Source organism: Rothia sp. 27098_8_161 (genome assembly GCF_041432905.1).
In the GTDB taxonomy this organism is placed as follows: domain Bacteria; phylum Actinomycetota; class Actinomycetes; order Actinomycetales; family Micrococcaceae; genus Rothia.
On record NZ_JAPWAL010000002.1, the window covers coordinates 1 to 57671 of the forward strand.

Genomic DNA, 57671 nt, shown 5'->3' on the forward strand with positions numbered 1-57671 from the left:
CTCCCAGAAGTCTTCGCCCCGCGCTTTAACGGCATACGCCCCACACCAAGGTTGCCGGACCAATGATGCGGGGCGTATACAGTTCGCGAGAAAGTGCGAGCACTTGTGCTGAGTAAGAGTAAAAGAAGAGTGAAAACAGGATACCCGGTGGTAACTGAAGCTGAGCAATAAGCCGAGTGAGTTGGTGAATGAAAGAACCCAGGTGGGGCAGAGCGCCCCATTATTCGAGAGAGATGTTGAGCGAAAGCCTGAAATGCAAATCCAGAGGAATGGTGCCCTACCCCATGAGGAGGTGAGGTAAGGCGCCAATCCAAAGGATGCTGTTGCCTTACTTGCCGAACTTCTCGGTCAGCTTGGAGACGTTGTCGGTCACGACCTCTTCAACCTTGGCAATCTGCTCGTCGGTGACGACCTCCTTGCCAGCCGTGTCGTTGATAACTTCCTTAGCCTTGTCGAGACCCTGCTCAACGGTGCCCTTGATGTCGAAGCCCACGGGGGCCTCCTTTCTGCGCTTTCGCGCTCTAAAGCCTCACTTGTGGTGAGGGGTGATTCGCCGTGCTGGCGAAATCGGAGTGTAATGCTTTGGTAGACGAAACCTGCAAACTGGGTTTATGCCTGACGGTAGAACCCAAGTGCAAATACTATCCATGTGCCGGATTATACGCATTGAAACTTTACAGCTCACGGATTGTGTCCGTCGATAGATAAGTCTACATACCCGCGAGGGAAAGAAAAACCACCCTCAGAAAACGTAACACCACTTTTGATCAATGACCAAAAAAATTATAGCTTATCAGCGCGTTATTACGGGGGATAAACGGAGGAAATTTGCAGAGATTCGCAGGAAACTTCCAGCTATGAATCTCGTTCAAACCCCGAAAAAATGCCTCTATGACACCCCGCCGATTTATGACAGACCTCAGCACCCAACCTTACAACACCGGAATATCTGTAGGATCAGCGCCCGCAGCCCAATCATGAGACGCCGCAAAACCAGCAACCATCGGCAAAAAACGAGGCGCTGCATAACCCCGCACCGCATATGCAGTAGCTACCGCATCCGCGGTGACCTCCAGCTGAGAGGTCGGAATCAGCGCCATCACCGCGCCACCAAAACCGCCACCCACAATACGGGCACCCAGCGCGCCCTGATCCAGACACACCTGCACCGCAACATCAATCTCAGGGCGAGAAACACGCAACTCATCACGCATCGACACAAAGGACTCCATAAAAATACGGCCCGCCTCCTCAAACGCCGCGTAACCCAACTCATCAGTATGCTGCAACAGATAGCTCGCACGACCCACCAGAGTCATATCGTGGAATGCATGACGTACCCAACCACGCGGGAACGAACACGGACGACCCGCGTCCTCGAGAGCATCCAGGGCACGATTCACCGAAGAATCCACCAAATCAGCACGCCACGCCTTCGCCACACGCGCATCCATACCCCCGCAGGACAAATCCTGTGGCAAAGCATCACGCAAAAAACGCAGACCCAAAGCGTCAGCGCACGCCTCAGACGCCGCACGACGAGCCGCAAAACCGCCATCCGTCAGCTCATGTGGAGTGTTCGTATCAATCACCAAAAAACTCAGACCATGCTGGGCAATATCCACCGCAACCGGCTCAATCGAAAAATCACGGAAATCAACCACCAGAGCCTGCTCCGGATGCGAACGCAACGATGCCGTCTGATCCAGGCCACCCGTATGCGCGCCAGCTACCTTATTCTCAGCCGTAATGCACACCTGGGCCAGACGCGCACGCAATGCATCACTATCAGCCGGGGTAGCATCCGCCTCAGGGCAATCCTTACGCACCAGACACGAGAGTTCCAACAACGCCAACGCAGTAGAACACTCCAAAGCCGCTGACGACGACAAACCGCCACCCACCGGAACACGAGAATTAATCAGTAGGTCAGCACCAAACTCATCGGGCAGCATAATATCCCTGCCGCCCTCCTGATTCATCGCCCACGCAACACCCGCCACATAGGTGAACCAGCCCTTCAAATGACCCGGCTGAATATCGCGAATCACAACCGTGCGCTCATCGCCGGGCATCTGTAAAGAAGCCGCACGCAACACGCCATCACGACGCAACGCACCCGCCACATAGGTGCGGTACGGCAGTGGCATCGGCAGGCACGAACCACCCAAAAAATCAATGTACTCGCCCAAAAGATTCAGACGCCCAGGCGCAGACCACACACCATCCGGCTCATAACCATACGCAGTAATAAACTCCTCACGTACACGCGCAATCTCCGCACTATGGTCCGGAAGAGCCGCCCACTGGGCGGTAGCGGTCATCGACATGGAACACCTCTAATCAAGCCCCAACAGGGCACCAAGACATAAACGACACCCCGCCCATACCCGATACACTCCGGATATAAGCACCTGTCACATCTAGACTAAAACAGAAAACCAGCGAACATCGACTCAGCCACCAAACCGCACCGGTATCAGAGTGTGGCAGGGCACTCAAAGCCAACGCATGCAAAAGCCCCGCACCCCACAAGGGGGCACGGGGCACCATACATAACTAATAAACCAAAAGAAGGGTCAAGCGATTACGCATCCTGCGTATAGGGCTCCTGCACCACCATTATCGTGTCAATGGCAGATAGCAGATCCTGACGGTAACGGTTAAACGCATTCTCAATCAGAGGAACATCGCCACTCGCCACAGCCTCCTGAGGCGAAATCAGCGGCAGAGTCTGATACTCCTCCACCAGGCTCAACGCAATATGAGTCAGCAAACGAGCACGACGCAGCGCCTCCGCATGACCCAAACCAAGCGCCTGGAACTCATGAGCCATCGCCACCACCGGCTTCAACTCACGCGGGTGCAGAGTCAAACTCAAGCGCACCACCTCAGGGCATTCACGAATCGGGTAGAGCAGGGAGAACAGCGTATCGCCGCGGCGAATCATTGAAGCACGAATAGCCTCCGGATTCGCTTCAGCCTCCTCAGACATCGACTTCGGGGCACGAGCCAGAATATAATCCGCCAACAGAATCAGAAGCTGCTGCTTATTCTTCACGTGGTAGTACAGAGCGCCGGGAGCCACGTGAAGCTCCTGAGCGAGTCGGCGCATGGAAAGGTCCGCCAAACCGTAGGTCGCCAAGACCTCGTAGGCGGTATCTAGAATCTTTTCACGGGAAAGTACCACTCTTTCATTTTAGGGTGTTCAAATCTGTAACGTGAGCAAGATGCACCCCACCGCAAACAAAAATCGCGCAAATACACGGCATAACCTCAAAAATGAATGTCGATTCTCACCCACCCGGAGCGAACGTTTCGCGTTTCAAGGGTAGTTTTGCACCAGAGCGCACCCCAAGAAGCAGAGAAAAACAGCCACTCCCACGCTCTTGGCATAAAAACACGTCTTAAACCGCCCAAAACCGCCAAGACAGGCAAACCTCGCGGGCGCACAGGGCAAAAGGGGGTGTTTAATATTCGGTATGAGCAACGCATTTTCTGAACTAATCGAGCGCGCCACCGCAGGCGAAGGCCTCAACCGCGAAGAAATCCACACCCTCCTCGTGGACGGTGAAGGCCAGGACTTCGCTCTCATCGAGGCAGCCTCCGTAGTGCGCCGCAACGAATTCCGCAACATGATTGCGATCCACACTAAAGATGAAGCGCTCGCCGATGCGCTGGGTACCCGCTCCATCGCCGTGGAATCCTACGAAGTTCTGGATATCTCCCGCGACATCGACTCCGAAGAACTCGCGGCAGCCATCGAACGTATTGCAGAATCCTCCGCAATCGGCGTGACCGTACTGCTGCCCGAAAATGCAGTGCCCATGATGCTCATGCGCGTACTGTCCATCCTGCGCCTAGCAGCACCCGCCAAGGTCATTCACCTGCCCGAAGGCTACGAACAGTCCCTGCGCTCGCTGACCTCCCTCGCAATGCACGTGGTCAGCGCTATCACCATTACCGATGACATCGAGCAGTGGCCCATGGTCAACGAGGTGCTCAAGGCACTACGCCACGGCGGCATCGTCATTTCCGGCACCGGTGGACGCGACGCCCTTGCAGGTTACCTGCGTTACCTCTCCGACCTCGGCGTGGACCTCATGGGTCACCGCGACGCACGCGGCTCCGCCTGCGGCTCGGTTGACGGTGGCGGCTGCGGTTGCGGTTCGGGTGGCTGCGGTAGCCACGATGAGCCGGCACCTTCCACCGGTGGTTGCGGCTGTGGCTCGGGTGGCTGCGGTTCCTCCGCTGAAGCTCCAGCTGAGCCTCACGGCCACTCCCATGGCGGCTGCTGTGGCGGCCACGACGAGCCCAAGGAAGAAAAGGGTGGCTGCTGCGGTAGCCACGACGAGCCCGAGCCGGTTGTGGAGGAAGCTCCCGTTGGTGGTTGTGGCTGTGGTGCTGGCGGTTGCGGCTCCAAGTAGCCCGCTAAAGGTAACTACCCTAATCGATATATTCTAAATATGGAATTTTCCCCTGAATAACCTGCCGAAAAGCAAGGATATTCAGGGGAAAACTCTATATTCCACACAAGACATTAGGCTTAGAGGTAAACAACACCACAATAAACGCTACAAAACCCCATATCCCAAAAGCGGTATGCACCGCTCCGGTAGAGTAGAAAGACGTAGCCGACTAATCCTAGCCGCGCGAAAGGAACAATACCGGACTAATGCTTTACCTCTCCGTTATCGTCATCATCCTCATTGCGACCGTGTTCATGGTCAGCGTCGGTGATCGACTCAACCTCCCCTGGCCGGTCATGATGACCCTGCTCGGTGCCGCCGCGCTCTTCATCCCCAACCGACCGGACCTTACTGTCGACAGTGACATCATCCTGCCAATCTTCCTTCCGCCACTGCTGTGGGCCATTGGCGTTAAATTCTCCTGGGGCACCCTGCGTCGCCGCTGGAAATCCGTACTGCTCTACTCGGTACTGCTCACCACCGTCTCCGCCCTGGCAATTGCCGGCGCCACCATGTGGTGGGTCCCCGGCATGACCACCGCCGTCGCCCTTGCTGTGGGCGCAGCCGTTTCCCCACCCGACCCCGTCGCCGTGGAGGCAGTGGCTGAGCCCGTAGGTATTCCCCGCCGCCTCATCGGCACTCTGCAGACCGAAGGTAGCTTCAACGACGCTATCGCAATCGTTCTTTTCCACGCCGCAATCCACTCCATGACCAGCGGCCACCACATTGACCCGCTCTCCGTTGCCAAAGACTTTGTGCTTGGCTCAATCCTGGCGGTCATTATTGGTTACATCTTCGGTTGGCTCGGCGGCTACGTTCGCCAGCGTGCCCACGACGTGGTCACCAGCAACGCCGTGACCCTCGTGATTCCCTTCGGTGCCTACCTCGCTGCTGAAAGTGTGCACGCCTCCGGCGTTATTGCCGTGGTTATCGGCGCTATCCAGTTCACCAGCACCAAGTACATGGCGGCACTTGAAGCGGAAGAACGCCTCTCCTCCACTTCCTTCTGGCAGATTATTGAGCTGCTCATGACCGGTGTCGCCTTCGGTCTCATTGGCCTGCAGGAAAGCAACATTATCGCCACCGCCGACCCCTCCCGCATCACTGGCCTCCTCGCTGACGGTGCCCTGGTCGCCCTGGTCGCCATCCTGGTACGCCTCATTTGGTTTACCATTGTCTGGCTGGCAGGACGCAAGAGCCCCATCCACGAGGGCGCCCCCGAAAGTTTCGCCGAAGTTATCGTCATGACCTGGTCCGGCATGCGAGGCCTCGTGACCCTGATTCTTGCTCTGTCCATCCCCGTGGTCAACGGCACTGAACAGGTCCGCCAGGATGCTATCGTCATGATGCTCTCCGTACTCTTCTTCACCCTTGTGCTGCCCGGCCTGACTCTGCCCATGCTCGTGAAGGTCCTTGGCGTGCGGGCTAACCATGAAGAAGAAACTGCAGTACCCGAACTACTCAAGATTGCGCAGGACGCCGCCCTTGAAGCACTGCAGGCAGAGGCGAAGGCAAGCACCGACCCTGAGACCTACGCTCGCGTGATGGAAATGTGCTCCGCCATTACCCGCCGCGATGAAATCAGTGAAGCACTGCCCGAAGAATATAAGCAGCACATGGAGAAGATCAAGGGCAAGAGAAATGACTTCGTGCGCCTGCGTGACGCCGCCCTCGTCGCCGCGCAGAACGAGGTCATTGCGGCGCAGGACCGCTACGACTCCCACGACGTGACCCGCGTGGTGCGTAAACTGGACATCCTGGCGCAGGCTGAAAGCATCCGCTCCTCCGGCGTGTTCATTCTGCCCGCTATGACCGCCGGCGCGGTCGCTATGGAACGCTACAACCTCTGGAAGAAGTACCAGGGCACCTTGAGTACCCGCGCAATCCCCGTGGTGGAGAACGCGCCCGCCTCGCCCCTGGTCACAAGCGAGGTAACCCCCAAGTCCTAGCGGGAACCCTCACCGCGTACCCGAACGCCACGTTTCTGCCCCTGCCTACCGCCCGCAAGTTAGACTGTCCTTCCTCTTTAGCTCACAGGCGATAGACGGGGGTAGAGGCAGATTAAGCCTCAACTATCACCTAAAATGAGACAGGAAACGTAGTGAACGTACGTTAGCTCTCTCAAACTCACGAATACATTGAAAGTAGATATGGACTTCAAGACTCTCTCGCCTGCGTACCTGACCTCCCTCGGCGTGATTTTTTGTGGCGCGCTCATGGTCGGATCCTCTATTCCCTGGCTTCTTTGGTTCGGCTGGATCCTTCTCATCCTTGCATTGGGTCTGAACGTTCTTGCTTTTCTGCTGTCCGTGGGTAAGGCGAAGGGTAACCCGACTCCCGCACTGGTTACCAACCTGGACGGTTTCGAGTCCTCCGTGGAGAACCGCATCCGCGGGCGCGCTGAGCACCGCCGCGAAGAACGAGAAGCAGCTGAGCACGAAGCTGCTGAGCAGTCAGTGGAAGCAACCGCAGAGGCTGATCAGGAAGTGGCTCCAACTGAAGCTGCTGAGGCTGTTGAGGCAACCGAGCACGCTGAAACTGCAGAGGCTACCGAGGTTCGTGAGGAGGAGCCCACCGAGTCCCAGCCGATTGTTGAGCGTGCCTCCGGTCGCATGAGCGTTCTGCCCTCGCGCCACCGTTCGGGTCGCGCCCCTAAGCCTCGCTCCAACGCACGCTAGGTAGGTCGGTAGTGAATACGAAGTTTTTGCTCTCCCCGGCGTATCTCGCCTCTATCGCCCTGATGCTTTCCGGAGCGGTACTTTCCGGTGGTCGGTTCATGCTGATCGGTTGGATTCTGTGCATTGTGGGTGTCTGCCTGAATGCCATGACCCTGGTGGTGCTGACGAACCGCGAGCAGCTGTACACCCTTGACGCGAAGGTAACCCGAGGCACCCGCCGCAGCTTTGATTACCGCCCCGCTGTGGTGCAACGAGTGGACGAGGCTCCGGCTGCTGGCGACGCCCCGGTCACTGAGGAAGCAGACGAAGAATCCGCGGAGTCTGTCGAGGAAGCCGCAGAAGAGCACGTTGAGGCACCCGAGCAGAAGACCAACTAGGGTGTATTCCCCTAAGACGTAAAGACCGTAACCGCCTCCCCGTATGGGGCAGTGGTTACGGTCTTTTGTATTGTGCCTCAACGTTCACCTCACTCGACGCTAGGCGAATACTTTTTGGAGGGGGGAGAGGCGAGTTAGCGCAGCGGGGTCTTTAGCGCTGAGTGCCCAGCTTCTGTGCCGCGAAATCAGCGTACTCCTGCACATGTGCACGAGCCTGCTTGGTCAGCGCCTTATTCTCATCTAGGATGCGCGCTGACTGCGCTGCCATCAGCTCCAGATATTGGCGGTCGCGGGTCTTTTTCCATGCGGTGCGTGCCGCCTCCAGCTCCGCAAAATCGTTGAGCACCTGACGCTGCATTGTGTACCGCACCCACATGAGCGCCAGAATCAGCACCAGCGGGATGAGGCACGCCCAGCTCTGCCACAGTCCGTACAGTGCCGCCGTAATAGCGCTCAAAATAATCAGCGCCGGGGAAATCGAGACGATGGGGGAGTTCGGGCGGCTCTTCTGGTTCTTCACGAGTGATTCACGCGCCATAGCGCGGAAGGTGTCAGAGAAGCTGGATGGGTCGTAAGACTGGGCAGAATCGACCTGCGGGCTCTTCTGAGACTGGCTCTTGGGATACTGATACTTGCCGGTCTGGTTCTTACGGGGCTGAGAAGCGGAAGGGCACATAGAAAACCTTACGGGGATACACGGGGAGTAATGGGAAAGTGGGTGTTTCACGTGAAACGGGGGGAGTAGGCGGCGAGTACATGCGAGAGAAGCGACAAGTACACGGAAGCGGCTGGCAGGCGTTCAGTACTTGCCGCGCCTGAACGCCACCTCGGGAGCTTCTACAGGGAAGTCTCAATAAACTCGTACGCCTTATCCACACAATCGGTGGTGACAGCTTTAACATCATCGGGGGAGTAACTGAACGACGCCGAACGGTCAGCGTAGCGGTGCATGTCGATATCGTTCCACGAATCACCAATCGTATGCACTTCATAGGAGCTACCCGGACGCTCAGTCTGTAGGTACTCCACCAGATGCTGCAGGCCGGTGCCCTTGGTGCAGGTGGGCGGCACAATATCCAGGAAATCCTGGTTCTTATGGCAGTCCACGGAATCACCAAAACGCTCCAGAATCCAGGTGTACGCTGCCTGGCGGACCTGCGCATCCGGAATCCATAGGGGCACACCCACGTACTCGTGGTTCTGCAGGTCATTAGCCGGTAGGGGAGTGAACTTCGGCAGAATATTCGTCGAGGACCCCACCCTATCGCAGAGGCTGTAATCGTTATCCAAGGTGGTGTCGCGAATAGTGCCACGCCGTCCACCGTGCTGAAATGCTCGTAGCACGCCTGCACAATACTTACCGGAAGAGGCTGATGGTAAATTACCCGGTACTGCCGGTCAGTAATCACCGCACCCGTGTACAGCACGTGGTAATCAAAGCGGATGGCGGTCGGGTTCAATGCCAGCTGAGCGGCAAAAATACTCTTACCCGTGCACGAGACCGCCAGGTTACCCTCCGCCTGCCAGCGGGCAATCGCCTGCTCATTGGCAGGGTCCACGGCACGGTTAAACAGGATCGTGCCGTCAAGATCGAAAGCCATCAACTTGGTCATCGAAACTCCTTCGCGGGAGGGCTGCGCCAATAGTTCGCATACACCGCCCCCAGCATAAACCTGCGCAAAAATAGGGATGCGGCCGGCACCTCTCAGTGTACCGACCGCATCCCCTCCATATGAGATATAGCCTGTGAACTTCACGCCTTCAATGAAGAGTGAATGGGCTCATTCCCGAATTCTTAGAGAGCCAGGAAGCCCAGGTAAGAACCGAAGATACCCACGGCAAACAGGGCGAAAATCAACCAAATAGCATTGACCTTCTTCTTCAGTAGCCACATGCACAGGAAGCACAGACCCAGCGATGCAAGGCCCGGCAGCAGATCGTTCAACACAGACTGAACGGTCACATCCACCATAGCGCCCGCCTGGTTCTTGTAGCTGGTCAGCGGCAACGGAATGTTCACACTTGTCCAGCGGTACACCAGCGCGCCCATCACGAACAGACCCATCACGGAAGCGCCCTGAGTGATCTTCTGCAGGGTATTACCGCCCGCCTCAGTCACAATCTGGGTACCCTTCTCATAACCGTACTTGAAGCCGTACCAGCGGGTTGCCCAGCGAATCGCGGTCAGACCAAAGAAGAACAGCAGCGGGCCCAGGATATTACCGGTCACCGCCAGGGAAGCACCCAGAGCAGCCAGCACAATACGTGCGGTACCCCAGTAAATCGGGTCACCGACACCAGCCAGCGGGCCCATCAGACCCACCTTCACGTTGGTGATAGCGGCTTCGTCAATGTCCTTACCGGCTGCCTTCTCACGTTCCATCGCAGCGGTCACACCCATAATCGAGGATGCAACCCACGGCTGGGTGTTGAAGAACTCCAGGTGGCGGGTCAGCGCCTCTGCCTGGTCTTCCTTCTTGGTGTAGAAGCGCTTAATCGCCGGAATCATGGAAACCGCGAAACCGATGGACTGCATACGCTCAAAGTTGAACGAACCAAGCAGGAAGGTGGAGCGGATGTAGGTTTCGACCTTATCGCGCTGTGTGAGCTCGGGAACTTCAACGAGCTCGACGTTCTTGTTCTCAGTCATGATGATGCTCCTTACTCGAGCTCGTTATCAAAGTCGTTTGCTGCGGCTGCCGGTGCTACGGCGGGTGCCTCACTCTTATGGAAGAGCGGGTTCAGCTGGGTGTACAGCAGACCCAGGCAAGCGCCCACAATACCGATAGCAACCAGGTTGAACTGTGCCTGACCGGACAGGGTTGCGATGAGGTCCTTTGCGCCCTCGGTGCCAGCAATTGAAATCGACTGGGTTGCCGGGATAGCGGCAGCAGCGATGAAACCAAGGAAGAAGAAGGGCATGAGAGCCTTCGAACGCATCATGTTGATAACCATTGCGAAACCGACCACGGTAATCATGCCACCGGCGATACGCAGACCGGTGGTCACCTCGGCAGGAATCATGCCCAGCAGGCGGGTCAGCTCATCGGAGCTAATCAGAGCCACAATAGCGGTCGGAATAGCAACACGCAGACCCTGCAGAGCCATACCGCTGATATGCATCAACTCAATACCGCGGAAGTTTGCCGTCTTCGCGAAATTATCAGCCTGATGCTGGAAGAACACCGTAATGGTACGAACGAAAATGGTCAGAACCTGACCTGCTGCAGCCAGCGGCACAGCAATAGCAATACCGGTGGTGATGTCCTGGTGACCCTGAATCACAACGACAGCGGAGATGGTGGATGCCAGAGCCGAGTCGGGAGCCATCGCCGCACCAACATTCATCCAGCCTAGGGCGATGAGCTCCAGTGCGCCACCGAGCATAATGCCGGTAGTCGGGTCCCCCAGTGCGAGGCCCATCAGGGTACAAGCGACCAGAGGGCGGTGGAACTGACGCTCGTCCACCACGGATGCGACGCCCGCAATGAACGCCACGAGAACAACGAGAATAAACGTCAGGGCGCTCATGCGTCCAGGCCTTTCTGCTTGAGGATCTTTTTCAAATCAACCGGGGAATGGTTGGGCAGCTGCTGCACCGTCAGCTTCACACCGCGCTTAATAAGTTCACGGTAAGCATCCAGATGCTCCTCGGAGGCGTACACCGCGTCCGAAAGCTGAACCATACCGGTCTTGAAGGTGACGCCACCAACGTTCACTTCGTTGATTTTGACACCTTCGTCGAGCAGTCGCACCACGTCAACGGGGGATTCCACGACGAACATGGTCTTCATGCCGGTGTACTTAGGGTTGTTGTACACGCGGCCCGCCTTAGCGATGTCCAGGACGTTGGTCTTCACGCTGGTCGGTGCGACCTGCAGCAGCAGGGACTTGCGCAGCTGATCGTGTGCCGCATTATCGGATGCCGCGATGAAGGTCTGCGGTGCGATATGGGGAACCCAGGTGCCTGCCACCTGACCGTGAATCAGGCGGGAGTCGATGCGGGTGAAGATAGCGTCCATGGTGCCGCCGGGAACCTGTTGAGCAGCCGGAACCTCGACCGCCTTGGTCTCTGCGGGCTTCGCCTCGGCGGGCTTAGTGGCTACGGGCTGGTTTGCCTCCTGGAAGGAGCGAATACCCTTAGTGCCAGCCTTGTGAGCCTTAGCGACCAAGGACTTGAGGGTTGCGTTCTTACGGCCTGCGCTGGAGATGACCTCGATAAGCATCGGTACGTTGACACCGGAGACGACGTCGACACCTTCGCGGGTGGCTGCAAACTGCGCACCGGCGTTGTAGGGGCTACCGCCGAAGAGGTCGACCAGCAGCAGGGTTTCTTCTGCTTCAGATGCCTCAACTATGCGGGTGTACTCTTCGATGAGATCTTCGGGGCCCTGACCCGGCAGGAACGTGACCGGGTGGACGTTTTCGAAGTTACCGAGGATCATGCCGGCGGTCTTCAGCAGAGCCGGAGCCGACTCGCCGTGTGCCGCCACAATGATAGTGACCATAGTGGTCCTCTCGTGTTCGTGACATGGTGTGTAGTGGCCCATGAGGAGCCTCATAATTCTCAGATAGTAACATGTATATTGTGTGTTTTGTGGGGTTTTTCTGGCTATGCACACTTTAGGTTCGGGTGACATTTTTTCAAGTGTTGGAATATGGGTTTTTGGTGTCAAAACACGTATTTATTACCGGGGCCCAAAAATTTTAAACAGAACACCGAAAAAGATTGCCAGTGTGAGAGGCGGAGTGTTATTTTTGTGAAAAATTGAGAGCCTGGACATTTTGCAAGTGGACTGACGAGGCACGTGATGTGCAATATTTGGATCCCAAGGGTGCGAGAAAAAGATTTACGATGAAAATATTGAATAAAAAATCGGCGCACAGATCAAAAGGTGTGGGATTTATAAAAAACCCACATTTTCTTGCGGCCTGTCCACAGAATGATATTTCTGGAATGTACCGACATGAACCATCATTTAAAAATTTAAATCAATGCGCTAATGTGTGAAAAACTCGGCAAACAGCATTTTAGTGACAGGTTGTATATATAAATAGCAGCTCACCTTTAAATACCACATTCCACCTGGTAACACCTCTCTAAAACCTTCACTCCCAAATCCCCCGCCCGAACCCCTCACCGGGATTCAGAAGTATAGAATTCGGGGTATATATTTCAGAGCATAGAAAAAGCGACGGAGAGCCCCCGGTTGCTTTCTGCACATGCGTTACGCGTTAATGCCCCACATATCCCGCGCCAGACGCGCAATATGAATCGTCAAATACGTCAACTCATCACGAGTCAGGCTCTGCTTCAACTGCATCTGCAGCACCAACAAAACCTTCTGTGCACACGCGTAGGCGCGCGGTGCATCCGCACGAAGAGCCGCCAACAAACTCGGCTGCGACACCTCATCAACATCCTCCGTGCGATTTGCGGAGGCGCGGCTCGCCCGCACAAATAAGTACCGTAGATGCGTCACAAAACGTGCCGCGCTCATCGAGTCGGGATTAATGGTCCGCTCATAGCTTGCCTCAATAATTTCAAAAACCTGCGCGAAAACCTCAGTCATGCGAAATGCCTGAGACATATCCGCTGTCGCAAATTGTGCGTTGACAAGGTGCAACGCCAAAGGAATAGCCTCATTCGGGTCTAGCTCAACCTGCAGGCGCTCGCGAACCATCTTCAAAACCGCGCGGCCGTACTCCACCTCGCGCGGGTAGAGAACAGCCACCTCCGGGGCAAGCGGATACTCCACCCGAACTCCATCACGCGCACGAACCACCGCATAGTGCAGGTGATCAGCCAGCGGAAGAATAAACGAGTTCGATAGCTCCAACACACCCTCGGCGCGCACCTTCGACTCCAGAAGAGTGGCAATCGACAGAATCTCCGCCGGAATCTCAGACAGGGTCATACTCAGACGCTCACCCGACATGCCCTGCTCCGGCACAAAGGTCTGCTCCACCGCAGACGGGTCAATCAGCTGACCCTTACGCTTACCAAAAGCAATGCCGCGACCAATCATCACGGACTCCTTGCCGTAATGATCCACAGTGAGGACAACATTATTGTTATAAATGCGGCTAATGCGCATGCGTCATCCTCCTTCATGGGTGTTGGGTCGCCAGAGCAGAAATGGCAAAATCAAAAGATACGCAAGGTGATTGAGTGTTACCTAAGCTAGTACAAATTCTACCGAAAGTTTGAAACCGTCATAAAGGGTTAACGCGCAAATGTGGGGTAAAGCTGTGTCCCAACTGTGATGAAGGTAAGCATTCCATAAGTTTGCGACTGAAAACCGACTCCCGCCCCGCCGCGAACCCTAAAATCGCGATACCCTTAATCACATGAGCAGTAAAGCAACCGAAATCGCAAAGAGTCTTCCCGCGCTAGAGCACCCGGATGGTAGCCCCATCCGCGCCCTCGTTGTTGATGACGAGGAGATGCTCAAAGAACTCGTCAGCATGGGTTTGAAAATGATTGGCTGGGAGGTGCAGTCCGCAGGTGATGGCCCCTCCGCGCTCGCGATTGCCCGCGATTGGCGTCCCGATGTGCTCGTGCTGGATATTATGATGCCCGGCTTCGACGGCCTTGAGTTGCTCTCCCGTATCCGCAAGTTCTACCCCGAAGTTCCCTGCCTCTTCCTGACCGCTAAGGATTCAGTCGATAACCGTATCGAAGGCCTTGCCGCTGGTGCGGACGACTACGTGACCAAGCCCTTCTCCATGGAAGAAGTTATGATTCGTCTGCACCGCCTGGTGCAGCGCTCAGGTGTTGCTGCCATTGACGACGCTGAGCTGGTCGTCGGCGATCTGGTGCTGAACCAGGACACCCGCGAGGTGACCCGCGGTGGTGAGCAGATCAACCTCACCGCAACCCAGTTCGACCTGCTGCGCTACCTCATGGAGAACGCGAAGCGCGTGGTCTCCAAGAGTCAGATTCTTGATAATGTCTGGAACTACGATTTTGGTGGTCAGGCAAATATTGTGGAGCTGTACATCTCGTACCTGCGTAAGAAGATTGATGTGGGCCGTGAACCAATGATTCACACCGTGCGCGGTGCTGGTTACGTGCTACGTCCCGCCGTCTAAGTTTATTCTCTGCTCTTCATATGGCGCGGTATAACACTCGGTTATGCTGCGCCGTATCAGTTATATTCCGTATTTCGAATACAGAAAGAAAGGATGTTCGTGGGCTTCTACTCACCCGGTGAACCCGCCTCCCCGGATAACGAAGCAACCCGCTCCCTGCGCGCGGGTACCCCCGCACGAGACGGTGCCGCACCTTCCCGCACGAACTTCTTCGTGCGCCTACGCGCCGCCTGGAAGAGTATGAGGAACCCCGAGGCATCCCCCGAAGAACTCGGGTACGTGCCCCACCTTCGTTCGCGCCTTATCGCCATCCTCGTGACAGCCCTCGGCATTGCATGCCTCATCATCGGCCTGTCCACCTACGTGACCCTGCAGAACTCCCTCTACCAGCAGGCACAAAGCGACCTCAAAGAAACCAGCCACCGCGTAGTGCAGCCGACCTCCCGAGACGGCAAGCGAGAAGAAGTGGACTGCAGTGACCTGCAGAAGAGCAGCTCCCTCTTTGCGCCCGGTCAGGCGTCCGGAACTATCATCACCTGCGTGGAATCCGAAGGTGCCGTAGAAATCGCCAGCAAGCTCACCAAGGAGGGCACCGTACAAACCCTCTCCACCAACGACCAGGTAACCCTCGGAACCATGGCACTCAACGCCACCAAAGAGGAAGTCCGAGAGATCAAGCTGGAATCCGGCCTGTACCTCGTGAAAATCACCCCGAAGGCTAATAGCAGCGCCGACGCCCAGGTGGTTGGTATTCCGCTCGCCAACGTGCAACAGACCCTCACTATCTTCGTGATTGTGGTAGCCCTCGGTTCCATCGCCGTGATGGTTGGTGCCGGTGTAGCGGGCTCCTACATTATTCGCGGCACCATGAAGCCCCTGGAGCGAGTCTCCGCGGTGGCAACCGATGTGGCGCACCTGGACCTGGAAGAGCACACCATCTCCTCGGCGGTGCGAGTGGAACCGCGCGATTCCGACCCGCGCACCGAAGTGGGTGCCGTGGGCTACGCCCTCAATCAGCTGCTGGATAACGTGAACTCCGCCCTCGAGGTGCGCGAACGGACTGAACACCAGATTCGGGCCTTCATTGCGGACGCCTCCCACGAGCTGCGCACGCCCCTTGCCGCCATTAAGGGGTACTCCGACATGCTCCGCTGGACCGAGCCGCTCAGTGAATCCGGTAAATCCTCCCTGGCGCGTATCGACTCGCAGACCGAACGTATGTCACGCCTCGTGGAGGACCTGCTGACCCTCGCTCGCCTGGATGAAGGCCGTGAACCCAAGTTTGAGCTCGTCGATCTGACTGAACTGGTGCTTGAATGTACCTCCGACATGCAGGCTGCCGCGCGCACCCACGAATGGCACCTGAACCTATCCGACGAGCCGGTTGAGGTCGTGGCGGATCGATCCCAGATTCAACGCGTCATCTTGAACCTGCTCTCGAATGCCCGCAAGCACACCGATGAAGGTACGCGTGTGACTGCGGGCCTGGCTGTGGATACTGCACGCCGTGAAGCTGTAGTGACTGTGAGTGATAACGGTCCGGGTATTGCCCCTGACTTCTTGCCGAAGATTTTTGACCGCTTCACCCGCGCCGATAAGGCACGCTCCGGTTCGGTTGGAACCACTGGTCTGGGGTTGGCGATTGTGCAGGCGATTGTGCAGGCGCACGGCGGTTCGATTCAGGTGCAGAGCCAGCCTGGGCATACGGTCTTTACGGTGCGTCTGCCTTTAGAAGCGGCGCGCGCCTAACGCACCTGCTTGGTGGCTCACTGAGCGGGTAGCCGGGTGAGCGCTCGAGGGTGGGGTGTGTTGTGCGCTCCTCACCCCTTTGGTGTGTTTTTTAGGGTGTTCTAGCGTTCTGGCAGGCTAAAATACTAAATCACATATTGATTAAACATTAAATCTTCACCTCAAGTTTATTGCCTCGAGTGCAAATATATGGTGAATCTAACCCCCAAATAGTTACTCTCAGTGAAACATTGCGCGTATTGTAAAAAGCATGGCTAATCTTGTTGAATCCCCCGCAAACATCACGGACAAGCGTTCCGCCCGCAAGGCAGAGAACCGCATTGCAATCGTTGAGGCAGCAGAATCCCTCATCCTTGAGGGCGGCTACGGCGCCCTCAACACAGAAGCACTCGCAGAACGCGCAGGCGTCTCCCGCCGCACCATCTTCAACCACTTCGCCTCCGTAGACGACGTGCTGGTCACCCGCATGAACCAGTACTTCAATCGCATCTTCGAAAAATGCGACTTCACCGTCTCCGGTGAAAACGCAAGCATGGAAGCCGAAATGCTCTCCATCGCCCGCAAGGTCTTCATGAGCAACACCCTCGAAGAGTACATCGCACCCTTCGTACACCTGCTCTACGCCCTCGAAATGGACAGCCCCGCGAAGTTCGAAGAATACTCGCACGTCATCCTTGAGCGCACCTACGACATCTTCCTCGAACAGTACCTCGCGGCATACCCTGACCTGCCATACCTGCGCGTGGCAGTCTTCGCCTCCAACCTCTCCGAAACCATTGGTGAAGGCATCTACTACTACCTCACCCGCGCCGAAGAAATAACCGCCAAGGTCTCAGTGGAAGCCCCCGAAAGCATCCACCCCGAAGCGCTCGCCATTGAAACAATGCGCCAGTGCGTACTCGAAGCACTCGATTACCTGAGTCGTCTGGTCCAGGGCGAATTCGCAAGCTAAGCCCCATAGCTTCAACGCTCAAACACTCTCGCTCGGGCAACTCATGTACAGGTCCCCGGGGCGGGGTATTTTTTGCCCAAAACAGGTAGTAGCGTTCGTAGTGCGGGGCAAAACTGCTCGGTAAAACGGCAGGGCAAACACTACACGCACCCAACCACCTCACCGCTCCCTACTCTTCACTCAACTTCAAAGGACTAAATCATGGCTACATGGCTCTACCGCATCGGTGAAGCCGCTGCCCGTCGTGCATGGACTGTCATCCTTATCTGGGCACTCATCATTGCCGGTGTAGCGGGTGCCTATGCCGTGTTCCACGGCAAGCTCAGCAATACCTTCACCATGCCTGGAACGCAGACCCAGCAGCTCTCCGATGAGCTTGCACAGCGCTTCCCCAGCGCCAACCGCGGCTCCGGTCAGATCATTCTTACGACCGGTGATGGCACCGGCCTCACCGAAGAGCAGAAGCAGGCATTCTCCACCGCACTGCGTGCACTGCCCAGTGAGGTACCTTCTGTGGATGCGGTCACCGACCCGTTCACCACCACCTCCAAGCTCGCAGAAGCAAAAACCCGGCTCGACGAGGCGCACGCCAAAATTGACGCCGCCCCCTCCCAGATGGAGGACGGCAAAAAGCAGCTGAATACCGCCGCCTCGCAGCTTGAGGTAGGTATGAAGCAGATTGCCGACAACGAGAAGAAACTCGACGACTCACAAGCACAGATTAGTGCGGGTCAGGAGCAGGTCGCCTCTGCACAGAAGCAGCTGGATGACGCGCAGGCACAGCTGAAGGGCGGCTACGCCCAGGCGGAGGCGGCAGGCTCACCCGCCGCCACGATCGAGCAACTCGATGCTCAGCAAGCGCAGCTGACCGAGCAGCAGGATGCCCTCAATCAGCAACGCGATACCCTGACCGAGAGCCAGAAGCAGGTTGATGCGGGCCGTGCAGAAATTGCCTCTAAGAAGGACGAGCTGGCTGAGGGCCAGAAGAAGCTGGATGAGCAACGCAACCAGCTGCAGAAGACTGAGAGTGAGCTGCCGGCGCAGCGTGAGCAGTTAGAGCGCCAGCAGAAGCTCTACGACTTTGCCTCCGGCTACCGTATGGTCTCTGAGGATCAGTCCACGGCGATTGCGACTGTCTCGTTTAAGAAGAAGATTTACGAGGTGCCATCCACTGAACTGCAGAAGGTCATGTCCAATCTCGAGTCGGCGAACCTGCACGGGGCGATCATCCAGTTTGACGTGAATCTGAGTGAATCCGCGCTAGGCGGCGGCTCACACACCGGTGAGGTTGCGGGCATGGTCATCGCCTTCATCGTGCTCATGGTCATGCTCGGCACCCTCGTGGCTGCTGGCCTGCCGATTCTCATGTCTCTGGTGGGCGTGGTGGTGGGTGTGCTCGGTACGCTTTCCCTCTCTTCCGTTGTGGAGATGAGCTCCACAGCCTACACCCTGGGCCTGATGCTTGGCTTGGCGGTCGGTATCGACTATTCGCTGTTCATTCTGAACCGCTACCGCACGAACCTGCTGGACGGTCTGCCGAAGATCCAGGCAATTGCCCTGGCGAACGGCACGAGCGGTAACGCCGTGATTTTTGCGGCGAGCACTGTGATTATTGCACTCGTAGCGCTAAATGTGACCGGTATTCCCTTCCTGGGCGTGATGGGTAATGCCGCTGCGTTCTGCGTGGTTGTTGCCGCCCTAATCGCGGTGACGCTTACCCCGGCGGTGCTGTCCCTGGCGAGTACCAAAATCATGTCGAAGAAGCTGTGGGCTTCCATAGACACCCCGCAGAAAATTGCGGAACGCCGCGCGCGGGATGCCGAACGTACCGAGAAGCCGAACGGCTGGTTGCGCCTCGTGCTGGCGCGTCCGCTACTGACTCTGGTGGTCGGTACGCTGGCGCTGCTGGCGGTTGCCGCCCCCATGTCTCAGATGCGCCTGGGCCTGCCGGACGCCTCGAACTACCCCTCCGATAGCGCCGCGTACAAGTCGTATGCGCTGGTCAAGGACAAGTTCGGTGAGGGTATGAGTGCCCCGCTGATTGCGGTCGCGCACACGCCCGCGAACATGAGCGAGGAGCATGCTCAGCAGGCGCAAATTGATATCGCCTCTGCGGTGAAGGAACGCGGCGGTGCGAACGTGCAGGCTGTGGTTCCCGGCGGCATGACCGATGACCGTACCCTCATGATTTTCCAGGTGATTCCTGCCTATAGCGCAAGCTCTGTGGAGACTGAAGAGCTCGTCCACGAGCTGCGTTCCGTGACCGTTCCGGTTCAGGGCTCTAAGGTGTCTCTCGGCATTGCGGGTCAGACCAGCGGCAATATTGACGTCTCCGAGGTGCTTGCCCAGAAGCTACCCCTGTACCTGGGCGTGGTAATGGGGCTGTCCTTCCTGGTGCTGATTCTGGTGTTCCGTTCGATTATGGTTCCGCTGGTTGCCTCGGTGGGCTTCCTTTTCTCGGTGCTGGCGAGCTTCGGCGCCGTGGTGTCGATTTACCAGTTAGGCTTCATGAGCTTCCTCTTCGGGGTTGACCACCCGGGTCCGGTGCTGTCTTTCCTGCCGACCCTGCTCATCGGTATTCTTTTCGGTCTTGCCATGGATTACCAGATGTTCCTGGTGACCGGTATGCGTGAAGCGTACGTGCACGGCAAGGATGCGACGACCGCCATTGTGAGCGGCTACAACCATGCGGTGCGTGTGGTGGTGGCTGCCGCGATTATCATGATTTCAGTGTTTGGTGGCTTCATCTTTGCTGATTCGACCATGATCCGCCCGATGGGCTTTGGTTTGGCGTTCGGTGTGTTCGTGGATGCGTTCATTGTTCGCATGACGCTGACCCCGGCGATTATGGCTCTGCTGGGCGATAAGGCGTGGTGGATGCCGAAGTGGCTGGATCGCCTCACTCCGAATATGGATGTTGAGGGCGCCGCACTGAGTGAGAAGATTCAGCATGGGCGCGACTCTGCTGCTACTGACTCGGGTAACAAGCTCGGGTAAGAGTAAAGTATTTAGTGTGCGCTATAGCGCACACTAAATACTTATGCGATGCGAAAGGGCAGGTGCACGGTGATGAGGAGCCGCGCGAGTATCCAACAGAGGATAGGAAGCGTTCTGAACCGTGTGCCTGCCCCTTTTCTTGTCTTTCTAGGTGGTGGCACGGGTACGCTGTGTCGCGTGTATACCCCCGGCGGCGTGCTGGTGGCGAACCTGCTGGGGTCGTTCACGCTGGGTCTGTTGACGGTGGTGTGGAATGCCTACGCGCGCCGTGACGGTGAGGATCGGATTCATTCGTTCCGCCTACTGTTTGGTGCCGGTATGATGGGTGGATACACAACGTATTCTTCAATTGCGGCGGTAGTAGCGCAGACGATTTTTCTGCCGTACACGGTGCATAGCGGGTATATGGTGTTGGCGGTGCTAGTGCTGCTTGTGGGTGGTTTAGTTGCCGCCGCTGCGGGCATGCTGATGGGGCGTTTTGTGGCGTTCCGTCTGGTGCCTGCCAGTGATGTTGAGGAGGGCCGCTAATGTTTTTTGCTCTGATGGTTTTCCTCTGCGGCGGTCTGGGCGCTATGGCCCGCTTCTTTGTGGATAAGGCGATGTCGCCTCGCCTGCGTACGGAGTTGTCGATTATTAGCCCGGTGTTCGTCATTAACCTGGTGGGTTCGTTCTTCTATGGGTTGCTGATTATGCCGGTGTCTAATCCTCGTGCGCTGGGCGTTCACTATAACGCTACGGATCAGGTGGCGTTCTGGTGCACGGTGATTACGACCGGTCTACTGGGTGGCTTTACGACATTTTCGACTGCCATGGTGGAAGCACTGACTGCCCGCTCTGAGGGTAAGATGGTGAAGTTTCTGATGCTCTGGCTGGTGCAGGTGCTTGGTGCGATGGTGGCTGCGATTGCGGGTGCCTTCGTGTTCGTGTTGCTTTTTGGGCGTTATATTGCTCCGGTGTTTCCGTTGGATGTTTTGTACTGATGGGACCAGCTGTGGCGATTCTCATGGCGTGTTGGGTGCCGTACAGATTTTTCACAGTTTCCCTAGGGTGAGCCATAGGGCAGTCTTTTACACTGGTGGTGAAAGATATGCGGCGGGTATGAACAATAACCCGCTATATACCATCAAGAATACATATTAGAACAGGCATATATACAGGTGGAGTTCATATAAATCACTCTCACGACCCAAGGAACACACAGCATGCAGGAACTACTCAGTAAACATATGATTGGCACCTTCGCTATCGAGATTGCGGCACTCACAGTCGCGCTCTCCATCATCGGATTTATTGCTATGCGCCTGCGTGCCAAGAAGACCGGTCGAGTGCACGGCGTCCGCCAGTACCTGCTGACTGCGTCCTTCGCGCTGTTCCTCGCCTCAATTCTTTCACTGACGCTAACTCCGATTGGTGGCGCAAATAGCGTCACGAACCCTGAGCTGTACTACCCGCGCTTCTATGTGGGCTGGAGCTGGCAGCAGGCGTGGGAGCTGACTGCCGGCATGGGTCTGAACCGCTTCGCAACCACCGTGTATGCGCAGCTCTTCTTCAATGTCGCCATGTTCATCCCCTTGGGCTTCTTTACTGCGGGCTGCCTGCGCTGGGGTCTGCGCGCCACGGCGCTGAGTGGCTTCGCGTTGTCGAGCTTTATTGAGTTGAGCCAGTTGACCGGTAACTGGGGTCTGGCGGGCTTCACCTACCGCACTTTCGATGTGGATGACATTGTGAATAACACTGCTGGCGCGGTCTTTGGCGCGGTCTGCATCTGGGTGGTGCGCGCGATTCAGAAGCGCCGCGCGGCTAAGCATGACCGGGTGCTGGAAATGGCTAACGCCGCCGCGTAGAATCCTCTGAAACTCCCCAAACTCCCTTCCGCGAGGGGTTCGCTGTTTTTAGGTGCAACCTCGCCGGATAAATCTACTCAGATATACCCGGCTAGATGAAACCTTAGACAGGGAAGTTCCCAAACGGGAAGACTAGCCGTCTTCGGTCACCAGGTTGACGATGCGGATACTACGGTTGCCCTTGATCTCCTCAGGCATCAGGATCGGCATGGAACCGGTCGGCGTGTATGTTGCCGCGCGTGCCGCCGCGGTAGCGTGGGTGTCTTCATACTCGGGGATAACCTCGGAGCTGGGTGTGCGGTACAGGTGGCTATTGGCCCACCACGCAAAATGCAGAATCGCAATCGTCAGAGCGCTGGAAACGAACAACCACGGGCTGACCTGACCCTCGTAGTAGAGCTTGAAGAACGCGCCACCCATGAAACCACCGGCAATCGGGCCGCAGATCGGAACCCACGTATAGAACCAGTGCGAAGTGCCTTTATCGTGGATGGGCAGCAGGGCGTGCATGAGGCGCGGACCGAAGTCACGGGCGGGGTTGAGGCGGCCGCCGGAGTATGCGTGGGAGGCGTAGACACCGAAGGTGACGGCGAATCCCCAACCGAAGGCAATGGTGAAGAAGTTGTCGCCGTGGCCTTTGGATCGGCGAAGTTCGACGTTGGCGATGACGCCGCAGCCGATGGTGCACATGATGAGCGTGCCGAGGAATTCGGCGAGGTAGGGGCTGATGGTGTACACGGGATGTCCTTCAGGTAGTGAAGTGCAGGTGGTGCAGTGCCGAGCGCGAGGGGGTGTGATTTTGTGTGTGCTATGCCACATGGGTAGCATGTGTAACCTTCGGCATCTATGGAATCCTGAATACCCTGGGAGGGCAATACTTTAGTGTTATTTCACCCTTATACATAAGCGATTTTTCGGGTTTTTCATTTAAAAATAAATGTGGAAGATGAGGGAGAAACCAGTCATAGTCCACACCGTGGACTCACTCCCTCAGTTTGCGGTTTCTCCCCATGGTTGATTCCACGGCTCAATCAACACTCGCCCCCGCCATCAGCACAGAATGCCCGGGCACCCCAATGGGGTGCCCGGGCAGATTCTAGAATTTCTAGGTTATGGCGGTTTTGGGCAACTCGTGCGAGCCGCCGTGGACTGGCTGTTACGCTGCTACACGGTTGCTACTTGTACTACTTGGCGCTCGCCCAGTCGAGAATCGCCTCGAAGAAGCGCTCACATTCGCTCAACTGCTCCAGCTCAATCCACTCGTTCGGAGTGTGCGCCTGGGCAATATCGCCGGGGCCGCAAATGATGCTCTGCACGCCGGCACGCTGGAACTGGCCCGCCTCGGTGCCGTAGGTGACCTTCTGCGGTGCACCGTCGGTGCCCAGCCACTCGTGCACCAGGTGAATGAGCGGCGCGTCGTCTTCGGTACCCAGGCCCGGCACGGCGGCGAGTAGCTCGTGCTTCACACTCACGCGTGAGGTGAGGCTACCGGGCTGTGCGCCGGTCAGCTTCTCGGCGCGTGCGGCGCGTGCCTGCAAATCCGGCAGGATCACCTCTGAAAGCTCGCGGTCAATGCGCTCCACGAAGGACTCGGTGGTCACCTGCGGCAGGGTGCGCACATCGTACTCTACGACCGCCTGCTCGGCGACGATGTTGTACTGCAGACCGCCAGTAGCCAGGTTCACGCTACCGGTGGAGTGGGGAATGATGAACGACTCGTCGTAGGGGCCTTCTTCTTCCCACTGGTCCGCCATGTCGGTGAAGAAGGTGATGAATTCGCCGGCTGCGGCGACCGCATTCACGCCGTGGGTTGCCAGGGAGCCGTGTTTGGGCACGCCGGTGAAGGTGACGCGGCCGCGGTGCGCGCCCTTGTGCGCGGAGATAATGCGCATGCTGGAGGGCTCACCAACAATCGCGTAGTCGGGGGCGAGGTCGCGCGCCACGAACTCCTCAATGAGGGAGGGCGCACCGATGCAACCGATTTCTTCATCGTAGGAGAACGCGAAGTGCAGGGGAGTGCGCAGCTTCGCCTCGGCAACGCGCGGCAGCAGCCAGAGCGCCACGGCGAGGAAGCCTTTCATGTCGCATACACCGCGGCCGTAGGCGCGGGTACCCTCCACGCGCAGGGTGAACGGGTCTGCGTCCCATGCCTGACCCGCAACGGGTACAACGTCCGTGTGGCCGGAGAGGATAACGCCGCCGCGGGTGGTGCCGTCAGTAGCGGGAATCGTGACCAGTAGGTTAGCGCGGGTGCCGTCCTCATTGTAGGTGCGCACACCGCTGTAGCCGTAGCGGGCAAATTCGGCTTCGACGAGCTCAATGAGTTCCAGGTTGGAGGTTCCGGAGACAGTGGGGATCGCGATGAGCTTTTCGAGCCAGGGGAGGGATGCGGGCTGGGTAGTCTGAGCCGTCATGACTGTTCCTTCTGAGCTGTATTGGGTGCGCTGTGCCATCGTGTGCCGTATGCGCTTTTATGTTTAGGGTACGCCGCGGGGCGGTATTCGTCGCTTCATGGTCGTCGAATACCGCCCCGTGACCCCTGCGCGGGGGTTAGATGCTGTAGTTGTTCACGTTGGAGTGGTCACCCAGCGCGTGGAAGTTACGCGAGTGGTAGACCAGCGGGGTGCCTTCGCAATCGTTACGGATGAACTCTTCAACCTGGGCGGTGAAGACGATTGCGGGACCAGCCTCAACGCGGCTGAGCGGGGTTGCGCGCAGAACGCGGCGTACGCCGTGGACGAGTGGCTCGCCGGTGTGGACGAATTCCCAGGCGCTAGTGTCTTCGAAGCGGGGGTAATCGTGGGTGGCGAAGTTCTTGGCGATGGTGACATTCTCAGCGTCGAGCATGTGCACGAGGAAGGAGGAGGAGGCAGCGATCTTTGCTGCGGATCCGCTATTTGCCTTCAGGGAGAAGGCGATGATGGCGGGGTCTGCGGACACGGAGGTCAGGGAGGAGGCGGTGAAGCCTGCCGGTTCACCGTTTTCGTCGGTTGCGGTGATGATGGCGACGCCTGCGGGCTGGTGGCCGAAGGCTAGTTTGAATTGTTCGGAGGTATCGGCGATGAGCGCCTGTGCTGCAACGGTTTCGGTCATAATCGACCCTTTCTTCTGCGGCTGCGTTTGAGGGTTCGTCCTGTGGTGTTTGCTCTGGGCGACCCTTTAGTTAAGGGGAGATATGTTCAGAGTAAAGGTAAAGGATGCCGAACACCTTATTTATTGCCCTATGTTTCTTAGGCGAACCTTTCGTGACATTGGGTGTGAAATATTACGTCATAATCTTCGTCTTTTGGGAGCTTCGAAGATGCACTTCGCCGATTGCCCCGCATTAGGGCCTGAGTAGCGGGTTGTGGGTGCTATCCCTCTCTCTTCTGCGGGGTTTCGCGGGGTGTAGAGGCCTCTGAGGTATCCTTGCTAGGTACTTGAAAGCGTTTCGTGCCCCGTATTTGAGGGTTTTTTGGTGCGTGAACTGTGGTGAGATGAGGATTAATGAGCTGGTTGGCAACTATTCCGCTACTCCTTTTTGCGGTCATGTTGGCTTTTGGCCCCGGCTATGCAATGGGCTGGGCGTTGCGTGTTCCTGCACGTCTGCGTGTTTTTTACGCACCGTTGCTGACGTTTGCCCTAGTGACTGTCTCTGCGATTGTGCTGGGTAAGACCGGTATTCCGTGGAGCCTGATTTCTTTCGTGCTGGTCGCTGCAGTGCTGGTGGCTGCGGCTGCTGGTCTCATGTGGCTGGTGGGTCGCCGTTGGCCTGCTCTGGCGTCTGTTTCGTGGCCGGGTAATGATGTTCCTGTCGCGTGGCCGGTGGTGGGTGCAGTACTGGGGGGTTTCCTGGTACTGCACATGACCGAGGACATGGTGTTCGGTCCGGAGGCGTTCTCGCAGACCCTCGATAACTCCTACCACATGAACGCGATCCGCTGGATTCAGGAGCACGGCGACGCCTCCAGCCTGACCATGGGCGCTGTCTCCGGCATGAACCAGGAGCCGTACTTCTACCCCGCCGGTTGGCACGATTTCGTGTACCTGATTTACAACACCACCGGCACGAGCATTGCTACGGCAACCATCGTCATGATTCTGCTGGTGGCGGGCATTATCTGGCCTTGCTCCCTGGTGGCAATGTGCTTGAGCATTCCGCATCTGCGCCGCCTGCAGGCGCTCGCCATTCCGGCACTGACCTGCGGTTTCTTTGCGTTCCCCGGTCTGTTGCTGTTCTGGGGCGTGCTGTTCCCGAACCTTCTTGGTTACGCCCTACTACCCGCGTTCGTGGCGCTGCTGTCGCACATGATTCAGGTAATGGCGCGCCGCGAGTACTCCCTCGTGCTGTCCCTGTCGCTGACGATTCTGGTGGGTCTGGGCGGTTTGGCTCTGGTGCATCCGAACGCGGTGGTTTCTGCCGCAGTGTTTGCGGTGCCCATGCTTCTGGGCGGCGTGGTGCAGGTTCTGCGGACTCGTGGCGCGTCCACGCGTGAGCGTCTGGTGGGTACCGGCGTGCTGGTTGCCCTGATCGCCGGATGCGTCACCGCCTGGTCCGTGCTGCGCCCGAGCCAGGAGGCGAGCGAACTGTGGACCTCCATCATGGGCGAAGGCGAGGCGGTCTACCAGTTCCTGTTCCTGGGCCTGGAGAACGCGAACCCGCTGGGTGGTAATTTTGCTCCCGCCTACCTGGTCGGTTTCTTGGCGCTGTGGGGCGTTGGCTACCTGCTGTATAAGCGCCGTAACCTGTGGCTGATTGGCAGCTGGATGCTGGTCGGCTACATGTGGATTATTGCGGCTTCGGTGCCGCGCGGTGACTTCCGCCTGCTGATGGTAGGCCCCTGGTACACCGACCACTTCCGCCTGGCGGCGCTGGTGGTGTTCCCCTCCGTGCTTCTTGCCGGTATTGGCCTGGGCGGTGCCGTGGAGGGCATCTTCGTGCGCATCATGCACGCTATTCCGCGTGAGAAGCACGCGAAGGTCGCCCCGGCAATGATGGGTGCCGCCATGGTGCTGGTGCTCGCGGTTGCGGGCCTGTCCTCGCGTACCCCCGCAATGCATGACGCAACCCTCGAGGTGGCGAAGAGGTACCAGGTGACCCCGACCTCCGACATCCTGAACCAGGATGAGATGAACGTCATTAACGAGATTCCGAAGATCGTGCCCAAGGGCGACACCATCGTGAACAACCCCTGGGACGGTAGCGCCTACATTTACGCGCTGGCTGACCGCCACCTGACCAGCTACCACTTCGAGTTCCAGACCTCCCCGAAGTACGCGGCGATCCTGAACGATTTGAAGGACGCCCGCACGAACCCGGAAGTCTGCCGCGAGGTGAACCAGTACAAGGCTCACTGGTACGTGCACCTGGAGAACCAGGGCAACTTCGGCCCCAGCGAGCAGAAGAACTATGACGGCCTGGTGGCTGCTATCGACACGGACGTTCTGACCCCGGTGTACTCCTCAGGCCCGATGACTCTGTACCGCATTAGCGCCTGCGATAACTAATGCGCTAACTAGAAGGTGCGCCAACACCCCCTTATAGAGCGTATGCATCTCAGAGAATAAGTGGTGCAGTCTACAATCTGTCACCAAATCTTAGATGCCGCGGAACCACTGATATGATGAAAACCGGTATGTCCACTAGGGCATACCGGCTTTCACACGCACGGTAAGACACATTCATTAGGAGGGGTAACTGCCCTATGGGTTCTCCCGCACCGCCTCTCACCCCACTCACTTCACCTCGTACGCTGGTGATTATGCCCGCCTGGAACGAGGAAGAAGCACTGCCCGGCAGCATCGCTGAACTGAAGGAGACGGTACCCTACGTGGACCTGGTGGTGGTCAATGACGGCTCCACCGACAACACCTCCGCTGTGGCTCGTGAGGCGGGCGCTTTTGTGATTGACCTGCCCTACAACATGGGTGTGGGTGCCGCCATGCGCACCGGCTACAAGTACGCGCAGCGCATGGGCTACGACTACGCCATGCAGGTCGATTCGGACGGTCAGCACCACCCCGAGAGTATCCCTTCACTCATCGAGGCGGTGCAGGGTTACGACATCGTGATTGGTTCCCGTTTCGCTGATGGTGCGGCTGACTACGAGGTGTCCGGCCCGCGCAAGTGGGCGATGGGCCTGCTGTCGTTCCTGTTCACCCGCTCGGCGGGTACCCCGTTCACGGACGTGACGAGCGGTTTTAAGATCGCTAACCGCCGCGGTATCGACTTCTACTGCCGTAACCTGCCCGCCGAATACCTGGGCGATACGATCGACATCACCGCCATGGCTATTAACAATGGCTTGAAGGTGCGTCAGGTGCCGGTGCATATGCGTGAACGTCAGGGAGGTACCCCCTCCTCCGGTCCGCTGAAGTCTGCTGTCTATCTGGTTCGTTCACTGTTTGCCTACGGCATTTCGGTGAGCCGCCGTCCTGAGGAGAAGTAGCCGTGAGCGCCAGTGTTTTCTTCTTGATCCTTGCCGTACTGATCTGCACTTTCGTGGTGATTCAGGTGCGTAACCAGCGCATGAAGGAGCGGTACGCCGCCCTATGGCTGATTATTGGTACCACCATTATTGTGTTGGGTGTTTTCCCGAATCTTCTGAATGGTGTGGCGCATTTTGTGGGCGTCGCCCTGCCGGTGAATCTGCTGTTCCTCCTGTCTATTCTGCTGCTGATGGGTGTGAGTATTCACCTGACTCTGGAGCTGTCGCGCCTGTCGGAGAAGACCCGCATTCTGGCTGAGGAAGTCGCCATCCTGAAGGCGCTTCAGGAGCAGCCGGAGGGCGCTGCCGGTGCGAAAAAGCGTAACCAGCAGGAATCTTAAAAGCTTTACTGTCGAACTTTTCACCCCTTTGTGAGTTGGAGTAATACCTCATGACCGTTGATATTCTGTTCCCCTACTACGGCGACGTCGCCATGATGAAGCAGGCTGTGCTGTCTGTGGTCGGTCAGACCAACCCGGACTGGCGCCTGATTGTTGTTGATGACGGCTACCCGGACGACTCGATTCCCGGCTGGTTCGAGTCGCTGAAGGACGAGCGCATCACCTATATGCGTAATGAAACCAACCTGGGTGCGAACGCGAACTACTGCAAGTGCCTGACCTTTGTGGAGAACGAGCTGGTCACCGTCATGGGTGCTGACGACGTCATGCTCCCCAACTATGTGCAGTGGCTCGTGGATGCGGCGGCTAAGCACCCTGAGGCGTCCATTTTCCAGCCCGGCGTGGTCGTGATTGATGAGAACAACGGCCTGTCGAACACTCTGGTGGAGCAGACTAAGGCGTTCTACCGCCCCAAGGGTGAGGCTGTTCTGCAGGGGGAGGAGCTGGCTACCTCCCTGCTGCGCGGCGCGTGGTTCTACTTCCCCTCCCTGGGTTGGCGTAAGGACGCTATCGTGGGCACCGGCTTCCGTGAGGGCCTGAACGTTATCCAGGACATGGCGCTGATCCTCGACATTACGATGCGCGGCGGCTCCCTGTACTACGATCCGCAGGTTGCGTTCATGTACCGCCGCCACGGTGGTTCTGACTCGTCCTGGCGTGCCCTGGAGGGTACCCGCTTTGAGGAGGAGCGCCGCTACTACAACACCATGGTTGAAGAGATGACTGCCCTGGGTTGGACGAAGGCTGCTCGTGTGGCGCGTATTCGCTTCTCCTCGCGTGCTCACGCGCTGACTCTGCTACCGAAGGCGGCTCTGGCGAAGAAGTGGCAGGGTGTTAAGAACCTTGCTGAGCATGTGGTGAAGTAAACTCTATATTTGTGTGCGGTGCGTCGTACATCCTGCGATGGATGTGCGGCGCATCTGCGTATGTAATGATGATTTGTGTTGGCGGCTATGTTGGCGGCCTGGAACGAGGAGGATGCAGTGAGCGAGTCGGTGCAGCACCCCGATAAGAGTGGGGTGGAGGAACAAACCTCCGAAAAGACTCAGTTGTCGGGCACGGTTACCCGCTACCAGTCCCTGGCGCTTTTGGGTTCGTCCCTGTTGGCGGCGGTCTCCACACTGGTGGTGACTATGATTGCTCAGCGTGCCCTGAACGGTTCGGAGCTGACGGAGTTCCTGCTCTTTTGGGCGGCGCTTTTCACGGTGACGGGTATTATCACGGGTATTCAGCCGGAGATTACGCGTGCGGTGGGTACGGCACGCACTCATACTGTAACTGACAGGGCGGTATCGGGCAGCGCTACATCTGCTGAGGGTTCCGTGTCGCAGGGCGCTCTCGTGATTACGGTAACCGCGGCTTTGGGCGCTATCGCCGCCGCATTGGTGCTGGTGAGCTCCCCATTGTGGGCAGACCAGCAGATTCCGCATTCGGCGGCGATTGGTGTAATCGTTATGGCGGTGGGCGTGTTCCTCTACGCCCTGCAGGCGACCATCAGTGGCGTGACCGCCGGTGAGGACCGCTGGTACCTTTTCGCGGCGGTAGGCGGCCTGGAATCGGTCGGGCGCCTCATCCTCATCCTTGCGGCTGCGCTCATGATTCCTTCTCTTGCCGGTCTTGAGGTGGCAATCGTCGTGCCGATGGGCCTGTGGCTCATCCTGGCGCTCGCGACCGTCTCGGGTCGCCGCCTGTGGGTTGCCCGCGCCGATGTGCCCGCGCGCCGTCTGAGCGCCAATATCCTCTGGTCGTTCCTGTCCTCTGCCGCCGCGGCTGTACTGATGATGGGCTTCCCGAACGTGCTGAAGGCGAGCAGCACCGCAGAGAGCGAACCGGTCGTGCTGGGCACCCTGATCCTGGCGATTTCCATTACCCGTTCGCCGATTATGATTCCCCTGCAGGCGTTCCAGGGTGTGGCGGTTTCTGCCTTCTTGAAGCAGAGCCACCGCCCCGTAGCGGCGTTCATTAAGCCTGCCGCCGTCGTGGTGGTTGTGGGCGCTGTAGGCGCGTTGGCGGCGTACGTGGTGGGTCCGCTGCTGTTCCGCCTGATTTACCCGCCTGCTACAGGTGCAGAGTCCGCCTACGAGGTGGCAGCCTCCGGCATCACCCTGGGTGCGCTGGTCTTCGCCTCGGCACTGCTGGCGCTCATGACCCTCTCGGGCAATATGGCGCTCGCAGTGAACCAGCACCGCATCTACCTTGCCGGCTGGGTGGTTGCCGCGGCGGTGACATTGAGCCTGGCATTCTTGGTCCCCACCCCGCTGGTACCGCGCGCTATTGTGGCGCTGGCGGTTGGCCCGGTCTGCGGTTTTGTGGTGCACATGGTGGGTGTGTCTTTGGCATCCCGCACGAAAGAAGCTCGCGCCGAAGAAACCCACGCGGAGTAGTTTAAAACCTCTGATTAAAAACCTACGGGAGGGGTACGTACGTCACGTACGTTCCCCTCCCAACGTTTTACCCCGGTAGGCGGATCACCGCTAGGGAATCAGCCACTTACGAACCGGCGGAATCCAGCGCAGTAGCCACACCAGAACCAGCGAAGAAGCCCACACCAGCAGCGCGTAGGGTGCCTCCAGGCGGTAATCCACCAGCGGCCAACCGTAGGCGGCGAGGCCCTGAATAATCAGCAGGTGAATCAGGTACACACCAAAAGTCAGAGCCGAGAGCTTACGCAGACCCGTCTGAACCGCCTCCGGCAGGCGATTCAGCGGCAGAGACTTGAAGAATACAAAAACCGCCGAAGCCCAGAAAATCGTCGGAACAGACAGGTACTCGGTCGCCAAACCGCCCAGGCCCTGGTGGTTCAGCACCAGGTACGGGCCCACCAGAATATGCGTGAGCGAACCGGCAACACCCAGCACATAGATGACCAGACGCCACGGCAGGCTAAACTCCGTATTCGCCAGCGCGTAACCCAGGAAGCAGAAGCCCACATACCCCACGATGGGTGCCGAGAACTCCGGCATAAACTGCGGGTTAATCTTCTGCAGAGAAGCAGTCGCAATGGGCATCAGCAGACCCAAAGCCGCCATCAGCCACGCCAGCTGCACCTTCTTCTCACCGGCACCACGCAGGGCGTACGAGAAGATCGGCAACACCAGGTACACGCCGATGAGTGCTTCCAAATACCAGAGGGTCACGCCCACCTTGTTTGGTGCCAACAGCACCGCCAGAATCTCCTCACCCGTGGGCAGGGGAGTGTGCTTAAACCAGCTGCGCGCAAAGAGGTACACCTGACCCCACACCAGTAGCGGAATCAGAATCTTCGTGAAACGCTTCTTATAGAACGTGCCGACGCTCTCACGGTTCGTGAAATTCAGCAGGGTAATACCCGAGGCCATGAAGAAAAGCGGCACTGCAGCCACCGCGGTACCCGACAGGATATTCTCGAGAACCCAACCGGGCGAATCATAATCCACCCGGTAGTTGAACCGCACATGCAACGCCACCACGCAGATAATGGCGAGAACATTAATGAGGTCCAGATACACCTTTCGCGCAGGTCTGGGGCGCGCGGCAGGCACCTGAGACTCAGGCTGAGCATCCGCAGGTTGAGAGAACGCCACCTGCGCCGATGCAGGTTTGGAGGACATGAAAATCCGCTCCAATCAATGTGTGTGAGTGTGATGAAAAATGGGTGCATGCACCCGAATTCTAGAGGTTATAGACCCGCTTAACGTACGCACCATACAGCAGACGGTACAGTGTCGTGCTGGTCTTCAACAGTAGACCGGCGGCACCAAAAACCGGGCGGATGGGCAACGCAAGCAGTGCATCGCGCACCGTAAAACCACTACGGCAACCCGCCAGTACAGCCGGTGCGCTCTCACCGCCCACAATCAGTGCCTGCTGCGCATTATTCAGGTACGCAAGAACCCGGGCAATCGTCAGCGCCTCCTGACCGGCAGGCAGATGATACGTGCTCGTACGCTGCAGAGACTTCTCAAAATACTCCAGCAGGCGGGCAGTCTCAGATAGGGGAGTAATACGGCTCCATGTCAGGCTTGCCGCGCTCACAGCGTAAGCGTACAGTGGCTCATCGATGATGGTCACGCTCTGTGCTCGCAGGTAGCAGTCCAGTAGCGCGCATTCGTCCTCAGCACGTTCAATCTGGGGGTACCTGACGTTCTCAAATAGTTCGCGGCGAATAATCTTATCCCAGGCGTAAGGAGACAGCTCGTCCTTGAGTAGAGCAAATGCCGCCTCCTGACCAGTCATGGTGCCGGGGGAGCCCTTCAGACGCTTCCTGTTAGCACCATTGGTTGCCACCATATTGTGGGCGCAATTGACCACCTGCGCACCAGTACGCTCGGCGTGGTAGTGCAGGCGCTCCAGGAAGGTCGGGTAGAGAGCATCGTCAGAATCGGGGAAAGTCACCCACTCGCCACGTGCGTGGTCGAGACCTTGGTTACGCATTGCAGACAGGCCCTGATTCTTGGGGTTATTGAACACGCGCACGCGCTCATCCGGGTTCTGCTGCAGATACTCGGCAATCAGGTGCGCCGAATGATCCGGGGAGCCGTCAATCATGACCAGAAGCTCAAAATTGGGGTCGGTCTGCGCCAGCACCGACTCGACCGCCGCAATGACGGTGGAGGCGGTGTTGTAGACCGGCATGATAACGCTAGTGCGAGGGGTGGCAGACATAAAGACGGGAACCTTTGAAAACGGGGCTGATAAGAACAGGGCTACATTCCGTAGGTGCGCTTAATATATGTCCGATAGATGGGGTAATAGATTTTGGGGAAATATTTGAAGAGCGCACCTGCAAATCCATAGACGGAACCGGCGGACATCGCAAGGTATAGGGTATGGGGTGTAATTTCTTGGCGGCAGCGATGTAGGAATTCTTTACCCCCGGGAGGATTCTGTCGCAGGATGCTATTACCGCTGTTCACAAAATTGATGATGCGCGAGATGGCAAGCGCGGTCCGAACCTTCTTGCCGGCGTGGGGAGCATCTACTGTCGCATCCACGTAATCCATGAAGGCGACTAGATCTTCGAAAGGAGGAGTAGAACCCCAAGTGATAGATTCGGGGTTAACGGAGTAGAGATTCAGGGAATCAGGGATAATCTTCAGTGCGCGGGCTACGGTGCAGGCCGCGATGCTGTATCCGGCATCTTCCACTCGGTTAAAGAGAGGGAATCGGATGTCTTTGAGTGTGGTGCGACGAAAAATTTTGTCCCATGCGAAGGGCGCGATGCGGCTGCTAAGAACCCGTGCTAGCGCGTCATCACCGCTAAAGGTACCGTCCTCGCCCATGAGACGGTACTGGGTTGATCCGTCCGGGTAGTAGATGTCGTGGGCGCAACCGACGATATCGACGTCATCGGTTGCGGCGGCGTGCATGACTTCTAGGAAGTTGGGCTTGTATGCATCGTCAGAGTCGAGGTAAGCGAGCCATTCGCCGGTCGCATGGCTGATTCCAACGTTGCGCGCACCAGCTAGTCCCAGATTCTTTTCGTTAAGGTGGTACGAGATGCGTGAGTCCTGGAGTTTCTGGAGATACTCCTGAATTACACGGTGAGAATCATCCGGGCTTTGATCGTTGATGATGATGAGTTCAAAGTCCGGGTCGGTTTGAGAGAGTACGGAGTCGATAGCCCGAACTACAGTGTTTACGGTGTTGTAGACCGGCATGATAATGCTGGTGCGGGGTGACGGCATAGTACCTCTTCGGAATGCGGTGGCTGGAACTTATACAGGTACATCATACGGTGGGGGCGGTGGGGAATCGAAATATGTTCCACCGCCCCCACGGTATGTGACGGACCTACTGATGAGGAGGGATATGCGTAGTATTGCGGGGCTTGCAAGTATGGTCGGTGTTAGCCCAAGCTATCCACAAACCCCAGAGGGCTATCGCGAGACCAGCCCACACACTAGCCTGCTCCTGCGTGAGGATTCCGTAGGTCTGCAGGACGGCAGTGGTAGCTGGAATGACCGCGTACAGCTGCTTACGCCATTCCGGACGGTGTCTAAGCACGGCGCTTTGACTTTGCGAGCTTCTCGATATCTTCAATACGCTTAGCAATGAGAATCACCTGATAATCGAACCATTCCACAACGGTTCGAGTGTTGACAGTAGCATTGCCAAATTTAGCAACCGCAAGATGACCCTCTCGAACAAAGGGCTCGTTATACACATCGGTTAGGGCTCGATGTGCTGCGCGGTAGGCGGATGCTTCAGAAATAGGTGCCATGATAATCTCCTTGGCGGTTGGGCAGCTATGATAGCTGCGGTTTAACAGAAAACCCCGCCAGGATAAACCTGACGGGGTGAACTACAGCAGTGAAATAACAGCTTCCTGCGGTAGCTTTATCTGCCTGGGAAAATGATGTAATCCTACTGGAACGCTTACCTATTTTCACAGGCAGAAGTTTAATGCGGACAGTATTAGTCCTGGCTATGAAGTAGCAGAGCTAAGGCCTTCATGCCCTCTAAACCTTCCCACATAGCAGAGCAAGAACGACAAGATGCCCTTTCAGCGGTGTAATACAGTGCAGGTCGGCGTATTGATGTTGAGCCGTCGCAGCTTGTTTTCATGACTTCCTGCTGCCCGCAGTTAGGACAAAATCCCTGCAAATCATGACTGGGATGGCGCAACGCAACAATGGCCCGAATCCAACTGGTCGTCGTTGCCAACGCCTCATCATGAAGCTCCTGATGTAGGTGATTGTGAATCCACGCAGAAACCTGATTTTTCAGCGGTGCACCTGGGAATGAGGGCATAACAACGGCACGAATAGACTCTTGGATTTCTAATGCATTAGCAGAAATAGGTATACGACTTCCAAAGCGGCTGGTGCTGGATGCTCCTCCAGTACGTGAACCACCGGCTACGTAATCTGCCAGCTCATCCAATAATGCCTGATGGCGTGGAATACGGAAATTTGTGCGATGTAGACACTGACGGTCTGAGTCCTTCACTGGTGTGCACACAGTTAGAGCGATTAGATGCTGCTGCAGTTGCTCGCCAGACGAAATGGTAGCCATATGATGTAGCCTCTCTGCTAAATGAGTGAATTATTGATATCCGCTACAGTGCGGAAGGTGCGTGAACCATAGTGTTGGCTCTACAAAGAGTTGCTCTGCTTCTGCTTCTTGGCAGGGAAGTTGAAGCATGTGACAGGCGTTTTCTCCGTGCGTGTAGGAATGATGCTAAACCAGCATCATGAACGGCCCACTCATCCTGTCCGCTCTTCTTGCCGATTGGAGCTTCAGTATCCTGGTGCGCATTCTGTCGCTTCTTTTGCCGGTAGTGCTTGCGGCATAAGGGATGCCCGGCATGTCGAGAATCCACATCTATTGGCTTCTCGCAACGCGTGCAATGAGAAAGCGGAAGAAAAAGAACCGGATTTGCTCGCGAAGGGTAAATTCGCTGCTTTGAAGTTCGTCGAGCTCTAGGATTGACAGGAAGATAGACCCGCGGTGAATCAAGAGGAACGGTACCTTCTGGCGCGTGGATACATGCACGGCAGATGGAATAGATGGGATTCCATTGATTCTCTATTACGAGCGGTTGCCCGTAGTTCTCCGGGCGTACACTACTTGCCGGTAGAGAGAGACCTGCCGTACGCCAACACCGAGGGCATATTGAATGCCCCTGCATTAGATAGGGACTATCGTGCGTCTGTATAGCACGGCGTCGCGCCTGGCAGGTGCGGCAGTCCTCTCTATAGGAACTGGTTGGCTCCCTGCACCCTGCGCAGGGACGGGGTAGGTGTTTCATGGTTTCTCCTGAATACTATGCCTAGTCAAAAGAGTAAACAGATACTTTTCAATGTTCTAAATCGACATTTAATATTTAGGTTAGGGGGGAGGTGTATTTGAAGGTAGATGATGCTATTTAATTCGTAAATTAACTTATATTGGTTTATTTATCGATAAATATTCATTAGGTAAAATTTTGTAATTTATTGAATGCGTTATATTTAAAGTTTTATGGGTGTTTGGGATAGGGCCTAGAGACCCTCCCCCAAACACCCTGATGGTTATCTCTTTGGTTTCAGTAGATAAATCTAACTAGAGCGCACGCACAGCTTTTTCTGCATCATCGAGACGCTGCTGAAGGTGCAACATGGAGTTGTCGAACCAGTGGATTACGCCGCGCAGGCCAGTGAGGCGGTTGCCGAATGCCTTTTCTGCGAGATCTCCCTTGCGGATGAAAGGTTCGTCATAGATTGCATTCATTGCATTCTTAGCTGCGCGATAGATAACCTCTTCTTCGTTTACGTCTGCCGGGGGACGATAAATAGTGATCGCCGGACTACCGTTGTACGACCAAATCGTGTCGTGCGGATTGATAGAAATACCATTATGACCAGCGTTGCAATGGATAATCGTGTCGTGGTCATCATAGAAAATGCCGGTGTGACCAGCTGCGCCGCTGGTGTATCCACGGCGACCCCAAATAAACACGTCGCCACGTCGTGCCGGGTAATTACCCGATGCATCCGGTCGAACCTGAGTCCAGCCATTACTCTCCAAATCGTGGAAAAGCGTTTCGGTATTACCGATGGCAATATTCTGCGGGAGCAGGCCAGCATCTCGCAGTGCAAAGTAAACCGCAGATGAGCAGTCATAAGAATGCGGGCCAGTTCGATAATTCATCGAATAGGTCACCTTGCCCTTACGCTGCTCCATCCATGCAATCGCTTGATCAATCTTGGACATAATAAAATCCTTTCGGAAAGGCGGTAGCCCCGCACTATGAACCTCCCGGGAAGTCTATAGTTCGGGGCTACCGCAAATGAATTGGACACTAAAAACGCCGACCAGCTTTATCTTGGTCGGCGTGACTGCTCGGTAGGCACACTCCTGCCGAGGTGATATTCACTTTATGTGGGTTGGGATGTGAAAGTCCTGTCGCGTATTTTTGAAATTACAAATTTCTTTATTGTTCGCACGGTCTCCGTGTTTCTACCTACTTCAAACCCTGGGAACTTAGGTTAACCTATGGAAAACAGGTGCATTGCTCCCTAGACTAAAAGAGCACATTGACAGACCACGCGGGCCGCCCACGCCGCGACCCCACCCATCCCAACGGGTATAGCACCGAAGGAGCCACCCATGAGCCGACGCACCGACGCGCCCGCCCGATCACCACGACGAGCCGCCCTCGCCAGCTGGATAGGCTCCGCCCTCGAATACTACGACTTCGCGGTCTACGGCACCGCTGCCGCAATCGTGCTTAACCGTATCTTCTTCCCCGAAGACACCGCAGCCATTGGCATTCTCAAATCCATGGTCGTTGTGGGCGTCGCCTACGTTGTGCGACCTTTCGGCGCCATGATCGTTGGACCCCTCGGTGATCGCTACGGCCGCCGATTCGTCCTGATGCTCACGCTCTTCCTGATGGGTAGCGCCACCTTCGCCATCGGTTGCCTACCAACCTACAGCCAAGCGGGTATTATCGCACCGATTTTGCTGGTCATCTGCCGTATACTTCAGGGCCTCTCCGCCGCCGGTGAGCAGGCAAGCTCCATCTCCATCTCCCTGGAGCATGCCAACGAGCATCAGCGTGCCTTCACCACCAGTTGGACCCTGCAGGGCACCCAGTTCGGCTCGCTGCTGGCGACTGCTGTGTTCATTCCCTTCGCCGCCCTGCCGGACGAACAGCTGCTCACCTGGGGCTGGCGCGTACCCTTCTGGCTCTCCGCCTTCGTGGTGGTGACCGCCTGGCTGATTCGCCGCACCCTCTCTGAACCGCCCGCCTACCTGCAGCGTGAAAAGCTCACCGAATCCCCGCTCGTGCTGGTCTTCAAGCACCACAAGCGGGCCGTACTCACCATCGCCGTGTGCGCCATGGTCAACACCGTGAACATGGTCTTCACGACCTTCGCGCTTTCCTTCGCCACCAAGGGTTACGGCCTTGATCGCAGCACCATGCTGCTGGTGCCGGTCGCCTCCAATACCCTCGGTCTGATTGCGATTCCGCTCGCCGCCATGCTTGCCGACAAGATTGGTCGTAAGCCCGTGTTCATTACCGGTGCGGTTGCTTCTTCCCTGGTGATGTTCCCGTACCTTGGCGCGATTGCCGAGGGTAACTGGGTGGGTATCTTCGCCTACGGTGTGCTCATGCACGGTGCGCTCTACTCCATGGCGAATGGCGTGTGGCCCGCCTTCTACGCGGAGATGTTCCCCACTTGCGTGCGCGTGACCGGTCTGGCGCTGGGCACCCAGATTGGCTTCGCAATTTCCGGAGGCGTAGCACCCGCCGTGGCAACGAGCCTCGCTGGTGCCGACCTGCACAATGCGGTGTTGCCCGCCGTGTTCACGGTCGCCATGTGTGTGCTCGTGGCCTTGGGTGCGCTGACGGCTCGTGAGGGTTATAAGAAGTCCCTTGCGGAACTGGATGCATAGCCCATACAATATATTTCGTATATAGAATAAATACAGGTGGGGCTGGATAGATGACTATCCAGCCCCACCTGTATGTGGTTTTCTAAGCCCCCTGCTGTGCCGCAATCAGTGCCTCAAAATGCGCCGCCATACGCTCAGCATTCGGCTCTAGTTTGGTAAAGAGGCGGAACGCATCCACCGCCTGACCCACCGCCATGTAGCCACCCGTCAGCACCTCGCACCCGGCGGCACGCGCCGCATGCACCAGCTGCGTTTCTTGTGGCAGGTAGATGACATCCGCAACCCACAAGCCCTCACACAATACCCCGGCGCTCAGTGCCGATTCACTCAACGGCATGCCCGGATGCACGTGCATACCCACCGGGGTTGCATTCACCAAACCCTGAGCTTTCAGTAGAGATTCAATGAGGCGCTCATCGTCGCTCAACACCTCGATTCGGGTCTGCGGGAAGAGCCCATCCAGCTGCTCCGCAAGCCCCTGAGCCTTCGCCGCGTCACGCTCAAAGAGACTCAGGCGGCGCACCCCCAGACGGCACAGTGCGTACGCCGTGGCGCTACCGGCACCGCCAGCACCCATCTGCACCACGTGCTCCAGACGCGCTGGATCCTCCGTCACCTGTGGCAGACCGCGCTTCAATGCCGCAATGAACCCCGAGTAGTCGGTGTTATCGCCGTAGAATGTGCCATCCTCGCGAATCACCACGCAATTGACCGCTCCCAAGGCGCGTGCCGCATCCGAAAGCTCGTCCAGATGCTCCATGACTGACTGCTTGCACGGGTGCGTGATGTTGAACGCGTTAAAGCCAAGCAGTGCTGCCGCATCCAGAAGCGCCGGGGCGGAAGCCCCGTCCAGGTCCAAGGCGTCCAGGTCGATGGGGCGGTACAGGTAACGCACCCCGTGCGCGTCCGCCTCCGCCTCATGCATAGGAGGGGTAGGAGGTGATGCCGTCACCGATGAGGCCCACCAGGAAAGATTCAGTACGCAAACTCATATTCCCACTCTAAACGTCCGCTCCTCGAGACGGAACCCTGGTGTTCCGTTATTCCATAAGGGACTTCATGTCTTTGAACCGGTGCCAAATATGTGCTGGAGTTGGGGAGAAGAGAAAAATAATTTATACCCCTAAGAGCACAATGTATCTGACTTAAACATCTCAAAGGTATAAGCTTGGTATAACTACTTGTGCGCTGGAGCGCGCACGTGAGACTACACAGACACCGTCACAGTGAAGTGATACCGATATTCGGAGGATAGATTGTCAATGACTGACAAGGCTATGGCACACTTCGCTGGCGCCGATGAATGGGTCGAGCAGTATTTCCTGAACAGTCCCGAAGACGAGCGTGAAGAATTCACCCCGGCAGAGTTAGAGGATTTAGCTCGCACCCACCGTGCGCTGGCTCGAATCCGCATGCCTAAGACCCCCGTTGTTGCTGCCCGCAACGACGAATACAACACCACCCTATACGTCACGACCGACGACATGCCGCATATTGTCAGCTCCCTGACTGCGTGCCTCGCAACGAACTTTGGTGGTTTCGTTACCATTCTTCACCCCACCTTCCTCGTAGAACGTGATCCGGAAGGTGCCATCCTGAGCCTGCGCGGCACCGGCATGCGTGGCAACCTCGCCAGCGGTGATACCGCTACCCTGGGCGTGCCCTCCCTGAAGCTCAGTGAGAACGCCCCCGAGGGCGCCACGGTCGCTATTGAATCCTGGATTGCAGTCCGCCTGACCCGCTACCTCACTGAGGAAGATCAGCGCCGTTGCGAGAAGGAAGTTGAGTGCGTCCTTGCTGACGTGCGTGCCTGCCACAGCGACCTGGATGCCATGGTCACCCGCGTTTTCGACATGGCTCAAGTAATGTACGAGCTGCGTGGTGCCACCCTGGGTCACGGCGAGGAATCCTACGCCGCCAACCCGCGCGGTGTGGAGCCTGCCTCCCGCGTGGAGGTGGCACAGGACTTCCTACGTTGGCTGACCCGCGGCAACTTCGTGTTCATGGGTGTCAAGGAGCGCGTTCTGGACGGCTCTTCCGGTGCTATCTCCCTGGTGGACCGCCCCGGCTCGGCGCTCGGTATTCTACGTGCCACCGAGGGCCGTAACCGCATTCAGCTCTCTGGTGAGACTCTCGAACGTGCACTGTTCCCCCGCCCCGTGTACATCACGAAGGCGAACTCCCGCTCCACGGTTGCCCGCAACGACTACCTAGACTACATTGGTGTGCGCCGCTTCGACCTGAACGGTCGAGTCATCGGTGAGTACGTCATCCTGGGTCTGTTTACCCGCCAGGCGTACTCCCTGCCCGCCATTGAGACTCCGCTGGTGCGTGAGCGTATCGCCATGGTGCGCCGCCGCCTCGGCTACCATCCCGGTTCTTACTCTGACAAGGCGCTTCTGGGTGCCCTGGAAGATTACCCGCGCCTGGAACTGCTCCACGCCTCCGCTAATGACCTGACCGAAACTTTCGGCGGCATTATGGGCCTGGAGGAGCGCCGCAAGACCCGTCTGTTCCTGCGCGCAGACCAGTTCAACCGGTTTATTTCCGCCGTGGTGTACCTGCCTCGGGACCGCTACAACACGAACGTGTGTGCGCGAATCCAACAGGTTTTCCAACAGGAATTTGATCTTAGTGCCATCGACCATGAAGTGTACCTGTCCTCCTCATCGTTGGCGCGTCTATTTTTCCGCATTCGGCTCACCAACCCTAATGATGTGCCGAAGACGGATCATCAAGCTCTCGAAAAGCGACTGCAAGAAGCCGCCCGCTCCTGGGTGGAAGCAACCGCAGCTGCTATTGAGGCATGGAAACCCGGAGCGGAAGGCCGCCGACTCGCATCAGCCTGGGCAGATGCGACGAGTGCAGCCTACCGAGCCGATTACACAGTAGAACAAGCAATCGAGGATATCGTGATTCTTGAATCTCTCTCGGGCCAGAAGCCCGCCGCAATCAAGGTTGAAGCCGGCGAAGCCAACACTACCCGACTGAAGACCTACCTGTCCGCACCTCACACCCTCACCGAGCTGCTGCCGGTTATGCAGAATATGGGTCTGGTCGTTGTTGATCAGAAGCCCTACGAGTTCAAGCCTGAGGATGGCGAAGACTACGGCTACCTCTACGACTTTGGGGTCCAGTTCCCCGAAGGTGTAGACGCGAACGCTGTGGCTTCCCTTTACGAGGATGCACTGAACGCCTACCTGCTCGGTGAGCGCGAGTCCGACACCCTGGACCGCCTGATTCTAGCTGAGGGCTTGACCTGGAAGGAAGTACGTCTGTTCCGTGCCCTGAACCATTACCTGATTCAGCTGGGCCTGGGCTACACTCCGTCCTTCATGTCAAACACCCTGCTCGCTAACCCGGCCATCACCAAGCACTTGGTCGAGTTCTTCGAGGTCAGCTTCGACCCGAACAACGGTCTCAACGATGAGCAGCGCAACGCACGCCGCGAGGAAATCGAAGCCGACCTGGTTGAGGAACTGAACCAGATTCCCACCCTGGATGCTGACCGCTATCTGCGCTCCCTCGGTAAGGTCATTCGCGCTATCCTGCGCACTAACGCATACCTTGCTGGCCGCCCCGCACTCGCATTCAAGGTGGCACCGCAGGAGATTGACTTCGCACCCCTGCCCCGCCCCAAATTCGAGATCTTCGTCTACTCCCCGCGCGTTGAGGGTGTTCACCTGCGCTTCGGTAGCGTCGCACGTGGTGGCCTGCGCTGGTCCGACCGCCGTGACGACTTCCGTACCGAGGTTCTGGGCTTGGTCAAGGCACAGATGGTGAAGAACTCCGTCATTATCCCCACCGGCGCGAAGGGTGGCTTCTTCCCCAAGCAGCTGCCCGACCCCGCAGTGGATCGCGATGCATGGATCACCGAGGGTCGCGAGTCCTACAAGGTCTTCATCGGCTCCCTGCTGGACGTCACCGACAATCTCTCCGTTGGCGCTGACGGATCCGAGACTGTTGTCCGCCCCGAGGGTGTTGTAGCACGCGACGCTGACGACTACTACCTGGTGGTCGCAGCGGATAAGGGCACCGCAGCATTCTCCGACACCGCAAACGTAATCAGCCTGGAGCGCGGCTTCTGGCTGGGCGACGCCTTCGCATCCGGCGGCTCCGTCGGCTACGACCATAAGGCAATGGGTATCACCGCACGCGGTGCATGGGAGTCCGTCAAGCGTCACTTTGCTGAGCTCGGCCACGACGCTCAGACCGAAGAGTTCACCGCAGTCGGTATTGGCGACATGTCCGGTGACGTATTCGGTAACGGTCTGCTCCGCTCCAAGGCAACCCGCCTGGTCGCAGCATTCGACCACCGCGATATCTTCCTGGACCCGAACCCTAACGCGGCAGCATCCTTCGACGAGCGTCAGCGCCTGTACAACCTGCCCCGTTCCTCCTGGCAGGACTACAACCGCGACCTGATTTCCGCCGGTGGTGGCGTGTACTCTCGCGGCCTGAAGTCCATCGAGATCACCCCCGAGGTACGCGAGGTTCTGGATCTGGACGAGTCCGTCACCGAGCTGGCACCGACCGAGCTGATTTCTGCTATCCTCAAGGCACCGGTCGACCTGATTTACAACGGTGGTATCGGTACCTACGTGAAGGGATCCACCGAGACCAACGCACAGGTAGGCGACAAGGCTAACGACGCACTGCGTGTCAATGGTAAGGACCTGCGCGCCAAGATCGTTGGCGAGGGCGGTAACCTCGGTTTCACTCAGCTGGGCCGTGTTGAGGCTGCGCTCAACGGCGTTATCCTCAACACCGACGCAATCGACAACTCCGCAGGTGTGGAAACCAGTGACCGTGAGGTCAACATTAAGATTTTGGTGGACCGCCTCGTGGCACGTGGTGAACTACCCGTTGAAGAGCGTGCTTCCTTCATCGAGTCCCTGCAGGACGAGGTTGGCGGCAAGGTACTCGGCACCAACGTTGAGCAGAACGTGCTGCTGCAGGGTGAGTTCCACGGTTCCTTCCTGGGCATCAACCTGTACAAGCGCCTCATGCACGACCTGGAAGAGTACGCCGGTCTGAACCGCGCCGTCGAGTTCCTGCCCACCGATGATGAGTTGGATGCACGTCTGGAGACCACCGGCGAGCGTCTGACTCGCCCCGAGCTGTCTGTGCTGGCTGCGTACGTGAAGATTTACCTCACTCACGCACTGGAACAGACCGACTTCGCGGACGACCCCTACCTGGAGGGCGTGCTGCGCAGCTACTTCCCGGCAGCACTGGTTGAGCGTTTCGGCCAGCACCTGAACTCGCACCCGCTGCGTAAGGAAATCCTCTGCACCCGCGTCGCTAACGAGCTGGTCAACATCGGTGGTATCACTTTCGCATACCGCGTGATGGAGGAGTTCAACGTTGGTATCGATTCCGTCGCACGCGCCTTCATTGTGGCTCGCGAGCTCTTCGAGCTGGGCACCGCAGCTAAGCTACACCGTGAACTGTCCCCGAAGACCCCGCTGGATGCATGGTTCACCGTTCTGCGCGATAACCAGCGCGTTCTGGACCGTGCCGTCCGCTGGTTCATCACCGAACGTGGTGTGGTCGCTGGCACCAGCATCTCTGAGCTACTGGAGACCTTCGGTTCCGTCGTCGAGATGCGCCGTAACCTGCCCGAGTACCTCTCCGGTACTTCCCGTGACCGTGTTCGTGCAAAGCGCGATGCAGGCGAGGCATGGGGCCTGCCTGAGGAACTCATAGTCATCTGGATTCGCGGCTTTGAGGGCTACGCCCTGATGGACGTTATCCGTTCCGCACGCGACCACGACTTCGAGGCAACCTCGCTGGCACCGGTCTACTTCGCAACCTACGACCGTTTCAAGGTGGACGAGCTGCTCGGCCTCATCTCCGACCTGCCCCGCAACGACCGCTGGGAGATTCTGGCACGTCAGGCACTGCGCGGCAGCCTCTACGAGACCGCTGCAGAGCTGGCACTGTCCGTGGCAGAGGGCGCCAAGGGTGACTTCTCCACTGTAGAAGGTGCACAGCAGGCTCTGGAAACCTGGGTTGAGGAGCACCCGACCCGCGTGGGCAACATTGACCGCGTTCTGAAGGAGATCCGCGAGGCTGCTCCGGACGTTACCGGTCACCCGCGCCTGGCTGTGGTGTCCGTGGCTCTGCGTACTCTTTCGAGCGCATCCTAATGAACTAAGACCCGTTAGGGTCGCGTAGAGCATCCCGGTTCCTTCGCTGTTGAAGGGGCCGGGATGCTTTTATGCAGTGGGTGGGATGTCGCAAAATCTATGCAGAAAAACCTTCTCTGACAACGAACGATGCGTTTTTACACTAAATGCAGTGTGAGACTTTGTTCTAAATCCCGCCAAATATCAGGTAGAGGGTTAAGGAAACCTAAGGTTTTAATCGATATATGGAGTATATTGATTCCCGGCGGCATCGCGGCAAGCTCACTGTAAGCCAAAGGGACCCGGCACCATCATCATGACGAACCCCCACCCTGCGGCACGTGATGCGGTGCTACCAACCAAAAACACACTGCCCCTAATCTTTACGATTATCGACTGAAAGTCTGCAAGATTGTCCACCAGCCCGGTACTGAGGAAAAAAAGTAACAGCGCATGGCGCCTACTCAATTAACTTTCTGCTTTATGTCTCTCCGGTCGCACTGCTGACCACCGTCTTCCCCGCGGTCACCCCGACCATTTACCGGTACAACCTCGATGGTATACCCCTAATCCAGGTGATTCTGGCAGCGTCCATTACCGTTCCTTAGCTCAGTCAGGCGGCCTGCCTGCCCCTTTACCGTGCTATCCAGATGGAGCACAAGAAGATTGCGGGCGCCTGCGAAGGCCTGCGTATTCACGCTGAAATCCTTCAGCACCGGCTCAAGTGCGCTGAAGCACGTGCTGTACGCGCACGCATGTCCGAACCGCAGTTCCAGGACATGACCGCGTTCATTCCCAACTGGCTCTACCTCTTCTTCATGACCATGCTGCTGGTACTGCTTTTTGCCGTACCGTTCGCCCTCGTCCTCCACTGGGTCCCGACTGCATTCGGTGACTTCTTCATCCTGGGCGTTCTCAACATTGCGTTCGCACAGCTGCTGGTCATCCTGAACCTTGTGAAGAACCGCATCATCTGGTTCTTGCTGCCGTTGGTTGGTTCGTTGAAAATGGGACGCTTCTGCTACCCCAGCGCCGATATGGCAACCTACCTGTACCCTAAGGCTCTGGAAGAGGCACACGGTATTGGTGCGCCCATCGACCAAATGAATGAGGGCGAGAAGGACTGCGCAGTCATCCTGCCCAGCGGTATGCTCATCGAGTCCGTGACGGAAGCCTATTACGCCCGCCAGGCAGCGCGTGCCCACATCCTCTCTGAGGGTCGTGGCCACGTGTGACGTTTCGTGTTTATTGCCCGCGTGGTGCCCATTAAGGGCCTGACTGACCTGATTCGCTCCCTCGCGGTGCTGCGCCCCCTCATGGAGGAGCCCAGCATCTACGAACGTTACTGTGGGATCGCCTACGACCGTATTGTCAGCTTCTGCCAGCTGTGACTGGTCATGGACCGCTACAACACGATCTACCGCGAGCTGGGTAAGCTGTCTCCTCGCGCCCCTGAATTCGACCTGGAGTACGATGGCAAATAAACTTACCCGTATGGGCGGACCCGGCAAGTTTGGGCATGGGTCCGCTACGGCGGTAAGCCCATTACCCAGCAGCAGCTCGATTTTGCGGTCAAGAACTACTCTGTCGCAATCCTGTATCCCTGGGAACTGGATGCGGCACGCTACCTGAAGAAGCGTGCACCTCAAATGGTGGTGCTGGCGTATAAGTGCCTGTCCTCCACACGCTCTTATGAGCCCGGCCCAATCTATTCTTTGGATGTGTCTTACCCGCTGGCGCAGTCAATGGCGAATTCCGGTAAGGATTTCTTCGCCCACCGCCTCAATGGCGACCGTATCGAGTGGAAGGGCTACCCTAAGCACTTCCAGCTGCAGGTGTGGAACGCTGACTACCATTGGCACTGGGTGGACGCTGTGGTGCGCGAAATGCGTAACTCACCCTTTGACGGGGCCATGGCTGATAACGACGTGGAGAACGACTACTACGGCCTGAACCTACCCATTCAGGGCGTTCCTTATTATCGCTCAGAAGACCGCTCATACCCGTGCCTTTACTCGCGGTTGGGCTGCCCTGAATACCAGCTCGAAGGATGTGACCCTGAAGGTTCCCTCTAATCTGGTGGATGCGGCAAACCACCCGGGACCCTCGAGCTTCACGTTGCGGGCGCATCAGGGGGTGGTGTACCGCCATAAAGCGTAATTTACCGCTCGCATATCTCTTCGGAGCCTCTGCGCGACACCGCGCATTTGCGTATATAACCTCATATACAAACCCACCGGCAATATAGCCAATTGGCTATATGTACCGGTGGGTTTGTTATATGTGTGCTAGATGAGCTGGGATAGCTTACTTAGCGGGGTAGGAGGGGACGTCGTAGCCGCCCATACGCTCCAGAACGCGAATCACCTGGCAGGAGTAACCGAACTCGTTGTCGTACCAGACGTAGACAATTGCGGAGTCATCGGTCACCACGGTAGCCAGCGAGTCCACAACACCTGCGGTGCGGGAACCCACGAAGTCGGTGGAAACAGCCTCGGGGGAATCCGAGTAGCCCACCTGGCGGCGCAGCTCGCCGTCGATGGATTCGCGGCGGAACAGCTCGTTCAGTTCCTCAGCGGAACCTGCGGGCTTGGTCAGCTTCACGTTCAGGATTGCCATGGAGACGTCCGGGGTGGGAACGCGGATAGCGTTACCGGTCAGCTTGCCTTCCAACTGCGGCAGAGCCTTAGAAACAGCCTTTGCAGCACCGGTCTCGGTGATGACCATGTTCAGCACAGCGGAGCGACCGCGGCGGTCACCCTTGTGGAAGTTATCGATCAGGTTCTGATCGTTGGTGAACGCGTGAACGGTCTCAACGTGGCCGCGCTCCACACCGTATGCGTCATCCAGAACCTTCAGCGCCGGAGTGATTGCGTTGGTGGTGCAGGATGCTGCGGAGAGGATCTTGTCCTCATCAGTGATGACGCTGTCATTGACACCGAACACAATGTTCTTCATGTCGCCCTTACCGGGAGCGGTCAGCAGAACACGAGAAATGCCGGGGCAGTTCAGGTGCTGCTCAAGGCCCGGAACGTCGCGCCAGCGGCCGGTGTTGTCCACCAGTAGAGCGTCGTTGATGCCGTACTCGGTGTAGTCAACGGTGGTCGGGTCAGAGGAGTAAATGAAGCGAACCGGAACACCGTTAGCGATGATGGTGCTGTTCTCTTCGTCTACCTCAATAACGCCCTTGAAGGGGCCGTGAACCGAGTCGCGCTCCAGCAGGGATGCACGTTTGACCAGGTCCTGATCGCCGTTCTTACGCACCACAACAGCGCGCAGGTTCAGACCAGAACCCAGTGGCGAGGAGGAACGCTCCAGCAGAATACGAGCCAGCAGGCGACCAATACGACCGAAGCCGTACAGCACAACGTCCTGCTCCTTGGGCTGGTTGCCCTGGTGGTTCACGGAGGAACCCAGCTGCTCGGGCAGCCACATGGACAGCTCGGGGGAGCCAGCCTCATGGTGAGCCTTGTGCAGAGCAGCAATGTTAATCGAGCATGCACCCAGGTTCAGCTCAGCCAGAGCACGCACCAGCTCCAGGGAGTGTGCGGGGTTCAGAGGTGCACCATCAATGTGAGATACAAAATCGTGCAGCTTCAGCAGCTCAATGACAGACTTGTTGACCAGGCTACGGCCGTGAATGCTCAGCACCACGCCGTTCTCACGGTGCAGCTTACCGATGAGAGGGATCAGCTCCTCTGCGGTAGCCTCACGGTTAACCCAGGTAGCGGTTGCAGTCGTCACGTATGACCTTCTTCCTAACTTCGTCGTTGGAGGGTAGGCGCGACGGTGCTGTCGCGTCAATACCGTGCCGGACGTTAAAGACCCGGCGTCGGTTTAAGTCTAACCCGTGCGAACCCCTCCAGAGCCTCAAAATTAGCGATATTGGGGCTAAAAGTCAGAAGAGGTAGAAGTCAGTTCCTGCACCCGCCCGGCAAGCCAACACAAGCCCTCAAAAGGAAAAGTAAAACCACTTTAAATACCCACAAAAACACACCCCACGACACGGGAAAACATAGGTAAAATTGGAACCATGTTGACTGTAATCGGTGAAGCACTCGTAGATGTCGTCCACCAGTACGACGGAGAAACCCGCACCTACCCCGGCGGATCGCCCATGAACGTAGCCGTCGGCACACGCCGCCTCGGCCACTCTACCAACTTCGTCGGCCACTACGGCCCCGACGCCTACGGTGAAAGTATCAATGCACACCTGCAGGCATCGCGGGTGACCCAGCCCTTCGAACCGACTGCCGAACGTACTTCCATTGCCCAGGCAACCATTGGTGCCGACGGTGCCGCAGAGTACGAATTCGACATCACCTGGTCCCTCGACTCCATCGCCGAGAAGCTCACCGAACTGGCACACACCTCCGATGCAGTGCACACCGGCTCCATCGCCGCCATGCTCGAACCCGGCGCGCACGTGGTCGCCGTAGCCTTCGAAGCCGCCCGCGACAGTGCCCTGCTCAGCTACGACCCGAACTGCCGCCCCACCCTCATCCACAACGTTGATGAGGGCCGCGCCTGGGCTGAAAAGTTCGTGTCCCTCTCCAGCGTCGTCAAGGCCTCTGACGAGGACCTGCAGTGGCTCTACCCGGACCGTTCTCTCGACGACAGCGCACGCGCATGGCTTGACCTCGGCGCCGAGCTGATGGTCATCACCCGCGGCGAGGACGGCCCCATCGCCTTCACCAAGAAGTACCCTGAGGGCATTAGCCAGCCCGCACACCGCGTTGAGGTTGCGGACACCGTCGGTGCCGGCGACTCCCTCATGGCGGCGCTCATTGCGGCTCTACTCGACCGCGGTATCGCCGGCGCTGAGGCGCGCACCAAGGTAGCCGCACTGACCGCCGAAGACATCGCCGACCTGCTGCGTTTCTCTGCAGCCGCAGCCGGCATCACCGTTTCCCGCGCGGGCGCTAATCCGCCTACCCGCGAAGAACTCGATGCCGTACTCAACGGCTAAATAATCTATGCCTCGCCGGTGGATAGCTCACTCTGTCCGCCGGCGTCGCCATACCCACCCGCACCCCACCATTGAGGAGCATGATGAGCAACCTTGGCACCGCACCCCTGCCCCGCGAACCCTACGCGGGCTTGCCCGAACTACCCGAATTCACCCTGACCTCCACCGACATTCAGGACGGCGGCACCGCCCCTGAATGGATGTGCTCCGCCCTCTTCGGCGTGGCAGGGGGTCAGGATCGCTCCCCGCAGCTGTCATGGAGCGGCTTCCCCGAGGGCACCAAATCCTTCGTACTGACCTGCTTTGACCCGGATGCGCCGGTTCCCAGCGGCTTCTGGCACTGGACTATCTCCAACATTCCCGCCAACGTGACCAGCATTGGCACTGGCGCGGATGCACCCGCCGGCGCTCTGATGCACCGCAATGACGCCGGCGTGGCGGGCTTCCTGGGTGCTGCCCCTCCGGCTGGTCACGGCCCGCACCGCTACATCTTCTGCGTCACCGCCGTGGATGTGGAGAAGCTCGACAGTGACGAGAACGCCAGCCCCGCCGTCGTGAACTTTAACCTGCTCGGCCACGGTCTGGGTCGCGCATTTCTGACCGTCACCTACGCGGAACCGGCGGCATAGCGGCATACCGGCTCGCTGGTGCAGTCTAACGAGCTCCGCGCTTTATCCCGTACCGATACACCCCACGACTGAAGGCAAACACTGCATGATTAAACTCATCGCCAGCGACCTGGACGGCACCCTCATCGGGCACGATTTCCGGTTCCGCCCGCGCACCCTGCGCGCCCTTGAGGCTGCCCGCGCCGCCGGGATCAACATCGTCTTCGTGACTGGCCGCCCAAGCCGCTGGCTCACACCCCTACGCGAGCAGACCGACTTTGACTCCTACGCAATCTGCTCTAACGGTGCCGTGGTGTATCACCTGGGCGCGAATGAGGTAGAAGAGATCAACGGCGCAGATCCCGCGGTGATTGCCCACACCCACGAACTCCTAGAACCCATATTCCCCGATGCCACCTACACCCTGGAAACCGTAGACACCGTCTATATTCAGGGGCCGCACGACAGTGGTGAGGTGCTTGAGGGTGCCCGCGTTATTGAGTCGAGTATTGCTGATTCCCTGGAACGAATCGGCTCAACCCCGGTGATCAAGTATCTGATCCGTGTGCCCGGCATGGACCCCGATATCCTGCAAGCGCGCGTGCATCAGGCGGTAGGTTCGCTGGTCGCAGTTACCCGCGGGGTGGTCGGTGAACCGCTCGTTGAGATGGGCTCTAAGACCGTGAATAAGGGACGGATTTTGGAGAAGTTCGCGGCACGCCACGGCATTGAGGCGCACGAGGTGATGGCATTTGGCGACATGCCGAATGACGCGGAGATGCTCTGCTGGGCGGGGGAGGGCTTTGCTATGGCCTCGGGTCAGCCGGCACTCATCGCGAAGGTGGGGCGTACCTGCCCGCCCTTCCACGAGGATGGTGTGGCGCAGACGATTGAGGCGATGCTCGCCGAACGGTCCTAGTCGCCTAGCACTAGTCATCCAGCGCTAGCGGCTGTGTGAGCCCTTGCAGATATAACTCAGACATAAACTTTTATGTCTACACATAAAAAATTTGAGTCTAGACATAAAAATTTATGTCTAGACTCAAATTTTTGTGTCTGATTTACATCTGTTTTGTGTCTAAGCAGGGTGGCAGTTGTGTGTAATACCCAGAAGACGTAAAAAGCGGCCCGGATGGAATCTAATCCATCCGGACCGCTTTTTACACCCTGCGCCTCAGGAGCATTACTCCAACGGGCGCAAGCGTGAGGGGCTAAAACCTAGTGTCCTTCAGACTTCGACGGGTCATAAGGCTCCAGCGGGTCGCCAGTAGCCTTCGTGTACTTCGCGATGAAGGTCATCAGGTGGAAGATAATTAGGGTCGCAGCGGTACCCAGAGCAATACCGGCGAAGGACAGCTCACCGAAGGTCCAGGTGTAATCCGCAATACCAACAATCAGTGCCACAGCAGCGGTGGTCAGGTTGATCTGGTTTGAGAAATCAACACGGTTCTCGCTCCAAATACGAACACCGAGCATACCGATCATGCCGTACAGAACGGTTGCGGCACCACCCAGAACACCTGCCGGGACGGTCGCAATAGCAGCACCGAACGCGGGGAACATGGATAGGCCAATCGCGAAGATAGCTGCCACCCAGTACGCCGCGGTGGAGTACACTTTAGTCGCTGCCATCACGCCGATGTTCTCAGCGTAGGTGGTGGTACCCGAACCGCCACCGAAACCGGCGATGGTGGTTGCCAGGCCGTCCGCCATGAGGGCGCGGCCGGAGTAGTCGTCCAGGTTGGTGTCAGTCATTAACGCAACGGACTTCACATGGCCAATGTTCTCAGCCACAAGCACCAGAATCACGGGGATGAACAGACCAGCGAGCTCCCAGTGGAACTCGGGAGTCTGGAAGTGCGGCAGACCAATGATGCCCTGAGTCTCAACGGTCTTGTGAATGGTGGAGAAGTCCACCTCGCCGCGAATTACCGCGGTGATGTATCCGATAATGACGCCTAGCAGGATAGACAGACGACCAATGATGCCCTTGAACAGTACCGAAATTAGCACAATAGAGCACAGGGTTACCAGCGCGGTAATCGGTGCCTTCATGAAGTTGTCTTTAGCACTGGGCGCCAGGTTGAAGCCAATCAGTGCCACAATCGAACCGGTGACGACCGGGGGCATGAGCTTGGTCAGCCAGCCGGTGCCAGCGAACTGAACAATCAGACCGACGAGGAACAGGGCGATACCCGCCATGACGATGCCGCCGAGCGAACCCGCGGGGCCGTGCGAGGAGCTCGCAGCGGCCAGGGGTGCAATAAACGCGAAGGAAGAACCCAGGTACGAGGGGACGCGTCCGCGAGTAATGAGCAGGAACAAGACCGTGCCGACACCCGAGAAGAATAGGGTGGTTGCCGGCGGGAAGCCGGTCAGCAGCGGAACGAGGAAGGTCGCGCCGAACATTGCAACCACGTGCTGTGCGCCAATGCCGATGGTAATCGGCCAGGCGAGGCGCTCGCTCGGTGCTACGACGGAACCAGGCTTTACGGTGCGGCCGTCGCTGTGGATTGACCAGTCAAAGCCGAGAAGTTTAGAGATGCTCAAAAGGGAGCTCCTGAGATGAATATGGTGGTGTATAAAATTCCACATAATTCTACGCGTATACAGGTGTAGGTCACAGCTAAACGCCTATAAATATGAGCAGGGATACGTTAATTGGGGCATAGTATTCTTTTATCGTGGGCCCATATCCCGTATATAGCCCATAATGCATCAATACCCCGTATATACAATTCAAAGGATATACGGGGTATTGATGCAGAAAGTGAATAAAAACACTCGCTACACGGAGCTCATTAGCTTAGAGAGCATCACGCAGATTCTCCAAGTGATCATAACGCGCCAGCTCATATCGCAGGTGGCCTTCAGTCGGGGACTGAACCGGCAGGAACGACGCCTCACGCAGGCGACGAGCAGTCGGGGAATCAGCCACGTAACCGGCGCCTCCAACGACCTGTAGCTCAAAGTGAGTAGCAATGGTTGCAAAGTGCGAAACACCCAAACGCAAACTCAGCAGGTCACGACGCTCAGCACGCTCCGGCTCAGATGCCAGGCGAACCAGTTCCTCACGCAGGCTCTGGTACTCCGCCAGGATCAGCGGGAACTCAGGGCGGAACACGCCCTGCGAGACGTCCAGGTGCTTAGCAGCCTCCTGCAGTGCACCAGCGGCAAGACCCAGGCAGAACGACGACTGAACCAGAAGGAAGGGCGCGGTCACATCGTGCAGGAACGCCTCAATGTTGTCGCTGAGAACATCCTCGCTCGGAACGAAAACGTCCTCGAACTTCAGGGTGCCGGACTCGGTGCCGTTCAGCGCCAGCAGGTTGCGGTGGTAGTCAACGCTCAGACCGTCGACGTCCTGGCGGACCGTCACGATGTAGCGGTTCGGGTGGCTTTCCGAGGCGTTCTGTACAGCCACCGGAAGAACAATCACGCCGCCCGGGTACAGGTTCGACGCCCACGACACAGATCCGTTCAGCTTCAGACCGCCCTCGACGAGGGTGCCCTCAACCTTGATCGGTGCCAGGCCTGAAGCCTCCTTGTACGCTGCCGCCATGGCGGTGGTGCCGCTGACGGTTGCATCCGCCAGACCGGCGGGTAGCTCGCGGCCCACAGCGTCAAAGAACGCAATGGTGGAGCGGTGAGCCCACAGGGAGAACGCCGTGGAGGCGTCCTCGGTGGCAAGGTCGAAAGCCACCGAAACCTGGGGGACCAGGGAACCGCCGTCGCGGCCCAGGGTAATCAGGCCGTCCTTAGCGATTTCGCGGAGGTTTTCGAAGGGGGAACGCTCGCCGCGGTCAACAGCATCTGCATGGGTTCGGGCGAGTGCGAGCACCTGCTCGCGCTGGGGGTAATCGTAGAGGGGTTCGAGAGTGAACTCGGACATGGGGTTTCTCCTAAGCGGGGAGCATCGCGTCTATGCGTGCAGCTTGAACAGTCGGTCGATGGGGGTGCTGACGGCCTTACGGGCGCGAACAACAGCTTCTTCGTCGGGTGCGTCGTAGAAGCAGAGGCACTTTGCGGTGTCTTCGCGAACGTAGGTGCGCAGGAAGGAAACCTCGGGTACTTCAGCGTACTTGGGGGCGTTTGCCTTCTTGCGGGTCAGGTACTGTTCCATAGTAATCTCTGCGGGGATGTCCCACTCAACCAGGTAGTCTGCGTCCTTCTTGAGCTTCTTGATGTCTTCGAGCTCTGCGCCGACCAGGCGGACTGCGTCGGGGCCTGCGACGGCTGCGCGCTCACCGATGGCTGCGGCGAGGTCGGGGCCGAATGCGGTGTTCTCAGCTTCGACGATGACGAAGACAATCTTGTGGTCTGCGGAGACCTGGGTTTCGATGAGCTCGGCGCCGTGGCTCAGGGATGAGTTGATGGTCTCGATGAGTGCGGTTGCTTCGTCCTTGGACGGCTGGGCGGGGGTCAGTTCTACCAGGTAAAGTGCCATGATGTTCTCCTCGGCTAAGGGTTGAAGGATCGTCCCGGAAGGGGTCTTCCGGTTCGTTATGGAATCACCTTAGACCTGTGGTTGAGGACTGTCTAATAGATTTCGGTTCGTGGCTTAATGTGTCCTTATTTGACTCTAATGTTCGTCATGCGTGTTCATGCGGAGACATAAATCGTCACAGTTTCATGCCTTGGAACGCGCCTACAGCTGTAGAATTTTCGCGCGGGTTATCGTGCCCAATGGCGCATCTATCCGCGCCGTCCCGCTCGTGCCGCAAAATCGTCAAGGGCGCGGTTGAGAGCGGGGACAGTCCACACTTTTTGCCCCTGAATTTTGACGCGTTCTTCACGCAAAATCTGTAACTCCACCATGCGGTTGAGAAGGCGATACGCACTAGCTCGGAACCCCTGCGTGTGTTCCTCCACCATGCGTGCGGTGAAGTCGGGCTCGGTACAGCACAGGTCGGTGAGGGAACGCAGGAGAGGGGTTTTAGGCTGGGCAATGGACAGTACCTCACCGCGTAGGGTTTCAATGTCTTGCGCTAGGATTTCTGCGTTGATAATTGCCTTCTGTGTGGCGTCGATGAAGAGCTCGATGATGGGCCCGGCATCGCCTGCACGGTAGTCGGTGAGCGCCTGAATGTACCCTTTGGTATCGTGCAACACACTTTGATTTTGATATTAAGGCGCCTAATAAGAAAATCAGCGCGGAATGTCTCATTAAAGAAAACGTCCCGAACGCCCCTAAACCCGCCCTCCTGAACCTCCCCCAAACATTCCTAGGCTCCGGGTACCGGTGTATATGCTGGGGCATGTACCCCGGCGTACAGTAGGGGCCCCGAACCCTTGGTAATTCAAGGATTCGGGGCCCTATGCCTATAAACGCTCACGCTGCCCGAAGCAGTGAGTTGGCGGTGTAGGCAAGCAACCGTGTGGCTACTTCACGCCGCGCATCATCTTCTGAACCGGCTTGTGCACCAGGAACAGCAGCACACCGGTCGCGATGGTGATAATACCCATCCACGTGAAGTAGGGAACCTCAGTTTCCATGCTGTAGAACTGAGCCAGCCAACCCGACAGCACGGTGCCCATTGCCACGGAGGTATAGTACAGCGCCATCATGTTCACGCGGTGCGCCTTCGGTGCGAGCTTGGTCGCCAGCGAAATACCCACCGGGGAAATAATCAGCTCAGCGATGGTGCAGACGAATAGAATCAGTACAATCCAGCCGACGTTCACGCTCTGAACGCCCGCCTGAGCGAGGAAGATCCAGAACGCCAGGCCAATAATAATTAGCGCTGCGGAGAATTTCACGGTGGTCACCGGCTGACGTTCACCCCACTTGGTCCACAGGGTGGAGAACATCATGCCGAAGATAATGATGAAGATCGGGTTGATGGAGTTGACCAGGTTCGGGCTCAGCTCCATGCCCAGAATGTTCCAGTTAAGACGCTCATCCGAGTACACAGCCATCACGGTGAACTGCTGTTGGTAGAGTGCCCAGAACACAGAGTTAGCAATCCACAGGGGAATGAATGCGGTGACGCGGGAACGCTCATCAGAGGTGACGTCCTTAGCGCTCAGCAGTTGAGCAAACAGGGCGATAGCGCCGATGAAGATGAAGCCCATGACCCAGTTCTTGAGGTTGCCTGCGGTCATTAGGCCGGTACCCAGCAGGATACCGAGAACGACCATGATACCGACCAGTGCCAGGAAGAAGTTACGCTTCTGAGCGCTGGTGAAGGGAGTGGCAATCTCGTGCACGGAGGCGGGCAGGTTCTTGCGGGTCAGTGAGTACTGAATCAGGCCTGCAGCCATACCGATAGCAGCCAGGCCAAAGCCGAGGTGGAAACCGCCGGTGGTCCAGCCCCAACCGGTCAGGATTGGGCCGATCAGTGCACCGGTGTTCACACCGATGTAGAAGATTGTGAAGCCAGCGTCGCGGCGGTGGTCGTTGTCCGCGTAGAGGGAGCCGACCAGCACGGCGGCGTTACTCTTCAAACCGCCGGAGCCGATAGCGACCAGCAGCAGACCAATCACCACACCCGGAATTCCGGGGATGAGGGAGAGGGAGATGTGACCCGCCATGATGCCGATGGCGGAATAGAAGAGGGTACGCTCGG

Annotated in this window: 49 protein-coding genes and 1 pseudogene (1 of these 50 running past the window's edge); 24 read left to right on the forward strand and 26 right to left on the reverse strand. The window is 57.6% G+C overall.

Annotated elements, in window-relative coordinates:
• Window positions 1-328: 328 nt before the first annotated feature.
• The 3 genes from O3648_RS00815 to O3648_RS00825 all read right to left on the reverse strand — a co-directional run bounded on the left by O3648_RS00815 (window position 329) and on the right by O3648_RS00825 (window position 3190).
• The gene (locus O3648_RS00815; protein ID WP_279741944.1) at window positions 329-493 is read right to left on the reverse strand and encodes a ribosome recycling factor; all 165 of its coding nucleotides are present in this window, start codon (window positions 491-493) and stop codon (window positions 329-331) included.
• Window positions 494-932: 439 nt separating this feature from the next.
• Complete coding sequence (locus O3648_RS00820; RefSeq protein WP_279790841.1) at window positions 933-2330, reverse strand: galactokinase family protein; 1398 nt, start codon at window positions 2328-2330, stop codon at window positions 933-935.
• A 257-nt stretch (window positions 2331-2587) separates the two neighbouring features.
• Window positions 2588-3190, reverse strand: coding sequence for a TetR family transcriptional regulator (locus tag O3648_RS00825; RefSeq protein WP_279754412.1), 603 nt, complete (start codon window positions 3188-3190; stop codon window positions 2588-2590).
• A 292-nt stretch (window positions 3191-3482) separates the two neighbouring features.
• Between O3648_RS00825 and O3648_RS00830 the strand changes: the two genes are divergently transcribed.
• From O3648_RS00830 to O3648_RS00845, 4 genes are all read left to right on the forward strand, one after another.
• Complete coding sequence (locus O3648_RS00830; RefSeq protein WP_279788234.1) at window positions 3483-4427, forward strand: biotin synthase; 945 nt, start codon at window positions 3483-3485, stop codon at window positions 4425-4427.
• A 248-nt stretch (window positions 4428-4675) separates the two neighbouring features.
• Window positions 4676-6418, forward strand: a complete 1743-nt coding sequence (locus O3648_RS00835; RefSeq protein ID WP_279754414.1) for a sodium:proton antiporter — start codon at window positions 4676-4678, stop codon at window positions 6416-6418.
• 201 nt (window positions 6419-6619) lie between these two features.
• Window positions 6620-7147 (forward strand): hypothetical protein, encoded by a 528-nt coding sequence (locus O3648_RS00840; RefSeq protein ID WP_279754415.1) that lies wholly within the window; start codon window positions 6620-6622, stop codon window positions 7145-7147.
• Between the two features lie 11 nt (window positions 7148-7158).
• Window positions 7159-7524, forward strand: a complete 366-nt coding sequence (locus tag O3648_RS00845; RefSeq protein ID WP_279754416.1) for an ATPase — start codon at window positions 7159-7161, stop codon at window positions 7522-7524.
• A gap of 151 nt (window positions 7525-7675) precedes the next feature.
• Here O3648_RS00845 and O3648_RS00850 read toward each other — a convergent pair whose 3' ends face one another.
• The 7 genes and pseudogenes from O3648_RS00850 to O3648_RS00880 all read right to left on the reverse strand — a co-directional run bounded on the left by O3648_RS00850 (window position 7676) and on the right by O3648_RS00880 (window position 13622).
• Window positions 7676-8200, reverse strand: coding sequence for a hypothetical protein (locus tag O3648_RS00850; RefSeq protein ID WP_279741937.1), 525 nt, complete (start codon window positions 8198-8200; stop codon window positions 7676-7678).
• 161 nt (window positions 8201-8361) lie between these two features.
• Window positions 8362-8868, reverse strand: coding sequence for an HAD family hydrolase (locus O3648_RS00855; protein WP_371567849.1), 507 nt, complete (start codon window positions 8866-8868; stop codon window positions 8362-8364).
• A 32-nt stretch (window positions 8869-8900) separates the two neighbouring features.
• Window positions 8901-9137 (reverse strand): annotated as a pseudogene (locus tag O3648_RS00860) (HAD family hydrolase); the annotation flags it as partial.
• Window positions 9138-9319: 182 nt separating this feature from the next.
• The gene (locus tag O3648_RS00865) at window positions 9320-10174 is read right to left on the reverse strand and encodes a PTS mannose transporter subunit IID (RefSeq protein WP_279741935.1); all 855 of its coding nucleotides are present in this window, start codon (window positions 10172-10174) and stop codon (window positions 9320-9322) included.
• Between the two features lie 11 nt (window positions 10175-10185).
• Window positions 10186-11055 (reverse strand): PTS mannose/fructose/sorbose transporter subunit IIC, encoded by an 870-nt coding sequence (locus O3648_RS00870; RefSeq protein ID WP_279754418.1) that lies wholly within the window; start codon window positions 11053-11055, stop codon window positions 10186-10188.
• Window positions 11052-12032: a mannose/fructose/sorbose PTS transporter subunit IIA gene (locus O3648_RS00875; protein ID WP_279754419.1), complete on the reverse strand. Its 981-nt coding sequence runs from the start codon at window positions 12030-12032 to the stop codon at window positions 11052-11054. Before O3648_RS00875 ends, O3648_RS00870 begins: the two co-directional genes overlap by 4 nt.
• Window positions 12033-12752: 720 nt before the next feature.
• Complete coding sequence (locus tag O3648_RS00880; RefSeq protein WP_279754420.1) at window positions 12753-13622, reverse strand: PRD domain-containing protein; 870 nt, start codon at window positions 13620-13622, stop codon at window positions 12753-12755.
• A gap of 253 nt (window positions 13623-13875) precedes the next feature.
• On the opposite strand from O3648_RS00880, the gene O3648_RS00885 reads away from it, so the two are divergent.
• The 7 genes from O3648_RS00885 (at window position 13876) to O3648_RS00915 (ending at window position 22161) form a co-directional block, all read left to right on the forward strand.
• Window positions 13876-14619 carry a response regulator transcription factor gene (locus O3648_RS00885; RefSeq protein WP_279741931.1) on the forward strand — a complete coding sequence of 248 codons (744 nt, stop codon included), beginning with the start codon at window positions 13876-13878 and terminating at the stop codon, window positions 14617-14619.
• 93 nt (window positions 14620-14712) lie between these two features.
• On the forward strand, window positions 14713-16368 hold the full coding sequence (locus tag O3648_RS00890; RefSeq protein WP_279754421.1) for a HAMP domain-containing sensor histidine kinase: 1656 nt from the start codon (window positions 14713-14715) through the stop codon (window positions 16366-16368).
• Between the two features lie 250 nt (window positions 16369-16618).
• Complete coding sequence (locus O3648_RS00895) at window positions 16619-17320, forward strand: TetR/AcrR family transcriptional regulator (RefSeq protein WP_279741929.1); 702 nt, start codon at window positions 16619-16621, stop codon at window positions 17318-17320.
• Between the two features lie 201 nt (window positions 17321-17521).
• Window positions 17522-20317 (forward strand): MMPL family transporter, encoded by a 2796-nt coding sequence (locus O3648_RS00900; RefSeq protein WP_279754422.1) that lies wholly within the window; start codon window positions 17522-17524, stop codon window positions 20315-20317.
• A gap of 72 nt (window positions 20318-20389) precedes the next feature.
• Window positions 20390-20845, forward strand: coding sequence for a CrcB family protein (locus O3648_RS00905; protein WP_279754560.1), 456 nt, complete (start codon window positions 20390-20392; stop codon window positions 20843-20845).
• A complete protein-coding gene (locus O3648_RS00910) occupies window positions 20845-21297 on the forward strand; it encodes a CrcB family protein (protein ID WP_279741927.1) in 453 nt (150 codons plus the stop codon). The genes O3648_RS00905 and O3648_RS00910 overlap by 1 nt, the downstream gene beginning before the upstream one ends.
• 222 nt (window positions 21298-21519) lie before the next feature.
• Window positions 21520-22161, forward strand: coding sequence for a VanZ family protein (locus tag O3648_RS00915; RefSeq protein ID WP_279754423.1), 642 nt, complete (start codon window positions 21520-21522; stop codon window positions 22159-22161).
• 132 nt (window positions 22162-22293) lie between these two features.
• Here the strand turns inward: O3648_RS00915 and O3648_RS00920 are convergent, their stop codons facing one another.
• The 3 genes from O3648_RS00920 to O3648_RS00930 all read right to left on the reverse strand — a co-directional run bounded on the left by O3648_RS00920 (window position 22294) and on the right by O3648_RS00930 (window position 25254).
• A complete protein-coding gene (locus O3648_RS00920) occupies window positions 22294-22899 on the reverse strand; it encodes an aquaporin (RefSeq protein WP_279754424.1) in 606 nt (201 codons plus the stop codon).
• A gap of 446 nt (window positions 22900-23345) precedes the next feature.
• Entirely contained in the window at window positions 23346-24575 is a 1230-nt protein-coding gene (argE, locus tag O3648_RS00925) for an acetylornithine deacetylase (RefSeq protein ID WP_279754425.1), read from the reverse strand.
• Between the two features lie 136 nt (window positions 24576-24711).
• Window positions 24712-25254 (reverse strand): flavin reductase family protein, encoded by a 543-nt coding sequence (locus tag O3648_RS00930; protein WP_279741923.1) that lies wholly within the window; start codon window positions 25252-25254, stop codon window positions 24712-24714.
• Window positions 25255-25647: 393 nt separating this feature from the next.
• Between O3648_RS00930 and O3648_RS00935 the strand changes: the two genes are divergently transcribed.
• The 5 genes from O3648_RS00935 (at window position 25648) to O3648_RS00955 (ending at window position 31413) form a co-directional block, all read left to right on the forward strand.
• Window positions 25648-27648, forward strand: a complete 2001-nt coding sequence (locus tag O3648_RS00935) for a DUF6541 family protein (RefSeq protein WP_279741922.1) — start codon at window positions 25648-25650, stop codon at window positions 27646-27648.
• 254 nt (window positions 27649-27902) lie between these two features.
• Window positions 27903-28589 carry a glycosyltransferase family 2 protein gene (locus tag O3648_RS00940; protein WP_371567857.1) on the forward strand — a complete coding sequence of 229 codons (687 nt, stop codon included), beginning with the start codon at window positions 27903-27905 and terminating at the stop codon, window positions 28587-28589.
• A 2-nt stretch (window positions 28590-28591) separates the two neighbouring features.
• On the forward strand, window positions 28592-28969 hold the full coding sequence (locus O3648_RS00945) for a DUF2304 domain-containing protein (RefSeq protein ID WP_279741920.1): 378 nt from the start codon (window positions 28592-28594) through the stop codon (window positions 28967-28969).
• 50 nt (window positions 28970-29019) lie between these two features.
• On the forward strand, window positions 29020-29895 hold the full coding sequence (locus tag O3648_RS00950) for a glycosyltransferase (protein ID WP_279741919.1): 876 nt from the start codon (window positions 29020-29022) through the stop codon (window positions 29893-29895).
• A 117-nt stretch (window positions 29896-30012) separates the two neighbouring features.
• Window positions 30013-31413, forward strand: coding sequence for a hypothetical protein (locus O3648_RS00955; protein WP_279754426.1), 1401 nt, complete (start codon window positions 30013-30015; stop codon window positions 31411-31413).
• 90 nt (window positions 31414-31503) lie between these two features.
• Here O3648_RS00955 and O3648_RS00960 read toward each other — a convergent pair whose 3' ends face one another.
• From O3648_RS00960 to O3648_RS00985, 6 genes are all read right to left on the reverse strand, one after another.
• Window positions 31504-32619: an acyltransferase gene (locus O3648_RS00960; RefSeq protein WP_279741917.1), complete on the reverse strand. Its 1116-nt coding sequence runs from the start codon at window positions 32617-32619 to the stop codon at window positions 31504-31506.
• A 61-nt stretch (window positions 32620-32680) separates the two neighbouring features.
• The gene (locus tag O3648_RS00965) at window positions 32681-33673 is read right to left on the reverse strand and encodes a glycosyltransferase family 2 protein (protein WP_279741916.1); all 993 of its coding nucleotides are present in this window, start codon (window positions 33671-33673) and stop codon (window positions 32681-32683) included.
• A gap of 41 nt (window positions 33674-33714) precedes the next feature.
• The gene (locus O3648_RS00970) at window positions 33715-34695 is read right to left on the reverse strand and encodes a glycosyltransferase family 2 protein (protein WP_279741915.1); all 981 of its coding nucleotides are present in this window, start codon (window positions 34693-34695) and stop codon (window positions 33715-33717) included.
• Between the two features lie 311 nt (window positions 34696-35006).
• Window positions 35007-35231: a hypothetical protein gene (locus tag O3648_RS00975; protein ID WP_279741914.1), complete on the reverse strand. Its 225-nt coding sequence runs from the start codon at window positions 35229-35231 to the stop codon at window positions 35007-35009.
• Window positions 35232-35425: 194 nt separating this feature from the next.
• Window positions 35426-36025, reverse strand: a complete 600-nt coding sequence (locus tag O3648_RS00980) for a hypothetical protein (RefSeq protein WP_371567862.1) — start codon at window positions 36023-36025, stop codon at window positions 35426-35428.
• 1029 nt (window positions 36026-37054) lie between these two features.
• Window positions 37055-37705 (reverse strand): peptidoglycan amidohydrolase family protein, encoded by a 651-nt coding sequence (locus tag O3648_RS00985; RefSeq protein WP_279741912.1) that lies wholly within the window; start codon window positions 37703-37705, stop codon window positions 37055-37057.
• 396 nt (window positions 37706-38101) lie between these two features.
• On the opposite strand from O3648_RS00985, the gene O3648_RS00990 reads away from it, so the two are divergent.
• Window positions 38102-39394 carry an MFS transporter gene (locus tag O3648_RS00990; protein ID WP_279754427.1) on the forward strand — a complete coding sequence of 431 codons (1293 nt, stop codon included), beginning with the start codon at window positions 38102-38104 and terminating at the stop codon, window positions 39392-39394.
• 82 nt (window positions 39395-39476) lie between these two features.
• Here O3648_RS00990 and O3648_RS00995 read toward each other — a convergent pair whose 3' ends face one another.
• The gene (locus O3648_RS00995) at window positions 39477-40319 is read right to left on the reverse strand and encodes a shikimate dehydrogenase (RefSeq protein ID WP_371567866.1); all 843 of its coding nucleotides are present in this window, start codon (window positions 40317-40319) and stop codon (window positions 39477-39479) included.
• A gap of 337 nt (window positions 40320-40656) precedes the next feature.
• Here O3648_RS00995 and O3648_RS01000 point away from each other — a divergent pair, with 337 nt between their 5' ends.
• The 4 genes from O3648_RS01000 to O3648_RS01015 all read left to right on the forward strand — a co-directional run bounded on the left by O3648_RS01000 (window position 40657) and on the right by O3648_RS01015 (window position 47600).
• A complete protein-coding gene (locus O3648_RS01000) occupies window positions 40657-45546 on the forward strand; it encodes an NAD-glutamate dehydrogenase (RefSeq protein ID WP_371567869.1) in 4890 nt (1629 codons plus the stop codon).
• 629 nt (window positions 45547-46175) lie between these two features.
• Window positions 46176-46760 (forward strand): hypothetical protein, encoded by a 585-nt coding sequence (locus O3648_RS01005; protein ID WP_279754431.1) that lies wholly within the window; start codon window positions 46176-46178, stop codon window positions 46758-46760.
• 6 nt (window positions 46761-46766) lie between these two features.
• Window positions 46767-46916, forward strand: coding sequence for a hypothetical protein (locus O3648_RS01010; RefSeq protein WP_279754432.1), 150 nt, complete (start codon window positions 46767-46769; stop codon window positions 46914-46916).
• A 258-nt stretch (window positions 46917-47174) separates the two neighbouring features.
• Window positions 47175-47600, forward strand: a complete 426-nt coding sequence (locus O3648_RS01015; protein ID WP_371567871.1) for a putative glycoside hydrolase — start codon at window positions 47175-47177, stop codon at window positions 47598-47600.
• A gap of 232 nt (window positions 47601-47832) precedes the next feature.
• Here the strand turns inward: O3648_RS01015 and O3648_RS01020 are convergent, their stop codons facing one another.
• On the reverse strand, window positions 47833-49269 hold the full coding sequence (locus O3648_RS01020; protein ID WP_279790801.1) for a glyceraldehyde-3-phosphate dehydrogenase: 1437 nt from the start codon (window positions 49267-49269) through the stop codon (window positions 47833-47835).
• Window positions 49270-49558: 289 nt separating this feature from the next.
• On the opposite strand from O3648_RS01020, the gene O3648_RS01025 reads away from it, so the two are divergent.
• The 3 genes from O3648_RS01025 to O3648_RS01035 all read left to right on the forward strand — a co-directional run bounded on the left by O3648_RS01025 (window position 49559) and on the right by O3648_RS01035 (window position 52021).
• Window positions 49559-50494: a PfkB family carbohydrate kinase gene (locus tag O3648_RS01025; RefSeq protein WP_279790800.1), complete on the forward strand. Its 936-nt coding sequence runs from the start codon at window positions 49559-49561 to the stop codon at window positions 50492-50494.
• 83 nt (window positions 50495-50577) lie between these two features.
• Window positions 50578-51123, forward strand: coding sequence for a YbhB/YbcL family Raf kinase inhibitor-like protein (locus O3648_RS01030; protein ID WP_371568014.1), 546 nt, complete (start codon window positions 50578-50580; stop codon window positions 51121-51123).
• A gap of 85 nt (window positions 51124-51208) precedes the next feature.
• Window positions 51209-52021, forward strand: a complete 813-nt coding sequence (locus O3648_RS01035; RefSeq protein ID WP_371567873.1) for an HAD-IIB family hydrolase — start codon at window positions 51209-51211, stop codon at window positions 52019-52021.
• Window positions 52022-52320: 299 nt separating this feature from the next.
• Here the strand turns inward: O3648_RS01035 and O3648_RS01040 are convergent, their stop codons facing one another.
• The 5 genes from O3648_RS01040 to O3648_RS01060 form a co-directional block, all read right to left on the reverse strand.
• Window positions 52321-53652 carry a uracil-xanthine permease family protein gene (locus tag O3648_RS01040; RefSeq protein ID WP_279790797.1) on the reverse strand — a complete coding sequence of 444 codons (1332 nt, stop codon included), beginning with the start codon at window positions 53650-53652 and terminating at the stop codon, window positions 52321-52323.
• A 256-nt stretch (window positions 53653-53908) separates the two neighbouring features.
• Entirely contained in the window at window positions 53909-54994 is a 1086-nt protein-coding gene (locus O3648_RS01045) for an acyl-CoA dehydrogenase (RefSeq protein ID WP_371567876.1), read from the reverse strand.
• Between the two features lie 30 nt (window positions 54995-55024).
• Entirely contained in the window at window positions 55025-55549 is a 525-nt protein-coding gene (locus O3648_RS01050) for a DUF4242 domain-containing protein (RefSeq protein WP_371567878.1), read from the reverse strand.
• A 248-nt stretch (window positions 55550-55797) separates the two neighbouring features.
• Complete coding sequence (locus O3648_RS01055; protein WP_279790796.1) at window positions 55798-56214, reverse strand: hypothetical protein; 417 nt, start codon at window positions 56212-56214, stop codon at window positions 55798-55800.
• A 270-nt stretch (window positions 56215-56484) separates the two neighbouring features.
• Window positions 56485-57671, reverse strand: partial view of a peptide MFS transporter gene (locus tag O3648_RS01060; RefSeq protein WP_371567880.1) — the 3' portion only. It continues 274 nt past the right edge of the window; the window shows 1187 of its 1461 coding nt (coding positions 275-1461); the start codon falls outside the window, past its right edge — the gene reads right to left on this strand; its stop codon occupies window positions 56485-56487.

What these genes read in the sequence shown, in the direction of transcription:
- O3648_RS00820 (WP_279790841.1), bottom strand. Translation starts at nt 2,330, where the DNA reads ATGTCGATGACCGCTACCGCCCAGTGGGCGGCTCTTCCGGACCATAGT.
- O3648_RS00830 (WP_279788234.1), top strand. Translation starts at nt 3,483, where the DNA reads ATGAGCAACGCATTTTCTGAACTAATCGAGCGCGCCACCGCAGGCGAA.
- O3648_RS00835 (WP_279754414.1), top strand. Translation starts at nt 4,676, where the DNA reads ATGCTTTACCTCTCCGTTATCGTCATCATCCTCATTGCGACCGTGTTC.
- O3648_RS00840 (WP_279754415.1), top strand. Translation starts at nt 6,620, where the DNA reads ATGGACTTCAAGACTCTCTCGCCTGCGTACCTGACCTCCCTCGGCGTG.
- O3648_RS00850 (WP_279741937.1), bottom strand. Translation starts at nt 8,200, where the DNA reads ATGTGCCCTTCCGCTTCTCAGCCCCGTAAGAACCAGACCGGCAAGTAT.
- O3648_RS00865 (WP_279741935.1), bottom strand. Translation starts at nt 10,174, where the DNA reads ATGACTGAGAACAAGAACGTCGAGCTCGTTGAAGTTCCCGAGCTCACA.
- O3648_RS00870 (WP_279754418.1), bottom strand. Translation starts at nt 11,055, where the DNA reads ATGAGCGCCCTGACGTTTATTCTCGTTGTTCTCGTGGCGTTCATTGCG.
- O3648_RS00875 (WP_279754419.1), bottom strand. Translation starts at nt 12,032, where the DNA reads ATGGTCACTATCATTGTGGCGGCACACGGCGAGTCGGCTCCGGCTCTG.
- O3648_RS00880 (WP_279754420.1), bottom strand. Translation starts at nt 13,622, where the DNA reads ATGCGCATTAGCCGCATTTATAACAATAATGTTGTCCTCACTGTGGAT.
- O3648_RS00885 (WP_279741931.1), top strand. Translation starts at nt 13,876, where the DNA reads ATGAGCAGTAAAGCAACCGAAATCGCAAAGAGTCTTCCCGCGCTAGAG.
- O3648_RS00890 (WP_279754421.1), top strand. Translation starts at nt 14,713, where the DNA reads ATGTTCGTGGGCTTCTACTCACCCGGTGAACCCGCCTCCCCGGATAAC.
- O3648_RS00895 (WP_279741929.1), top strand. Translation starts at nt 16,619, where the DNA reads ATGGCTAATCTTGTTGAATCCCCCGCAAACATCACGGACAAGCGTTCC.
- O3648_RS00900 (WP_279754422.1), top strand. Translation starts at nt 17,522, where the DNA reads ATGGCTACATGGCTCTACCGCATCGGTGAAGCCGCTGCCCGTCGTGCA.
- O3648_RS00905 (WP_279754560.1), top strand. Translation starts at nt 20,390, where the DNA reads ATGAGGAGCCGCGCGAGTATCCAACAGAGGATAGGAAGCGTTCTGAAC.
- O3648_RS00910 (WP_279741927.1), top strand. Translation starts at nt 20,845, where the DNA reads ATGTTTTTTGCTCTGATGGTTTTCCTCTGCGGCGGTCTGGGCGCTATG.
- O3648_RS00915 (WP_279754423.1), top strand. Translation starts at nt 21,520, where the DNA reads ATGCAGGAACTACTCAGTAAACATATGATTGGCACCTTCGCTATCGAG.
- argE (WP_279754425.1), bottom strand. Translation starts at nt 24,575, where the DNA reads ATGACGGCTCAGACTACCCAGCCCGCATCCCTCCCCTGGCTCGAAAAG.
- O3648_RS00930 (WP_279741923.1), bottom strand. Translation starts at nt 25,254, where the DNA reads ATGACCGAAACCGTTGCAGCACAGGCGCTCATCGCCGATACCTCCGAA.
- O3648_RS00935 (WP_279741922.1), top strand. Translation starts at nt 25,648, where the DNA reads ATGAGCTGGTTGGCAACTATTCCGCTACTCCTTTTTGCGGTCATGTTG.
- O3648_RS00940 (WP_371567857.1), top strand. Translation starts at nt 27,903, where the DNA reads ATGCCCGCCTGGAACGAGGAAGAAGCACTGCCCGGCAGCATCGCTGAA.
- O3648_RS00950 (WP_279741919.1), top strand. Translation starts at nt 29,020, where the DNA reads ATGACCGTTGATATTCTGTTCCCCTACTACGGCGACGTCGCCATGATG.
- O3648_RS00960 (WP_279741917.1), bottom strand. Translation starts at nt 32,619, where the DNA reads ATGTCCTCCAAACCTGCATCGGCGCAGGTGGCGTTCTCTCAACCTGCG.
- O3648_RS00965 (WP_279741916.1), bottom strand. Translation starts at nt 33,673, where the DNA reads ATGTCTGCCACCCCTCGCACTAGCGTTATCATGCCGGTCTACAACACC.
- O3648_RS00970 (WP_279741915.1), bottom strand. Translation starts at nt 34,695, where the DNA reads ATGCCGTCACCCCGCACCAGCATTATCATGCCGGTCTACAACACCGTA.
- O3648_RS00975 (WP_279741914.1), bottom strand. Translation starts at nt 35,231, where the DNA reads ATGGCACCTATTTCTGAAGCATCCGCCTACCGCGCAGCACATCGAGCC.
- O3648_RS00980 (WP_371567862.1), bottom strand. Translation starts at nt 36,025, where the DNA reads ATGGCTACCATTTCGTCTGGCGAGCAACTGCAGCAGCATCTAATCGCT.
- O3648_RS00985 (WP_279741912.1), bottom strand. Translation starts at nt 37,705, where the DNA reads ATGTCCAAGATTGATCAAGCGATTGCATGGATGGAGCAGCGTAAGGGC.
- O3648_RS00990 (WP_279754427.1), top strand. Translation starts at nt 38,102, where the DNA reads ATGAGCCGACGCACCGACGCGCCCGCCCGATCACCACGACGAGCCGCC.
- O3648_RS00995 (WP_371567866.1), bottom strand. Translation starts at nt 40,319, where the DNA reads ATGCATGAGGCGGAGGCGGACGCGCACGGGGTGCGTTACCTGTACCGC.
- O3648_RS01000 (WP_371567869.1), top strand. Translation starts at nt 40,657, where the DNA reads ATGACTGACAAGGCTATGGCACACTTCGCTGGCGCCGATGAATGGGTC.
- O3648_RS01005 (WP_279754431.1), top strand. Translation starts at nt 46,176, where the DNA reads ATGGAGCACAAGAAGATTGCGGGCGCCTGCGAAGGCCTGCGTATTCAC.
- O3648_RS01015 (WP_371567871.1), top strand. Translation starts at nt 47,175, where the DNA reads ATGGTGGTGCTGGCGTATAAGTGCCTGTCCTCCACACGCTCTTATGAG.
- O3648_RS01025 (WP_279790800.1), top strand. Translation starts at nt 49,559, where the DNA reads ATGTTGACTGTAATCGGTGAAGCACTCGTAGATGTCGTCCACCAGTAC.
- O3648_RS01030 (WP_371568014.1), top strand. Translation starts at nt 50,578, where the DNA reads ATGAGCAACCTTGGCACCGCACCCCTGCCCCGCGAACCCTACGCGGGC.
- O3648_RS01035 (WP_371567873.1), top strand. Translation starts at nt 51,209, where the DNA reads ATGATTAAACTCATCGCCAGCGACCTGGACGGCACCCTCATCGGGCAC.
- O3648_RS01045 (WP_371567876.1), bottom strand. Translation starts at nt 54,994, where the DNA reads ATGTCCGAGTTCACTCTCGAACCCCTCTACGATTACCCCCAGCGCGAG.
- O3648_RS01050 (WP_371567878.1), bottom strand. Translation starts at nt 55,549, where the DNA reads ATGGCACTTTACCTGGTAGAACTGACCCCCGCCCAGCCGTCCAAGGAC.